The sequence below is a fragment of the Saccharicrinis carchari genome, assembly GCF_900182605.1.
Classification (GTDB): domain Bacteria; phylum Bacteroidota; class Bacteroidia; order Bacteroidales; family Marinilabiliaceae; genus Saccharicrinis; species Saccharicrinis carchari.
Genome location: NZ_FXTB01000004.1, coordinates 57,672 through 115,342, shown reverse-complemented (window position 1 = coordinate 115,342; position 57,671 = coordinate 57,672). Strand labels below are relative to the sequence as shown.

The window sequence follows — 57,671 nt, the reverse complement described above, 5'->3', positions numbered from 1 at the left end:
CATCAGGCATCATCCAAAAAGCAAAGCCTTGACCTTTGTGTTTTATATCTTTTGGAAAAACCTTTGCGACAATCCTGTGTCCCGGTCCCCAGGAAGCTTTATCGGCAGAAATTACTCTTCCGCTGGTATAGTTTCTGTCTATATAAAATTCTTTTCGTGTTGTAATAACAAGACACCCATCGTCTGCACCAGGTACATTATTCTGAAAGCTTATATTTTCAATTTTATCGGTTGCTCTATCTAGTTGACCTGTACCCCAATCTCCATTTACTCCTGTACCAGTTTCGTAACTCCATTTGCTTAAATCTAGTTGACCTTGATTAAAATTGTCCTCCCACACTAATTTTCCAACTTGACCATGAATTGAAGGATTTAAAACGATGACTGAAAAAAATATAAAAAGTAATCTCATTTTTACATCAAAATATTTGTAATTTTTAATGCCCAGCATGAACACGAGTACTAAAGTACTTAAAATAATCCAGAGGGTGCTGTCTGCCACAACTGTCCCGAACTTGCTTCGGGAGCTAGCTTGCCGGTTGTCAAACAGGGAAGTAAATATGAGGCTGATTTAGGAGGGTAAGAAAACACTTCCCGTCCCCGTACCGAAGATGGGATATTTACAATGCCTAAGACTGTGGTATTTCAATACATATTTGCCTGCTTACCTAGTAAGCTATAAAGGTATTTCCTTCCTTATTTTTTCGAGGCTCCATTTTTCCATTAAAGCTTGTTGATAAATTTTTGCTCTACTTTTATCATTTTTCATTAACAGCGCCTCAATTTTATCATTATTAAAATACATATCTCTTCTGCTATCGCCCATTTCTTCCTCAATAAGACTTAGCTTGTTATTGGGAGGCAACACTGAAAAGTAAAACTCGCCAAATACATCTGTTTTCATCCTGAATGGCTTTAGTTGGAGCTTTAACTGTTTGCCACAAGCATTTAACCCGGCTAAACGGCCTTGATGTTCAGCGGCATGCCATAGCCCGGTAATTTGCCCCAGGGGATGCTCCGCTACATCGCCGGCAGCATACACATCCGGAGCCGAGGTTTCGAGATGCTCATTAACCATTATACCGGTGTTACACTTTATATGTGCATCGATGGCTAATTTGGTGTTTGGGAGATAACCGATAGTGGAAATAATGGTATCAACCTGATGCTCCTGACCATCTATCGTCATCAAAGATGTTCCGGATTTAGATTGTTTGTAAGCCAATTGTGTGATGCCTAATCGTAAATTAATGCCTGCATTTAGAATTGATTTTTCTAACATATGGGCAAACTTGGGGGTGAGAAAACGTTTTAAAACCATACTATTGCGTTCAATAAGCGTTACCTCTTTGCCCAATTTTATCAGTTGTTCAGCCGTTTCTACACCTTCTACCCCGGCACCAATAACTAAATACCTTTTTGACTTAGCGGTTGAACGTACAATATTTTCAACTTGACGGGCAGTGTGCACCTGATGTACTATGTTCTCGGTTAATCCGTCTACATAGAAATGTTTTGGTATTTTTCCGGTGGCAATTATCAATTTGTTGTACTTTATGCTGCCGCTATGATTAAAAGTGAGTACGTGTTTTGTGGTGTTTATCTGCTCCACTTTGTCGTAAAGCAATTCTACATGCTGGTCAGCTAACCAATGATGATCGATTAACGCAAATTCATCTTTAGAAAATCCTTTGGCTATGTGTTTGTTTATTTTTGTTCTTTTATATGGTATTCTATCCTCGTTATTAACCCAAAGAACCGAGGCCGATTTATTTTCTTCCCTAATGGCTTTAATGGCCGAAAGTCCGGCAATACCTCCACCTACAATAACAAAATTTTTAACATTCATATTGAGTTTGTTTTAGTTTAATTATAATGCTTTACACAACAAATTGTTGTGGATTCGTGCAAAAATAGATGGGTAAAAAAAAGAAACTTATATTTGCCGGCTCACAAAGTGTTGGTATTTTTGTTTTACAAATGATATTGAATTATTTATGTCCCCAATTTTTGAGCCTACTTTATTGCTGAACGAATCTGTTTGCAAAGCGAATATTAAACGAATGGCCGAGCGTGTTAAAGGATGGAATGGAGACTTTAGACCTCATTTTAAAACACATCAATCGGCCCGGATTGCCGAATGGTTCAGAGAGCAAGGCATTGAGCGTATCACTGTTTCTTCGTTTAAAATGGCAAGGTATTTTGCACAAAATGCCTGGAAGGATATTACGGTAGCTATTACGGCTACACAAATTGATGCCGCGAGTATTAATACCCTGGCAGCAAAAATTAACCTGAATATCGTAGTGGAGGAGGAGCAAACCATCATGGCGCTGGAAAGGGGTTTACAGCATCCTGTAGGTGTGTTTGTTAAAGTAGATACCGGCTACCACCGTACCGGAGTTGATGCCGATGATTTGATAAAAATAAAAAAAATGCTGAGTGGCTTAAGGGAGACGAAAAAATTAATTTTTATCGGATTCTTAACGCATGCAGGTAATACGTATGGAACTCGGAATAAAGTGCAAATAAGCGAAATAGTTGAGCCGGCTTTACAAAAATTTTTGGCTTTAAAAACATTCCTGAAAGACCATTTTCCGCTGATGCAATTATCATGGGGCGACACACCAAGCTGTTCTGTTTACAGCGATTTTTATGGTGTTGATGAGTTTCGTCCGGGTAATTTTGTTTTTTACGATTGTATGCAAGTGCAAATTGGAGCATGCCAATTAAGCGATATAGCGGTTTGTTTGGCGGCACCCGTTATAGCCGTGCATCCGCAACGCAACGAAATAGTTGTACATGCCGGCGCTGTTCATTTGTCGAAGGAAGGGCTTGAGTTGGCGGATGGATCAACAACGTACGGCAGTGTGGTTAAGCTGAACGGACGCGATTGGGATTCGGAACAAGTGCTGGGACAGGTTAGGTCTTTGTCGCAAGAGCATGGCATTATTTCGGTAAGCAAGCAAGTAATGCCTACCCTTAAACCAGGCGATGTGGTGGGGGTTTTACCTGTTCACTCTTGCCTAACGGCTAATTTGATGAAGCAATTTCTTAGCACAGATGGTAACTTTATTGAAATGATGAAGTAAAACAAGTTGAAACGAACTTTTCAGTAATTAAAACATAGTGATTAAACGTATTTATATGAAGCAGATTTTACTTGCAATGTCCCTAATTTTTATGTTGGCGGGGTGTGCCAGCAAGCGATATGTTAAAAAAGCAGGTTTGCTCGAAAACTCTGGTTTGTATGCGGATGCGGCTGATAACTATTTTGCGTCCTTACAAAAAAATATCAATAATATTGATGCTAAATTAGGGCTTCAGCGTACAGGCCAGTTGGTACTCGACGATAAAATGGAAATATTTAAAACACAATATCAAAATGGTAATCCTAAGGAGGCTGTTTATGCGTTTAGAGCAGCTGATGCTTACTATAACAAATTGCAAGGCGTAGGTGTTAAACTAATCTTTCCGGATGAACAACATGCTTATTATAAGGAGGTTGAGGATGCTTTTTTAAGTGGGTTGTATCGTGAAGCATCAAAGGCGCTGGATTTAGAACAATTTACCAGTGCCGAAAAACTATTTGCCGAGATATTATCTATCGACAGTAATTATAAGGATGCCAAAAGTAAATGGACGACTGCCCATTATGAGCCAATGTATCGAAATGGTAAAGAGCTGATGCAGAATAAAATGTACCGATCGGCTTACCTGGTGTTTAAAGATATAGTGGCTAAGGTTAAAGTGTACCATAATAGTTTGGCTTTGATGAATGAATCGTTAAAGCAGGCCAAATTAACCATTTATGTGTCTTCGGTAAATACCAATTTTTCATCCTATAAAACCCTTGCGGGTCAACTAACCAATAAGGTGGTAAAGGGTATAAACAGCATCAACTCGCCTTTGTACGAGGTAATTGGAACAGGAAATGCCATATCGCCCGCGAAAACACTTACTAAAAAGGCGTTTCAGTTCGATCGCACAAAAGGTGTTGTAAGCAGCCAACCCATGCCAGATGCCAAAGCTGTGTTTAGTGCCCAGGTGCAAAAGTACAATGTAAGTAAAGGGCAAGTAGTAAAAACGGAGAAGAAGGGTTATTTAAAGAGGGTAGAGAAGTATGTAGATGAAAAAACAAAGCTATCGAAGGAGAGAGAGGTATACGACAAAGTTACCTACTATGAATACCAGGCTGTTAATAAAGTAGCTTTATCTGTATCCTATTCCGTAAAACGAACGGATAGAGATGAGGTACCTGTATCCGATATATTTAATAGGGAAGAGAAGGATAAAATGCATTATGCCGAATTTAAAGGTGACTATAAAAAATTAATTCCCGGCATCTGGAAGTACCTGAGTAAGGATAGTGATGAAGACAGGGTGTACGATAGTGCCTCAGCCATCAGTAGTTTACATAAAATGTTTGAAAACAAAAAGACAATTCGGAGCAATCCGGAGTTGGAGAATGCATTGACTGAGGCTTGTGTTAAACAAATAACGGAGCAGATTAAAAACTATAAACCCGAAAATTAACAATGAAACTTAAACGTGAAGTTAAAATGCGAAACAGTTTATATTTGTTCGTATTGCTTACTCTGCTTGCTTGTTCGAGCCAAAAAAAACAAAGGGAACTATTGGAGCAAAGTAAGCCTGCATGGCTGAAGCAACGCCCCGTAAATAGTGATTATTATTATGGAATAGGTATTGCGCCTAAGGTGGGTGCTGCCATGTTGTTCGAGGATAAAGCAAAGGAAAAGGCGCTGGCCGATATTTCGAGTCAAATTAATTCTACCATTCAAGCAGAGGCTATTTTTTATCAGGTAGAGGACAAGCAAGGAGTGAAGGAATATTTGCAGAACAGGATTAAATCCACATCGGCAGAATATCTGGAGGGATATGAGTACCTGGACAAATGGGAAGATTTGTCGAACACCTATGCTTTTTATCGTCTCTCAAAGCAGAAGCACAAAGAGGTTAAGATTCGTAGAAAAAACGAGGCGCTTAAAATGGCAAGTGATAAATATTTAATGGGTATAAGCCGTTTAAGCAATGGTCAGCACGTAGCAGCTATTGAGCATTTTGCCCTTGTTATTGATGCTTTAAGCGGGTATTTAAATGAATCGACAGTAGCAGACGTGCAGGGAAAGAAAATAGACCTGGTTTCGGAATCTACCCGGGAAATAAATACCATCGTAAGGGGGTTAAACTTTATTTCAGACGTGGAAACAGCGGGTTTTGAAACATGTTACATTGTTTGCGATGCACAAAAAAAATCGGTTAGTAACATGCCGGTACAGTTAAAATATTCAGGTGCTTATTTGGTAAACGATAGGATAAAAACAGACCACAGGGGTAAAATAAGCTTACCGCACTTATCCGCTACCAACAATACGGTTGATAATGCCTTAGTAGTGCAGATAGATTTGGTGAGCCTTGGTCGTCAGGTTACCCGAAATCTATATGTCCGCAAGATTATTGAACAACAAAAAGCAAGTGAAGTTGTTGTGAAAATCACAAAGCAAGGACATAGCTAAACGGAAACCGATAATGGAATAGCATCAGCTTATAGATGTAAATTTAATTGCTTTTTGGAATGGGTGATGGTGCGTCTCTCAAAAAGGGGGGGGTAATTATGCTCTTTTGGGATTTCTCTTTGGGTACTAAGTTGCACAATCCGCTTATGTCGTTGTCAGGTACCTTTCTTCGAGCGCCCAAACCTTACGCTTACACCGAAATTTTAGCATAGAAGCTATTTCGGATTATTCATTTACAACCATAAAAATACATCCTCGGTACACCTGTCTGGCATATTTGCAGTATTACCTGGCACCTGGCATTTTGTTTTACTTATCATGGTATTAATGTTGCACTGCAACAGATTTACCCATGAATGCGAGCCATTTGTTGCGCAAAAAAAACCGAAGGCTTTACTTTAAGCAAAACCCCCGGTAACAACAGTAACAATATTATTTATTTTTTCGGAACGGCTTTTAGTGTTTCTGTCAGATAATGCCAAAACTTTTCCACACTTTCGATATTAACCTTCTCATCGGGAGAGTGCGGAAAGCGAATGGTTGGGCCAAAAGAAATCATATCCCATTTAGGGTAAACAGCTCCAAGGATACCACATTCCAGGCCGGCATGAATACCTTTTACCTTGGGAACCTTACCGAACTTTTTGTGGTAAACATCCTTCATCACAGTTAGTATTTCCGAATCGGGGTTTGGTTTCCAACCGGGGTATTGACCGTTAAAGTGTATGTTGGCACCGGCCAATCGGAATATACTATCCAAAGTGGACTCCACGTCTTCTTTGGCAGTGTCAACAGAGCTTCTTATCAGGCACATAGCCTTTGTTTCTCCTCCTTCTGATTTTACAATAGCCAGGTTTAACGACGTTTCTACCAAGCCGGCCATTGTATCGCTCATGCGTATAACACCATTAGGGCATGCTTGTATGGCATTTACCAAATCATCCTGCGATAGCTCGTCCATTACAGTGGCAGGCATATCACATTTTTCGGCCTGTAACTTAAGATGGGGTTCGGTGGCTGCCAGTTCGTTCTGGTAAATGCTGGCAAACTCCTCCACCGCTTCGGTAAAGGCAATTACATTATTGGTGGGGACAGTAACTATGGCAAATGCTTCGCGCGGAATGGCATTACGCAAGCTCCCACCGTTGATGGTGGATAGGCGAACGCCGTAAGTAGATATTACTTCTTTAAGCAGGCGGAAGATCAGCTTGTTGGCATTGCCACGCCCTAAAACAATGTCCATGCCCGAATGACCTCCTTTTAATCCGGTAAGTGATAGCTTAAAAGCAACAGAGCCGGCATCCGCTTTTACTTCATCGTATTTAAATGTAATGTTGGCATTAGAGCCTCCGGCGCAACCAACGTAAAGTTCACCTTCGTCTTCAGAGTCCAGGTTGAGCAGAATATCGGCATCCAGCAGGCCGGCTTCTAATCCAAAGGCACCCGTCATGCCTGTTTCCTCATCAATGGTAAAAAGAGCTTCTATGGGGCCATGTTGCAGATTAGTGTCCTGCAATACCGCCATGGCAGCGGCAACGCCAATGCCGTTATCCGCCCCCAGGGTTGTTCCATTGGCTTTAACCCAACCGTTTTCAATATAGGTTTGTATCGGGTCTTTTTCAAAATCGTGGATCTTATCGCTATTTTTTTGTGGAACCATATCCACATGTCCCTGTAAAACAATTGTTTTTCTATCCTCCATTCCCTTGGTGGCCGGCTTTTTTATGATAACGTTACCAATACGGTCAACAATCGTTTCTAAGCCGAGCTTTTTACCAAAGGCAACTACATGGTCTGCGGCTTTTTTCTCCTTTTTACTTGGACGCGGAATCTGCGTTAAAGCATAAAAATTCTCCCATAATAGGGTGGGCTCTAATTTTGCTATTTCGTTGTTCATCATTGTATCTTTTAGTATTTTTTAAAACACAAAACACAGTATAAGTAAAGGTTCAAAGTGTGGTTGGTTTTAACTTTTTGGCAATATAGTTAATACAATGTGTTTTGTTTCTGATAAGCGTCAGTTAATAGTTATTTCCTGTCAAAAAGCAGGAGAATTTATTATTTAATATCATATTTTTACCAACATGTAAAATATATTTCGCTGCTTCCGGTGCTTACAAGCGGGCAGTGTCTTGATAAAAACCTGTTTATATGTCAAAACAAAAACATCCCAAGGGACTGATGATTCTTTTTTTTACCGAGATGTGGGAGCGTTTCGGTTATTATTTGATGCTGGGCATTTTTAGCCTTTATATGATTGAACCTGAAACAACTAAGTTTCCAGGGCTCGGTTTTACCAATATGCAGGCAGCCGATGTTTATGGTACCTACCTGGCTTTGGTTTATTTAACACCATTTTTTGGGGGCTTAATTGCCGACAGGATGCTGGGATACCGAAACTCTATTCTTATTGGTGGTGTTTTAATGGCGTCCGGTTATATCGGTTTGGCTATTCCTGATAGCATGGGCGCATTTTACATTTCGCTGTTGCTGATTATTTTAGGTAATGGTATGTTTAAGCCAAACGTGTCGGTATTGCTGGGTAAATTATACGAAAAACCTGAGTTTATATCATTAAAAGATTCAGGCTATAATATCTTTTACATGGGTATAAATATTGGTGCCTTTGTTTGCAACTTTGTGGCGGCTTATCTGCGATTGACTTATGGATGGGGCTGGGCCTTTGCTGCTGCCGGTATTGGTATGCTGATTGGTGTTGTGTGGTTTTTGGTTGGGCTGGCGCGTGTTCCCGAAATTAAGGAGGCGGATACTATCTCGCCAAAACGACCCGGCGATGTTTCCATGAGCCGTTTGTTTGCGGTGTTGTTTTTGCCTGCTTTTGCAGCTGCGGCCTTGGGTTGGTTGATACCCGATAATATGTTCGGAAGTGACTCTAACGACGCTTTTATATTTTTTTGTATTCCTGTGTTGTTTTTCTTTTTTACCACCTGGAAAACAGCCGACAAGAAAACAGAACGTGAGCCTATCGCTGCCTTGCTGGCCGTGTTTGGTGTGGTTATAATTTTTTGGGCGGTATTTCACCAAAACGGATCGGCCTTAACTTATTGGGCCAAGAATGATACAAGCCGCGAAGTTTCCGGAATAACAGAGACCATAGTTAATGCGGTAGCAAAAACAGAGGAGGTATCTACTTTACCACGCGAAATAAAACTGCAAGGGGCGCATGGTGAAGACTTGGGTACGATAGTTGGTCCTAATCCGTATTTTAATAATTATACCAAAGAATTACCGGTAGGTAATATTGATGATAAACCATCTGACTTAACCGAGGAGGAATGGGCCGCATTAAGCGAAGCGCAAAAAAGTGAAGGAGGGCAGTTAAACCTATGGCCCACAGAGTTGCAAGCATCTATAAACCCGTTTTTTGTGGTTATACTTACCCCATTGGTGGTTGGTATTTTCGGGTGGCTGCGCCGTAGAAAAAAAGAGCCTACTACGCCTGGAAAGATTGCCTGGGGTATGATAATTTCGGCCTTATCGTGGCTGGTAATGGTAGTTGCCGCTGTGGCATCAGGAAATGGTTTAGACAAAGCATCGGTGGCCTGGCTGTTTGGTGTGTATGGCGTTATAACCGTTGGTGAGCTTTGTCTGAGCCCCATGGGACTATCTCTGGTAAGTAAACTGGCACCCAGGCGTATTGCTGCCTTAATGATGGGCGGGTGGTTCCTGAGTACCGCTATTGGAAACAAGCTTTCAGGTGTGCTTTCCGGCCTTTGGGATCTGTTCGAGAAAAAATCTTATTTTTTCCTCACCAATGCTTTGTTAACAGCTGCTGCTTTTCTTATTATTTTGTTTTTAATGCCTTGGTTAAATCGGGTTTACAAACAATATGTTGAGTAATAATGCGCAATAGTGAGCAGTATAAAACTAACTTTGATAAGGGGAGAGTAAGAATTAATTATGTGATACTATTGCCCGCCTGGCTGGTAATATTTTAAGCTATCGGAATGATGTTGGCTGCTTGCGGAACAAGCTGCCGAAAAAATATTATTTGGATTGAGGGGCTGCCATAACAAAGCGGTGGAGCTGCCAACTTATTTGGAGTTCGCCCGGCAGTGATTGGCTGGTGTAACGAGGTCGATGATTTTTTGGGGAATCTTCTGATGTATTGGGATAAGAAAGATGGCTCCCCTTGGCTAGAGGAGAAGGGAACGGTTTAATTATTCGGGACCTAAACTGTTTGCGAGATATCCTTTCCTAAAGAGCCTGCTCCGCTGAATTGGGCAGGCAATATGCTACGGGGCAAAGCCAGGTCTCTTGGTGTCGAGTCATAATTATTACAACTTGCGTAGGTTAAATTGGATCCTTGCTTTTGTAATATCTTGTTTGGAATACAAACAATTGTACAAATGGGTTAAGAGTTGTACTTTGCCGTTATTATTATTTTTGCAAAAAGATAAAAACACAATAAATATGTCTGAAACCATACAAACGAGCGTTTATTCCGAGATAGGTGAAATTGAAGGTGTGATATTGCACACCCCGGGCAGCGAAGTGGAAAATATGACCCCGGGCAACGCCGAAAGAGCTTTGTACAGTGATATATTAAACTTGTCGGTTGCCCAAGAAGAGTATCAGCAATTGCATGGTGTGCTTTGTAAAATAACCAAAACCTTGCAGGTTAAGGATTTGTTGACAGAAATACTCGGAATTCCCGAAGTAAAGGAAAGTCTGGTTCGTAAAATTTGCAAGTCGGAGGAAGTGAGGTCCTTAAGAAAACGTATGCTAAATTTAGAAGCAGCGGAGTTGGCCAATCAGCTTATTGAAGGGGTGCCATTAAATAAGGATAGTTTAACAGGTTTTTTATCGGACGAGCGGAATGCACTGCGCCCTTTGCACAACTTTTTTTTTACAAGAGATGCTTCCATGGCCTTGTATAATCAAGTGCTTATTGGAAAAATGGCCAACAAGGTGCGCAGCCGGGAAGCTATGGTGATGGAAGCTATTTTTAAGCACTCTGCACATTTGAACACGAAAACAATAAACCCCGATAGTGCAAAGCACGACAAAAATAAAATTACTATTGAAGGGGGCGATTTGTTAGTTGCCCGCGAAGATATTCTGATTGTTGGTACCGGTTTGCGCACCAGTACACATGGTGTTGATTTTATTATTGAGCAAATAAAAAAGAACAATGGGAAACATAGTATTGTGGTTCAGCAGCTTCCGTCAAAACCGGAGAGTTTCATACATTTAGATATGGTGTTTACCTTATTGGATAGGGACTTTTGTATGGTGTACGATCCCATAATAATGCAACCCAACAAGTATCAAACTATCCTTATTTCTATTGAGGATGGTAAGGTGAAAAACATTGAAAAACAAAGCAACTTGGTGCAATGTCTGCATGGCTTGGGCTTGCCACTAAAACCGCTCTATTGTGGCGGGCGAAAAGATATTTGGATTCAGGAACGCGAACAATGGCATAGCGGCGCTAATTTTTTTGCTGTCGGTCCGGGTAAAGTTATTGGCTATGCCCGCAATGTATATACCTTGGAGGAGATGAATAATAACGGTTTTGAGGTAATTCCTGCGGCCGATGTGATCAATAATAAAATCAATTTAAATGCGTATAAAAAATATGTAATTACTATCAATGGCGCCGAGCTGGCTCGTGGTGGGGGTGGTGGGCGATGTATGACCATGCCCATACGGCGGAAAAAAGTGGAGTGGTAGGAGTCTTCTTCCGGTATGTCTATATACAGGAAGCACCCGAATGCCGGGAGTACCTTCGCTTTAAACAGGTTGAGACTTGGTGACAAAACTGTGCAGGCATCACTAGCTAATAATCCCTATTTTTTTTCCAGCCGGGCAGGTGTTTATCAAAAAAATATTCCTTTGTGTTGGTGTTGTGCTTATACACATCACGTGCTTCGGCGGCATATTCGCATAATCTGGCATGTGCCTTATCATCCATAAACAGAGGCGCTTGCTCGAAGGGTGATACGGGAAGAACCATAAATTCTTTTTTGCCTTCAACTATGGGAGTATGCACCCAGGTTAAATAATATCCGGCATCGCTCACAATGGTTTTATTGCCTATCTTACTCAGTTCCAAACGAACAATTGTTCCGCCGTCGCGTGGCGCTTTCCGCTGATTCGACACAAAGTTACCCAATGAATATACCACAAAGTGATCCTCGTCAAAAAGAATGGGCTGCACAACATGGGGGTGTGATCCAATCACTACGTGCACACCGTTGTTTTTAAAAATAGCGTTAAACTTTTTTTGTTCGGCGTTGGGCAAGGTTTGGTATTCCGCACCCCAGTGCACAAAAGCAATTATTTTATTCGGATTCATTTTTCTGGCTTCCACTATATCGCTCACAATTACATCCTCTTGTAAAAGGTTAACCCTATTGGGTTTGGTTACCGGTATGCCATTGGTGCCGTAAGTGTAATTGAGGAGGGCTATTTTAATTCCATTCTTGTGTAAAAGCATGGGGTTATGTTTGTCTCTATCTGCCTTATCTTTAAATGTGCCCGTACGCGGTACCCCCAGGCTATCGAGCACATCTGCGGTTCTTTCCAGCCCTTGCCTTCTCCTGTCCACACAATGGTTGTTGGCAGTTACCATGGCGTTGATACCGGCATCGCGTAAAGCAACGGCCAGGGCATCCGGCGAACTAAACTGGGGATAACCTTTGAATGGGGGACCGGCCAGCGTAACTTCGAGGTTAGCAATGGCAAAATCAGCATCGTTAAATATATTGCTTACATATTTAAAGCATTCATCATAGCGGTAAGTTCCGGTATGCTTATCGTAGGCACTGTTTATTTGGGTGTCGTGCCCCATCACATCGCCCACAAAAACCAACGATACCGAGGTGGTATCCTGGGCTGACAATGGTAACAGTGTCGTTACAAAAAAAATAAAAAGAGCTTGTGCTTTTATGTTCATGGCCTATAATTTTGTTGCGTAAATATAAGCTTTAACGATAACAAATGGGAATAGTTATACTTATATACAAATCCCATGCTTCCGAAAATTATGCTGAATCCGTATTTATACATCATTATTTTTGACAAATAAATACTAAATTGTGCGCGGTAACTACAAGTAAAAGGTAATAATAGAAATATGATATTTGAGAGAACCTTTGATATTTTAAAGCACCTAAAAAAAACGAATCCCAAAAGTGATGTTTTAAATGCCAAATTAAATGGCGAATGGTATGCCTTCAGTGTGGTTGAATATCACGATAAAGCAAAACAATTTGCTCTTGGTTTATTGAGTCTGGGCTTTAAAAAAGGGGATAAAATTGCTACAATTTCTAATAATCGTCCCGAATGGAACTTTGTTGATATGGGTATGGCCATGGTAGGTGTTATTCATGTGCCCATTTATCCCACTATTAGCGACGAGGAGTTTAAATATATTTTTAAACATTCGGAGGTTAAAATGGTGATTGTGTCCGATGTGGGTCTTTACCAAACGATTAAACCCCTGGCCAAAAAAATTAATAGCATTGAACACTTGCTCACCTTTAACGACGTACCCGGTGCCGAAAAATGGAGTATGGTAAACAAATTGGGCGTTAAAAATATGGCGACCTATAAAGGGGAATACAAACGTGTAAAAAGCACAATTACATCGTCGGATATAGCCTCCATTATTTACACCTCAGGTACCACAGGGCCACCTAAGGGCGTAATGCTCACTCATGGTAACTTTATGCATAACGTGCATGGCGTGTGGGATTTGTTTCCTTTGGATGTAAATACACGGGTGTTGAGCTTTCTGCCCCTTTGCCATGTATATGAACGAATGGTTAACTATCTTTTTCAGGCTAAGGGCGTAAGTATTTACTATGCCGAAAGTTTGGGTACCATTGCTGCCGATATGGCTTCGGCCAAGGTGCATGCTTTTGCCACGGTGCCACGGGTTATTGAGCGCATCTACGATCGCATCGTTTCCAAAGGTGAGGATCTGAGTGGAATTAAAAAAATAATTTTCTTTTGGGCTATGCGGCTGGGCGAGAGGTACGGTATTGAAAATAACAATAGTGCATTTTACCAATGGAAACTGAAATTGGCACGTAAACTGGTGTTTAGTAAATGGCACGAGTCTTTTGGCGGACATCTGGGGCTGGTTATTTCGGGTGGTGCAGCCTTACAGCCTCGTTTAAGCCGCTTGTTTTTTGCCGCAGGAATACACCTGATGGAAGGATACGGCCTTACGGAAACGGCTCCGGTAATTGCTACCAACCACACAAAACTGCCTGGCAATATGATGATAGGCACGGTGGGACCGGTGCTGCAAAATATAGAGGTAAAGATAGCTACCGACGGTGAGATACTGACCAAAGGCCCATGTGTTATGAAAGGGTATTATAAATCACCGGAATTAACCGCCGAGGTTATCGATGCAGATGGATGGTTCCATACCGGCGACATTGGCCAGTTGATTAAAGGTCGGTTTCTGAAAATAACGGATCGAAAAAAAGAGATGTTTAAAACATCGAGCGGTAAATACATTGCGCCACAAAGCATCGAAAATCAATTGAAAGAGTCTATTTTTATTGAACAGGCCATGGTAGTAGGCGAAAGTGAGAAGTTTGCCAGTGCATTAATTTCACCTAACTTCGACTACCTGCATATGTGGGCCCATGAGCACAAGGTGCATTTTAGAGACAATAAAGAATTGGTGAAAAATGGTGAGGTAATCAAAGCTTTTCAGAAAGAAGTAAACAAAACTAACAAGTACTTAGGAGAACATGAACATATAAAACGATTCAGGTTGGTTTGCGAACCATGGTCGGCGCCAACCGGGGAGCTATCGCCGACGTTAAAACTAAAGCGGCGCGTACTGTATAATAAATATGCCAACTTAATAAGGAAAATATATGGCTATGAATCGGACGAGGAAAACCGTGGAACAATCAGCTTTTATGGGGTGTAAAAGACGGATTGTTGGCTGGCGCGTAATGCGCATTGGTTCGTTTTATCTGTCCGCAGGCAGTATATGAGAAAATTGATGCGAACACAAGCTATAAAGAAGCTTGAAGGAATTTAAGCCTATTATAAAATACAATAGAAAAAGAGAAACTCCTGAGCTTCGTGGTGTTTTTATAACGCACCCACCCAAACTAAAGATCGCAGCGAAACGAAAATGATTTTGTAGCTTTTTTAAACGTAATTCATAAATATTATTTTTATCTGTAAAACATGAAACAATTAACACTCACACAACGAAAATGGTTAAAGTCCTTCCATCTAATTACAGCAGGCTTTTGGGTAACTTCGGGTTCCACCATGTTATTGCTGCATTTTATGCTTTCCAGTGTTAAAACCGGAGACCAATTGTATTTGATGAATCAAATAATTTATTTCATCGACATGAAAATATTGGTTCCCTCGGCCATGCTGTGTCTTGTAACCGGACTGCTTTATTCTCAATATACAAAGTGGGGCTACTTTAAACACAATTGGATAACCTATAAATGGATTGTAACTATACTCATTATTATTCTGGGTACTATTTTTTCGGGACCATGGATTGAGGAGATGGTAAAGATATCGGGTGAGATTGGACTGGAGGCATTAGATAGTCCGGAATATCAAAAGTTGTACTTAGACCAGGCTTTAATTGGATTTGGTATGAATGCGGCAATAATTGTGGCCATATTTTTTTCGGTGTTTAAGCCTAAACTGGGAAAGAAGTGATATTACCCCATCTGTCCATGTCCATCAGTCCTGTTGTTTGTAAAGCAGGTGTTAAATCCAATTTAAATACTCAAAAAATTCTCTTATGAAAAAGAATATCATTATCCTCACATTTCTATTTGCTGTACTTTTGTCTTGCCGGCAATCACAAACATCAACTCAGGTTCCGAGTATCAATATTATGGCTTATTATGTGCCGGCCGAAAACTATATGCCGGATCAGTTGCCCTTGCACCAGCTTACCCACATCATTTTTTCTTTTACCCATGTAATTGATGGTAAAATGCAGTTCCGGAACCCGGCAAAATCTGATTCCATTCTACAACTGTTGGTTGATCAAAGGGAGAAATATCCCAATCTTAAAGTAATGGTAGCCTGTGGTGGTTGGACTGCCGGTGGTTTTTCTGATATGGCTTTAACCGATAGCAGCCGAACCCGATTTGCCAAAAGCGTAACGGAATTTATTGAGCGGTTTGAACTCGACGGTCTGGATATGGACTGGGAATATCCGGGAATGGGAGTAGCGGGCATAAAATACAGGGAGGAAGATAAGCAGAATTTTACCCTAACCATGAAATGTTTACGGGAACATCTCGATCAAATTGAACGCAAACAAACCCTTACTTTTGCTTCGGCCGGATGGCAACGATACTATGATTTTATTGAGCTCAATGAAGTAATGAAGTATGTTGATTATATGAATATAATGACGTATGACCAGATATCTTATACCTCTCCCTTTACAGGGCATCATACTTGTCAAGGGTATATTGGATGGAACGATATCGAAGAAACGCCATTTGGAAAATATATGATGAGTCGAAAGGAAGAATGGGAGAAACGGGGTATTAACTGGCATCCACGCTCAGTGGAGCATATTGTTGATTTTTGTATTGAGCAAGGAGTAAAACCAGAGCAATTAGTAACAGGTGCTGCGTTTTATGGTCGTTCATGGAAAGGTGTAGAGCCGGAAAATAACGGACTCTATCAGCCTGTAGGCGGTTCGCACATTGGATGGTGTGCTTATCGTGAGATAAGGGAAAAATACGAAGCCAAAAATGGATACGAGCGATTCTGGGATTCAACAGCTAAAGCCCCGTATTTATATAATAAGACCGATAGTATCTTTTTTACTTACGACGATACGGTTTCTGTGAGGTTAAAAGCAGAATATGCTATGGAAAAGAATTTGGGAGGTATTATGTTTTGGGAACTTGGGAATGATACCAAAGAGCCACAAAGTTTGTTGAATTCGATTTACCAAACAGTTGCCAGGTAATTTATCCTTGATTAGTTGTGAGTCATAAAAATACATAGCAAAGGCAATAGGTACAATAAGATGATTGGGGTGCTAACATATGCCCGGCCGAAATTAAACGCAAGAGTTGTGTTTAAGTGAAGGTTTAGCTTATGCGAAATGTATCAGGCCGTTTTAACCTGAAAAATGCATGCATTTTTTACTTTCCGCTATTTTTAACAGAAAGGCGTAATAGTTTAATAAAATTTTGACAAGGGTTAACCCTCGATATTGCCTTTGCATACTCCACCTTGGGTGACCTAATCATAAAATTAAGAATATGTCAGGTTAAAGAGCTACTTAAAAAAATATGTGTGTGATACCTTTGTACAGCAATGCATAAATAAAGAGACACGTGCTACTTTCTGGGCAGTTCATATAATGCGTAGGGGGAATGCACACCCTATTCTTCTTAGTGCACTGCAATTCAGGCATAGATGTTTGTCATTTACAGACAGTACTTAACTTTTTAATGTTTAACTTTGCCATTTGCATAATTAACACACACAACACATGATAATAAATTTTACACAAACAACTTTAAGAGCTGGCTTGTTAGCATTAATTCTTGCGCTTGGCGTGCCATCTCATGCGCAATCCTACACGCACACTTTTGATTGGGAAAATGCGGTTAGCCATGGGAGTTATGCAACGCAAACCGTTGCAGGGGTTAAAGCAACAGTTACTACAACGGTAAGGCAAGATGTAGGAAACTTTAGTGAGGAGGTTTATGTTTTACCATTTTTTAATGGCGCTTCGGGCGCCAATGGTAATGCTGTTTTTACCAGTGCTCCCAATATTAATACCTCGTTGACGGTTACTTTTAACAAACCTGTTGATATTGCTTCTTTTTTTGCTTTTGACGCAGATAGAATTTGGGGGCAAACCTGGACATTTACACCCGCCGGTGGCAACAATAACCCGCATGTGCAGAGAATCGAAAACGATAACGGATCGTTGCTAACAGTAAACTGGACAGCGGTATCATCGTTTACCATTACAAGTGCATTCGAAAAGGGCTTGGATGCTTTTGGCCTTGACGATATCAATTTTACACCATCGTTAGCAACAGATATTGACCCCGCTTATGAAGGCAATCCCTTTAAAGTATATCCAAACCCCGCATCAAATTATATATCTGTTTCAGGGGTTAAAGAAAATACTATTTATCAAATAATTAACGTTTTAGGAAAAGAGGTCTCTAATGGCTCTGTTTCAAGTGATCGAAAAATTGATATCCGGCACCTGACAGACGGGATATATTTAATCAAGTTAAAAGATAGGGGAGTTCTGAGGTTCATAAAAAAGTAAAGCCATGGCAAAGATCAGCATAATACCAATGAAGACACCCGACTACGCATAGCAAGTGTAAGCTTATTTATCTACCTTAATAGGTCGGCTGCTATAGTCACGGAGATCAATGAATTTGAATACAAAAATTATCCTCACGACCTTAGCAATTATACAGAACAAAATGGGGGAGACGGTATTGTCGTTAATGTTAAAAATGATTTTTCTCGGCAAATGCAATGATGTGTCCATCGGGATCGGAGAAGTAACATGCCCTGTCGCCCCAATTCCTTTCCAGAATTGGACTTATCAAGGTTGCTCCACATTTAACGGCATTGTCAAATTCCAGTTCAATATCTTCTACATGCAAATACAGTTCGCACCGCGGAATGCCCGTTCCCAAGGTGGGATGGGGTATATGCTTCCCCAGTAGGTTGGCTATGCCTTTGTTAGGCATAAGGCCTATTTTGCAATGGGGAGCCAGGTTAAACTCCGTCATGCCCGGAACATGAAGGTCGGCTTCCCGCCGAAAAATTTTTTGATAAAACCGGCAACTTACCTCCTGGTCATTGACATATAGAATGGTTTGGATAAGATGAATAGGGTTTGTCATCAGTCAATATATCTTTTACTTAAATCATTGTACGCATCTATCCTACGATCTCTAAAAAAGGGCCATATCCTGCGCACATCTTCCGTTCTGGCTGGGTCTATTTCCACTACCTGATTCAGCTCCTCGTCCTGATTGCCTTGCCACAGTATTTCGCCCTGTGGACCTGCCACAAAGCTGCTTCCCCAAAATTGTATGCCCTTGGTAACACCGGTCCAATCGGGTTCGTAGCCGGTTCTGTTTACCGACACCACTGGCAGACCGTTAGCCACAGCATGGGCCCGCTGCGATATGATCCAGGCATCGCGCTGGCGGCTTTTCTCGGCCTCCGTATCACTGCTCTCGTAACCAATTGCGGTTGGGTAAATGAGTAGCTCAGCACCGGCCATGGCCATCAGGCGGGCTGCTTCGGGATACCATTGGTCCCAGCATATCAAAACCCCCAGCTTACCCACTGATGTTTGAATGGGTTTAAAGCCCATGTCGCCTTCGGTAAAATAAAATTTTTCGTAATAAGCCGGATCGTCGGGGATGTGCATTTTTCTGTACCGTCCGGCTTCCGATCCGTTTTTGTCAAAAACCACGGCCGTATTATGGTATATCCCCGGTGCCCGTTTCTCGAATAAGGAGGTGACCAGTACAATGTTGAGCTCTTGAGCCACTACAGAAAATTGATTGTAGGAAGGGCCGGGGAGAGGTTCCGCCATATCGAACATACCCGTTTCCTCTGCCTGACAAAAATAAATGCCGCAATGCAATTCCTGAAGCACTACTAATTCGGCACCTTCCGAAGCACATTTTTTTATTCCGGCTATACTCTTATTTATGTTGACTTGCTTATCGTTAGAGCAAGTTTGCTGTACAATTCCAACTTTTAGTTTACCCATGATGATGGTTTTTTGTGTATGAATAATAAAAATCTCATTTTATGCGGAATTCCTCCTTAAATCCCATGTTGCCAGCATGTCGATGCTGTCGGGTCTGCAACGTCAACAGGTCTGCATTACGTTTGACTGACCTACCCGGTCGCACTCCGAGCAATGTGCCATTTTTTTACACGGTACGCATTAAGATGCACGTTCTCCGTTCTTTGCCCCTCCTTGATTCACCCCTTTCACTATGCTCACCGATCAGCGCTTACCGATCCCTGATCCTCCCGCCGGATAATGCATGCTAACGCAATGTAATGATCCATGTTGTTCTATCAAAGGCCGGCAATCTATCCCTATCACTTTTCTATCCGGGAATATCGTTTCAATGATGCGCACAGCCTCTTTGTCCTGCGGCACCTTGTAAGTTGGTACCAGTACACCCCCGTTTACAATTAAAAAATTGGCATAGGTGGCGGGTAGTCTGTCGCCATGGGCATCGTAACATGCCTGAGGCCAGGGCAGAGCAATCAGCTTGTAGGGCACACCTTTATTATTGGTAAAAGTTTTCAATTGTGCTTCCATCAGCTGCAAGGCTTTAAAATGTTCGTCCTCTGGATTGTCGCATTTTACGTAGGCAATGGTGTCGGTGCTACACAAACGCGCCAAAGTGTCAATGTGCGAATCAGTATCGTCCCCAGCCAAATAACCGTGGTCTAACCACAATACTTTTTCAAGACCAAACGTGTCAATTAAAAAATCGTTTATCTGAGCTTTATCCATATGCGGATTTCGGAAAGGGGAAAGCATACATTCCGATGTGGTGAGCAGTGTTCCCTGTCCGTCTGATTCTATGGCGCCCCCTTCGAGCACAAAATCCATGGATTGTACTTTGGTTTCTTTCAACACTGCTTTAGCCAATTGAGGCGTGATAAGATTATCCAACCCAGCCTCAAACTTTTTGCCCCATCCGTTAAAAATAAAATCCAGTAACACGGGTTGGTTATCATGTAAAATAGTAATAGCGCCATGGTCGCGCGCCCAGGTATCGTTGGATGCTATTTCAACAAAATGGATGGGGAATTGGCTTGGGTTTTTGAAATATCCCGATACTTCGTCCTTTGAATGGCAGACCACCCATACAGGTTCAAAATTGGCGGTAGCCTCGATAATACGTATAAAACAGGATACTACCTCTGTGTACATATAGGCCCAGTCGCTGTTTTTATGGGGAAAGGTGAACTGGACAAAGCTTTGTGGTTCCCATTCGGCGGGTAATCGTATCATAATTTATTTAGTTGTGTGCAGCGTTGAAACCGGTAAATTATACGGCTTAAATACTTGTGCGAATTTTACCTGAACTATCCATAAATTAATACAAATATAAGTAAAGTTTATAGCTTACTGTCAAGTAGTAATTGGTGGTTAAAAAAGAGTAACCACAAAGGACACAAAGAAACCTGGTGTGCGTGATGCTTAAGAATTACACATTGTTTATCTCTTTTAAAAGCTTGTTTTGTAGCTATTTACCTTGTTCATACGTTTATCCGCTACCTTAAACGAGGCGGCATATCTATTGTGTACCGATGGAAAAGCCGGAGATATTCATGCCCATCAAAAACTCGTGATTGTTTTGGTGCGACTCCAACATGCGCGCATAACGATAACCAATGCTAAAAGGGAACATAAACCTAAAAGCATGTATCTCCGCTCGCATCTCAAAACCCGTAGAACTATAATCTTTCTGAAAGTCAAACACATCGCCTTTCGTATTGTATAATCTTTCGTTAAGTTTTGAATAATCGTAAAACAGATGGGTAGTAATACGCTTTAAATAAAATACGCCACTTAGGTTTAGGTCCGGATTACAAAGTGGAAAAATATAATCGCCTTTAAAAGAATACATCTTATCGTTGGGCTTATTTTCATAAGCTCTTGGCAGATCGAAGTAATCGCCATGTTTACGATAAAATATCACATCACCGTCCACAAGCTTGTCTCCTATTGTTTTATACTGATAATTATTTTCTATTTTAACGGAATGGTGCTTAAGCAGTCCGGGAAAATACAAGCGGGTATGAAGTCCGAATATCCCTCCGGCATCAATATTCCCAAGGGGGGTGTTTTGGTAGAGCACTTCGGCCACCTGACCCCAACGCGGAGCCACATCACGTTGGGTACGACGCAGGAGGCGATGGAAATATAAGCTGTATTCGAGGGTTTGATAGTTTACGTCAGATATGGCAATGGTGCTTTTTTCGCTAACAACAAGGTTTGTATTATCCATAGAATACTTCGTGAGACCCACTGAATATCCACTCCGCTGCATGATACCGTATTTTAAGGCGGGCTGTAAAAATGTATGATATTTGCCGCGGGTGATGTTAAAGGGTAGGGAAACATCCAAATTTATCCGGGTTTGAATACGTTTTTGGTTTGCACTGTAAGAAAAAGTATCCGTGCTGCTGACATAAACATTACTGGGGTCGTATTTAATCCTATCGTTGCCATGTTTTACTTCGAGCTGTAAAACCGGATACCAGCCCTGGTATTTAAAGTTGAAATAATATTTTTCGCGGCTTTTTTGCGAATCCCCATTATAGCCCAGCAAAGTGCTTGCAGTTCCTAATAGGTTTTGCGACATGAGGCTTAACCCGGGCGTAAATTCCTGATCGTCGATGTTAACAAAGGCGGGTGCCCAACTGTGCACGTTAATCAAATTCCATTTCGAATACTTCGTTACCTTATAATCAGCGATGCTATCTATTGCATTGAAATCGGGTTTGTGGATTTCCTGTGCAGCGATTTCCTGGTGTAGTTTAACCGAATGGTCGTGCACTTTAGACAAAGGTTTATCTATCCATTGCTCAGGGCTAGCCTTTACCAGTTGGTAACCATCGGCAGTATAATTACTGTAAACCATATGCTCGTTGTGGTATGTTGCTCCCATGGCGCCAAATGCAGATTGTGTGAGCTGGGTAATTTTTCCATTCTTTACCGAATAAATATCTTCCGTTCCGCTATATCCTGCCGTAAAAATAATTTCATCGGCTTTGCCCCATTTAGGTAGCGATACATGCGTAAAGGTTTCTTTGGTACGCTCTTCCCATTGCTCCCTGTTATCGTTGTTGTGCATTTTTAAAACAACTATCTTCTTCCCTTTGGGCGTTAAGACGATACATGCCAATTGGGTTCCGTCATCATTCCAGGTGGGTGTAAACAGATAATGGTTGTTACCGTGCTCATGCTCCTCAAGCACGCTTCCCGTTTGGCGGTCCAAAATAGTTAGCCTATAGTTGTTTCCGTTATCAACAGAAACGGTTGCGATACGTTTACCATCGGGGCTTAAGGCCGGAGCGAAATAGCGAGATTTGCGGGTGATTTTACTTGTTTTTTTTGTGGAAATGTGATAACACTTAATCACCGAGTACATCCTGTTCTCCCATCGTGGATCGGGTTCCAGCTCGGCCCAACAAATGGTTCCATCGGCATAGGAGAATGGTTCTTTGTTTCGGCTGCCGGGAATAAAAAGGGTGTGGTGGCTGCCGTTGTTAGCAACAAATACAAAACGGTTTATCTCGCCGGGGCCTGAGAGTTCGGCTATATAGCCACTATCGCCAAGGGCCACCGGATAAAGATAGTTGGAATAGGATTTATTGAGTTGGGTTATTTCTGTAAACTTACTTTTTGCCGTCCTGCTATCCTGTTGTTTCCATTTATACTTTAAATCCGAAAAAATTTTTTTATATAAGCCGACTTTGTTAACACCACTTATCTGTTTTTGTCCCCTGTTAAATGATGTAAGCAACCAAGGTTTACGGCCTGTTTTGTCAACGGCTTGCGCCCAAATATCCGATCCATATTTGGCACGGGCTCCGGCCACCATAAAGTAGCCCATTTGGTAATGATTCGGTACGAAATCTTTGTACGATCCAAACATCGCTTTTTCGTAAGGATAAATATTTTTATCCATAATTTGTGCTCTCATTCCTTGTTTAAAACCGGGCATACGTCCACGTCCTGATGCGGTTAGAGCTGTTTCGGCAACCACTGCATCGCCTTCGAGAAACCATAGGGGTATGTTCAACCCCAATGTGGCCCCTATGGCCTGTTCGCCCAATAGGTATGTGAGTATTTTGGTGAATCCGGTGTTCAGTTTGTCCAGTTGTACCACGTGCCTGAACTCGTGCAGTGCCAGCTGCTGCAACCAATCTTGCGCATAAATGTTTTGGTTGGGGTTGTTATAAAGCTCTATTCTTTTTGGAGCCCAGCTCACAAAGCCATTTGAATAGGCCGTTTCGCTATGTATCAGAACGCTTATTTTACGAGGATGGTGCTTTAACGATGCCCCACCTGATTTGTATATCTCTTCAAATACTTTGGCCAGATACTGCCCTTTTTGTTTAAACGTATCCGGAAAAACCAGTTTAAAGTTCTCGGTTTCTATCTTGTGCCATTTAATATGCGATGGATCCGTACCGGAGCTATAGTATTGCGCTGGTAAAATATAGGTGAATAGTAGTAGAACTAGTACAAGAAACGGCCTTTTGTTAATATAATTTAAGATGTTTTGCAGTGACCTCACGTGAGATTTTTTAAACTTGGATGTCAGTAATTTGTTATATCATGTAAATAACGTAAAAATAATGGAAACTAAATAAATACTATAGCTGCTCATATCAAAAAAATGAAAAGGATAATCCTCGAAAAAAAAATGTATTTTTAACCTTATATTCAAAACCACGGGTTTAAATAGGTTTATAAATAATGGCTGTTTTTGAAACGGCAACTCCAACTTCAAGTTTAAAAATAATGGAAAAAACAATTATATATCAGGTCTTTACGCGCTTGTTTGGCAATAAAAACCGTAGAAATAAAATCAATGGGTCATTATCCGAAAATGGCTGTGGTAAAATGAATGATTTTACCCTAAAAGCGTTGAATGAGATTAAGAATCTGGGAGTCACGCATATTTGGTACACGGGCATCATTGAACATGCCATAACTACCGATTATAGCGAATACAATATAAGCAAGGACTATCCGGAAGTGGTGAAAGGTAAAGCCGGTTCGCCCTATGCCATTAAAGATTATTACGATGTAAATCCGGATTTGGCAGTGGATGTGAACAACAGAATAAGCGAATTTGAAGAATTGGTGGAACGGAGTCATCAACAGGAATTAAAGGTTATTATCGACTTTGTGCCCAATCATGTGGCCCGTCATTATGTGTCGGATGCAAAACCTAAAGGTGTTAAGGATTTGGGTGAGGACGACGACAATACGGTAAATTTTAACCGGAACAATAACTTTTATTATTTGCCCGGCGAAATCTTTGATGGCCCTGTAACACCCCAGGGCAGCGACCATTGGATTGAAAACCCCGCCAAAGTTACCGGCAACGATTGCTTATCGGCCAAGCCGGGTATTAACGATTGGTACGAAACGGTGAAAATTAATTATGGCGTCGATATATTTAACCATGGTAGCCATCACTTTGACCCGATACCGGATACTTGGGATAAAATGTTGCACATCCTGCTGTATTGGTCGGCAAAAAAAGTAGATGGTTTTAGGTGCGACATGGCCGAAATGGTGCCCGTAGAATTTTGGAACTGGGTAATACCAAAAGTAAAAGAGCACTATCCGCATGTTATTTTTGTGGCTGAAATATATAATCCCGATCTGTACCGACAATACATTACTTTTGGGGGATTCGATTATTTGTATGATAAAGTGGGTATGTACGACACGCTGAAAGCCATTGTTCAAGGTTATGAGCAGCCCAATGCCATCACCCGGGCCTGGGATAAGATAAACGGTATTCACAAACATATGCTTTTCTTTTTAGAAAACCACGACGAACAACGCATCGCCTCACCTTTTTTTGCCGGCGATGCCAAAAAAGGGATACCTGCAATGGTTGTTTCGGGAGCCATTTATTCTAATCCGCTGATGCTTTATTTCGGTCAGGAATTGGGCGAACCCGGTATGGATATAGAAGGGTACAGTGGCCAGGATGGTAGAACAAGTATTTTTGATTATTGGGGGGTGAAGCTTTATCAGGATTGGGCGAATGATGGATTATACGATGGGGCGTTACTTTCAGCTGAGGCACGGGAGCTCAGGATATGGTATCGAAAGTTTTTGCATATCATCAAAAATAATGAAACCATACAATTAGGAAAGTTTTATGATTTATTATGGTGCAACGAGCACAATGATGCCTTTGACGGTTCAAAATTATATGCTTTTTTGCGATATACGGAAAAGCAAATATTGTTGGTGCTTGTAAATTTCTCCGACGAAAAATTTACCGGCAGGATAATCATACCGGCGCATGCTTTTGTTACGATGGGTGCGGAAAGTAAAAAATTTTTCAAAGGAAAAGATATACTCGGAGAACAAAATAAAATCAGTTTTCCACAAGAAGTGGCTATTGCCAACGGAGTAGGATTTAAAATTGATGCGTATTCAGCGGGTATATATGAGCTGAAATGAATATAGTAGCCCCTTGTTCCCTGTTTCAATAACAGCTAAGCTGCTACACGGTAATGGTGCTTTCTGCAAGTAGGGAAAGAGGGCGCTGATTCGCTGCACAAAATGTATTTTCCAGGGACAAAGAATTATCTCGAAAACAGACCCCTTTTGGCGCATTGTGCTGGTTGGCTGCGCCCACGCTGCGCTGCCAGCATCTTTATAATGTTATGTTTTTTAAACCCTACAAAATTGAGCTGGCTCTTGCGGAACCTTTAGCCAATTGTAGTACGGTAATTTCAGGGGGCATACCTATACGGGCCGGCATACCCAAAAAGCCCAATCCTCTGTTTACGTACAGGTATTGGTTTTTATGCTGATACAATCCGTCCCAGCGCTTAAATTTATATTTTGCGGGGCTCCATTTAAATCCTTTCCAATCGATACCTAATTGCATGCCATGGGTGTGTCCGGCCAGGGTAAGGTCGTATGTCGTTTTATTCGTTACCTCGGCATCCCAGTGATCCGGATCGTGCGAGAGCAGTATTTTAAAGGGATGGTTTTCGGTTCCAGCCATGGCTTTTTGCAGGTTGCCATATTGTGGAAATGGTGGCTGCCCCCAGTTTTCGACTCCGGTAAGGGCTATTTCTTCACCGTCTTTTTCTATGGCAAGGGATTGATCGCGCAGTAACCTAAAGCCAAATTTTTTATGAGCATCAACAATACCTTTAAAATTGATTTCTTTTTCGCGCGGCGTTTTCCAATCGGTATAATCACCATAGTCGTGGTTCCCCAATATTGAAAATTTACCGTAACGGGCTTTTAAACCAGTGAATACCTTGTCCCAACCCAAAGTCTCTTCATAAAAATTGTTGACTAAATCGCCTGTAAAAAAGATAACATCAGCCTTTTCATTGTTAATGATATCTACAATTCCTTCCAACTTATGGTAGTTACTGGCAAAGGATCCCAGATGGATATCCGAGATGTGAATGATTTTAAACCCATCAAACGCTGAGGGGAGATTGGGGAAAAAAAGTTTTTGGTGCTTGGTAAAAAAGTTAAACCGACCTTTGTGCATGCCAAACAGCAAAGAAATAAAGGGTGCTGTAGCAAAAATAATTCCCACCTGACTTAAAAAGCGTTTCCTGCTGATCTTGGGATATCGAATGGTGGTTAGCTCTTTGGAGTACCTTTTGTTTTTAATTGTATTTGTAGCTTTGCCAATGAGTATAAAAGCAAAATAATAGAGTAAAAAGAATACCTTAGGAACATAAATAAGTGCCAAAATAATGTTGGAAGCCATAAACCAGGCATAGAATCCGGGGGAGGATGCGGATCGTATTTGCGTAGAAAAAAACATATAGGCAAGAATTACGGCTACCGGGACAAACCCCAAAAAAACAATGGCAAGCCACTTGCCTGTTTTACTCTGCTTGCCGCTGTATTCTCTTTTATAAGCCCAAAAACCCAACAAATCCACAATAGTCACAAACACTGCAACAAACAAAAAAGCAATAATTGTTATCTTCATATCTACCTTTAACTACTTTGCCATCTTGCAAAATAATGCATTTAAATCAGGGTGCAAAATTACGTAATATCTCCTAACTGTTTTATTAACAAAGGTTAAATGTAGTTTTGGTATAAGCAGCTTATTGTCCCGAAAAGCCTTTGTCGTGCCAACGCTGTAATGCGCATACACTAACTTACTGTTTTTCCGTCAATTAATATTAGGTGCACGAGCGGGCAGCTCTTGTCTTTTACGTCGGAACAATTATGCTGTAATTAGGTATAATAGCTAGGATTTGTGGCCATTGAAGTGCCCAGCTCTTCGCCAAAATGAGGTGCCCAATAGCTTGCCCAGGCAGTATTGTCATCAGCCGATATTGCACCATTATTATTTCTGCCGGATTCGCTGGATTTTTTATTAAAACACGCACCTAACCATGAATTTAACAAGATGTAAACTCTGGCATGTTTCACCCATTGGCTATTACTTTACTCTATTGCGGTATAGCCATATAATCTACTCCAGATCATCGTGTAATACAAGCATTGGGTATTCGGGTTGAAGTACCATTTTTTTGGTAAGGCTCGGGTGAAATATACGGTCGAAGAAGCTTACATCGCGACGCACCATAGCTACTATTTCGGCATCGTTTTCGTGCATGAATTTAAAAATAGTTTTACTCACATCGTCGCCTTCAATAAAATTAAATGTTAAATCGGTATTCGGAAAGTGAGTAGTTATTCTATTTTCGGCATCTAAGCGGTTCACATATTCATCGTCCAATACATTCACAAAAACGAGTTCCGACCCAAACCGCTCTAACAAATCACGAATGGGAGTGGTAACGTCCTTGTTTTTTATATCTTTTAAATCCGTTGCAAAAACAATTTTTTTGGGCTTTTTGAATTCTGCGCTTTTCGGAATCACCAAAATAGGTGCTTTAATATTTTTGATAACTTCGTAGGCATTTGAACCCAACAAAAAATTTTCAAGTGCTGATTCGCCTCTGCAGCCCAATACTATTAAGTGTGGGTGGTGCTTGGCAATGTAATCGTGTATTACGTCAATCAAGGTTCCAAAGGTAGAGAGTACTTCTATATCTGCCGAAGGAAAAGACTGGTTAAGCACTTTTAATTCTTGCTTTAAGCCTTTTTTACTTTCATACGCCATCTCTTCTTTTACCTGCATCACATAGGGGCTTCCGCTAAATTCGAGATCATAGGCGTTGAGTAGTTTAAAAACGACATCAGAGTCGTTATCAAACATTTTTAAGGCGTAGAGCGCAGCATTTCGGGCTGTGCTCGAAAAATCGGTCAATATTAGTATGTTTTTCATGGCCATAAATTTAATGTCATCAATCAACACTATAAAAGAACCGGTAACAGGATACCGTGGTGAGAAGCAAGTAACAGCGAATCTCCGGTTAAAAAGAATCGTTGCGTTTGTGCGGAACGGCATAAAACAGCTTGCATTTGTGATCTGCCTTAGGATGGGGTGAGCTTTGCGTAACTGTAATTCAACCTCCGCAAGTATCATATCAACTATATGTAAATATCTTAATTATTTACCTCGTTTGCAAGTTGTTGCCGGTTTAGTTTCATATTAGCGTGTAGTTTTAGTTTAGCAGAGCATAAAACAATACCTGGTAAATAGCGTTTAACTAATTTTGCTATAAGCTATACAAAACAATCGCTTTAAAATTAAAGGTATGTTCAATCTATTCAAAAAAAAACCAAAGATTATGAAGCTTGACGCTCAGTATCGTAAGTTACTTGCAGAAGCACACAAACTATCTAAAATTAACCGAAAGGCAAGCGATAGCAAGGTGGTGGAGGCAAATGAAATTTTAAAACAAATAGAGAGCCTGCAAATGCAGAACAAGCATTCAGTTTAGTATATTTGTAGCTGTTTAAGTTAAAGTATAAAAAATGATTGATTTTTCGCAAGCTATCATCGATAAGCTGGTAGTGCATCAGGTGGGGTGCAGAGCCGAGGCCGAACCAATACGCTTTTCAAAAGATATAATGCATTTGCAAAATGACGAAACGGTGGCTGATGTTTTGTTGGGCTATTTTTTTAAGCCTTTTAAAGAGGATGCTTATTATAATTTTTGGCATCCTGAAGATATTAGTCAAAATGAGGTTTACACCACCATCGATTCTCTTTTTGGTAATGCGTCGGCATTTTATGATGCATCCATACGTATTGCCGAGCTGTTGTACGAAAATTCCAACCACCCCAAGATTAAAGGAGGTGAGTTTTACATGGCCATCTTCAGTAATGTGGTGGTAGATGGCGAGCTGGTTAACGCCATCGGTATTTTTAAATCGGAGAATAAGGAAACTTTTTTAAAGGTTTATTTAAAAGACCAAAATTTTGAGCTGGGAACCCAGGAAGGTATCAATATTAAAAGGCTCGACAAAGGATGCCTTATTTTTAATACCGAAAAGGAACAAGGGTACAAAATCTGTTCTGTCGACAATATCAATAAAGGTAACGAAGCCCGCTTTTGGGTAGACGATTTTTTGGGACTTCAGCCCCGGGAGGATAATTATTATTTTACCCGTAATTATATGGAGATGTGCCGCGGTTTTGTAAACGATGTGTATAATAAGGACAATGAAGTGGCACGTGCCGACCAAATTGATATGCTGAATAAATCGATGGATTTTTTTAGTAGTAAGGATAATTTTAACGAAGCCCACTTTGAACACGAGGTAATTGGTCAGCCCGAAGTAATTGACGCATTTAAAGATTACAAGGAAAGTTATCAACAAGAGTCGAGCATTCCCTTAAAAGAAGAATTTGACATTTCAAAGAGTGCAGTTAAAGGCCAAAAAAGTACTTTTAAATCTATCCTAAAGCTCGATAAAAACTTTCATGTGTACATACACGGGCGACGTGATTACATAGAACGAGGCTACGACCAGCAAAAGGGATTGAACTATTACACCTTATATTACGAAATAGAAAGCTAAATAGTGGAAAAAGTAAGTCAGTCGCAGATATTGAAGTATTGCTTAAAGCAAAAAATACCGTTTGCTATTTACAAGTTACCCAGAGCCGTTGATGCTGTGTTAATTATTTCAGAAACAGTGCAAAAAATTGGCGTTGAGGAGCTGTTTATGGCAGGTGAAGATATTTATGTGATGGCTCCATTTTCGTTGCTGGAGCAAAAAGTGCTTTGTTTAAAATGTGACTTTGTAATTGAAGCTGAGGTGGATATGTCAGTTTTTGAGCAGATAAAAAAGATAAAATCGCATAAGGAAGAAGTACAGGAACCTTCTTTTTGCACCGATTATGCGGCTTATAAAAATCAATTTCAGAAGATGCTGACCGAGATACAAAACGGCAGAATTTCGAAAGCTATTTTATCGCGAATAAAACATTTGGATGGAATAAATGCCGAAGGAGCAGACGACTTTTTTTATGAGCTGTGCCAGTCTTATCCCAAGGCATATACCTATATGGCTTACACACCGCAATCCGGATTGTGGACAGGAGCCAGTCCTGAGTTGCTGTTTAAGGCGGTAGAGGGGGTGGGTACGGTAGTGGCGCTGGCGGGAACAAAAAAAAAGCAGGGTGAGCGCATTGCATGGGGGGACAAAGAACGGGACGAGCAGCAAATGGTAAGCGATTTTGTATTGGGTGTGCTCAACAAATACGGCATACGCAACGCCGTTGTAAAGGGACCCGATACAGTGGTAGCAGGCAAAATATTACACCTGAAAACACAATTTGGTTTTGGTACAGAGCAAATTACCGACCGGCTGGGAAGTTTTGTCAGCGATTTACATCCCACGCCGGCCGTGTGTGGTTTGCCAAAGCAAGAATCGATGAAAGTAATTGCTGAGGTAGAACTGCACAAGCGTACTTTTTATGCCGGCTTTTTAGGACGGATACGTCCTAACCAAATAAGGCTGTATGTAAACATACGGAGCATGAAATTTACCAATGGTGGTGTAGATTTGTACCTGGGTGGCGGAATAACATCAGGTTCGGATGTGAATAATGAATGGCGCGAAACTGAGCTGAAAGCACAAACCTTGAGCAGCGTGATAAAAAAAGTAAAAGGGATGAGGAAATTGGTAAATAAAGACGCTGATAACGCTATTGAGTGAAAGGATTAAAGATAATCGAGAATTGAAGTAATATAAAAAATGAAGCCATTTATAGGATTAATATTTCTACTATTTATAACAGTAAGTTGTGAAAAAGACAATAATCATAGCAATTTAATTATTGATAAACTTCCTATGGAAGTTGGTACTACTTGGGTTTATGATTGGGTAACTATAACGCAACACTTAGAATCGTATAACTCTAATAAAGTTGTTAAAATAGATACTACAAGGATGAAATCTACGACTTGGATAGAAAAGGACACAATTTTATTCGATACTTTAGATGTTAAGGTTTTTAGATTTGAGATTTTAAACGATGGCTTTAAAGAAAGTACAAAGAGTTTTCGATATTTATCAACGGAAGGATTATGGGAGGTTTTCTATTATACTATTGATGATATAATTCATACTCATTTTTTTAAACATATTGCACTTCCACTATCTCGGAAATCAAAATGGAGTTCTTATGAGAATTCAGATGGGGGATTTAAAAAAGTTGTATCGCACATGGATTTTGAATTGAATGGGAAGAAGTACGAATGTTTTAAAATAGAATCATTACATTCTGATTCATACATTGATAATGGTTATAGTTGTTATTCAGAAATTGGATTGGTTAAAGAGTATTTTTCGAAGAAATCAAGTTCTAGTTTAACATATGGTGGTTCAGATAATTCACATCCTGTTATAGTAGATACCTATATAACACTTGTAGATTTTTATTAAAAAGATGGCTAAAAATGTTCAAAAATATTAGCCAAAGCAAGAGTATATTCAAGGAGGTTTATTCTTGACAAACCAACTTTCAACCATTAAAATACAATGACAAAAACCTTATCCGATAAATCGGTAGTGCAAATAGTAGTGCAGCAATGCCTTAAACTAGGACTTAAAGAAGTGGTTATTTCGCCGGGCTCGCGTAATGCCCCTTTAACCCTATCATTTAATGTTTTAAAAGGGGTTAAGTGCTACACCATTGTAGATGAGCGCAGTGCCGGTTTTTTTGCTTTAGGAATGGCGCAGCAGCTCAAAAGACCTGTTGCCGTTTTATGCACCAGTGGTACGGCAGCACTCAATTATGCGCCTGCGGTTGCCGAAGCATTTTATCAGGAAATACCTTTGCTGATTTTAACGGCGGACAGGCCTCCGGAATGGATTGGCCAGGCCGATGGACAAACGATAAATCAATCAAATATTTTTGCCAATTATATTCGCTATAAACGCGATTTACCTGTGCAAATAAACCACTCCGACGACCAATGGTACGTGGAACGCAGCGTGAGCGAAGCATTTGAAAAAATGGTTTATCCGGTGGCCGGACCTGCGCACATAAACATACCTTTGCGCGAGCCTTTGTATGGGCGCACGCTAGCCATGCCATTGCAAAAACAACCCTATCACAATTTAATGCCTGCTACAGTGCTCGACGAAAGCCAATTAAGGGTGCTGACGCAAGAGTGGAGTAATGCCGAAGCGGTGATGTTGCTTACGGGCGTAATGTTGCCGGATGCACAGCTTAACCGGGCTTTAAATCATCTGGCCGAAAATGCCAATACGGTGGTTTTAACCGAAACAAGCTCTAACTTAAAAGGGGATCGTTTTATTCAATGTATCGATCGACAGGTTTTTAGCATAAATACCTTCGAAATAGCTTCGTTTAAACCCAGCTTGCTCATTACTTTTGGTGGTCAGATAGTAAGCAAACAGATTAAAAGTGTGTTGCGAAACCACCCTCCCAAAGCCCATTGGCATATTTCTTTAAATGAAAATGTGATAGATACCTTTCAGCACCTGACGATGAATATAAAAATGAAGCCAAGTTCATTTTTTAGTCAGGTAGCCCCCAAAGTGCAAAATACAGAAGGTCGTTATCGGCACATATGGCAGCAGCGAAGCCAGAAAAACAAAAAGATTCACATGGCCTATACCCACGAAGTGCCATGGAGCGATTTTAAAGCGCTTGCCCATATATTCGCCCATATACCCGAAGGCACGGTTTTGCACCTGGCCAATAGTACGCCGGTGAGATATGCCCAACTTTTTCAGGACGAAATTAAGGTGAACTCCTTTTCAAACAGGGGTACTAGCGGGATAGATGGAAGTGTAAGTACGGCGGTGGGTGCCGCAATGGTATTAGATGCGCCAAACCTATTAGTGACGGGCGATTTGTCGTTTTTTTACGATTCTAACGGATTGTGGAATAAGTACCTGAAACAAAATTTTAAGGTGGTGGTTATAAACAACGGTGGAGGTGGTATATTTCGCTTTATTCCGGGACCTGCGGAAACAGCGGAGTTGGAGGAGTTTTTCGAAGCAAAACATCAGCAGTCGGCAAAATACATTGCAAAAGCCTTTGGGTTAAATTATTTTAGCTGTTCTAATGGGGAGGAGTTAATATCGGCTTATCAACGAATGATGGAATGTAATGATAAAGCCAGCCTTTTGGAGGTTTTTACGCCAGGAGAACTAAATGGAAAGATATTACGTAAATATTTTAAAAATTTACAAACAAACCGATAATGAGAACAGCTGTAAAACGTATATCTTTTTACAATAATCTTATACCCCATCAATTTAACGGTCAATCAACCTATCGATCTAATTTTTATTGGTAATAATAAAATGTTCAATAATCTAAAAAGCTAATAAGATGAGCAAGTATAACTGGGAAACCATTAAAGAGTATTCCGACATAAAATTTGATTTTTTTGAAGGAATAGCCAGGGTGACGATAAACAGACCGGAGGTCTATAATGCTTTTCGTCCCGAAACCATTATGGGGATGCTGGATGCCTTTGAGATTTGTCGCGAACGGCAGGATATTAATGTGGTAGTACTGACCGGAACAGGCGACAAAGCATTTTGCTCCGGTGGCGACCAAAAAGTAAAAGGCGTAGGTGGATATATCGACAAACAAGGCGTACCCCGATTAAATGTGCTGGATTTACACAAAAAAATTCGCTCGCTTCCTAAGCCGGTCATCGCCATGGTAAATGGATATGCCATAGGAGGTGGACATGTGCTGCATGTGGTTTGCGACCTTACCATCGCTTCGGAGAATGCAAGGTTTGGCCAAACGGGTCCCAAGGTGGGCAGTTTTGATGCCGGTTTTGGTTCTTCGTACCTGGCACGACACGTAGGGCAAAAAAAAGCACGCGAAATATGGTTTCTCTGCGAGCAATATACTGCCGAAGAAGCCGAAAAAATGGGTATGGTAAACAAAGTAGTTCCGTTGGAAACACTCGAGGAAACCACCGTAGAATGGTGCCGTACCATCATGAAACGGAGTCCGCTGGCTTTACGGATGATTAAGCGCGGATTAAATGCCGAGTTAGATGGCCAGCACGGCATAATGGAAATGGCCGGTGATGCAACTCTGATGTATTATTTGATGGAGGAAGCACAGGAAGGTAAAAATGCTTTCCTTGAAAAACGCGATCCCAACTTTGATCAGTTCCCTAAGTTTCCTTGATATCATTATTAGTAACAGTAAAATACTGTATTTTGTTATTTTTTCTCCATTTTTGTTTAATCAATCTTTTTATCTTCTCAAATTAGCGAAAATTCATGGAAACAAAGTTATTTAAAATTGCGGAACGCTTTCAGATCGACGGCGAAATAAAAGACATCAAACCATTGGGCGAAGGTTTTATCAACGATACCTATATATTAACAACCGTTTCTGCCGATTCGCCAAATTACCTGATGCAGCGTAAGAATAAAAATATTTTTACCGATGTGCCGGCCATGATGGATAATATCGAAAGAATAACCCAGCATTTAAAAACGAAGATACACGAACAGGGTGGCGACCCTATGCGGGAGGCCATGACCGTTACTAAAACCAAAGACGGCAAACTTTATTATAAAGATGAGGAAGGTGAGTTTTGGGCGCTGTGTTTGTTTATTCAAGGCAGTGTAACGCACGAAGCAGCCGATACACCCGAATTAGCCTATGCTGGAGGAAAAGGCATTGGTAAATTTCAAAGCATGACCTCCGATTTTAAAGGCAGCTTAAAGGATATACTACCCGGATTCCACAATATCCGCTTTCGTTTTAAACAGTGGGACGAGGTACTGGCAAAAGATCCCGTGGGACGTAAAAAAGAACTGGCCAGGGAAATTTCCTGGATAGAAGACAGAAGAGACGAGATGCTGGCTTTCTGGCAACTGGTTGAAGATGGTACTATCCCCACAAGGGTAACACACAACGACACAAAAATAAACAACATTCTTTTCGACGACAAGGGCGATGTGCTTTGTGTGATTGACCTGGATACCGTGTTGAGCAGTACGGTGCTCAATGATTTTGGCGATGCCATCCGTTCCTACACCAATACCGGGTTAGAGGACGACAAAGATCTGGAAAAAGTATCCATGGACATAGATATTTTTACGGCTTACACCAAAGGTTATCTGTCGGAAACAAAATCGTTTTTAACGCAGCCCGAGATAGACCACCTTGCTTTTTCGGCTAAATACATCACTTATGAGCAGGTTCTCCGGTTTTTGATGGACTATATCGATGGCGACAATTATTATAAAATCAAGTACCCTCAGCACAATTTGGTGCGTACCCATGCACAATATAAATTGCTGCAAAGTATTGAATCGCAATACCAAAAAATGAAGGAAGTGGTTAAAGCAAATGTATGAGTATAAGAGGTTGATGTTATAGAACAATCGTGTGGAAATAAAGACATCATTTTTTTTAGTTTTTATAGAGCAAACAAAAAAAGGCAGACTGCTTAAAAGCATGTCTGCCTTTTTTTGTCATCTGCCTCTTAATAATTGTTATCTCCCGCAGGCTCTGCTCCTGTAAAGACTTATATAGTTATATATTAGTACAGTGAGGTTTTTTAGTAGTGCGATACCGCATTATGTCATACATAATTACTTTACTGCATCACGTTAAAAGGTAATGAATACACGTTTTAGCGCAATCATAAAATTTGAATGGAAAAAATCTTAAACGTACTTTTGCCAATGACAATATTTAATGATAAGAAACAAATATTAACACGTCGAAATGTTACACTTAAAATACGCATATTGTTGTTGACGTAGTGATACGGGTTTTTTCTTTGAGTTACTATTCGTTTTATTATTCTTTATTAATGCTATAATGATTAAGTATGTTAAAAAAAATGTTAAAATTTTAATCTGAAAAAAACTGAAAAAATGAGAATTATGACGAAAAGTTTTTTAAGTCTGTTTTTGCTTGTGTTTTTTGCTTCGGCTACAATGGTTGCCCAGCATCAGGTTACAGGTAAAATAGTAGATGAATCGGGCGAACCGATACCCGGAGTAAATATAGTGGAAAAGGAAAATACAATGAACGGTACCATCACCAATTTTGATGGGGTTTATAATTTGACCGTTGGTAGCGACCAATCTACCCTGGTTCTTTCCTTTATTGGTTTTAAGCTTCAGGAGGTTCCGGTAGCTGGTCAGTCAGTGGTAAACGTTACCATGGAAGCGGATATTACAGGTCTTGACGAAGTGGTAGTAACCGCCTTGGGTATTAAGCGCGAGAAAAAGGCACTTGGTTATGCCATTCAGGAAGTAGCCGGTGAAGCTATTCTTGAATCGAGAGAAGCTAACGTTGCCAATGCCTTGAGCGGTAAGGTATCCGGTTTGCAAGTAATTAAGTCAAGTGCAGGTCCGGCTGCTTCATCAAAAATTGTGTTACGGGGTAACAGTTCGTTAACCGGAGATAACCAGCCGCTTATTGTGGTGGACGGAATTCCGGTGGATAACTTTACAGGAGCCTCCAACAATGATTATTGGAACCCCTCAACAGATATGGGTAACGGCCTTGGCGATATCAATCCCGACGATATAGAAAGTATGTCGGTGCTTAAAGGTGCTTCAGCTGCTGCCTTGTACGGGTCGCGTGCAGGTAATGGTGTAATATTGATTACTACCAAATCGGGTAAAAAAACAGAAGGTTTGGGTATTACAGTTTCATCCACTTTTGGGTTTGAAACCATTTTTGCCAATCCCGATATGCAAAATTCATTCGGACAAGGAACAAACGGTGTTTTTGATAATCTTAGCACAAGCAGTTGGGGGCCAAAGATTGAAGGACAGCAAGTAACAAAATGGGACGAATCCTCAGGTCCGCTTACAGCCTACGATAATGTCGAAAATTATTTCGATGTTGGTGTTACGCAGGATTATAATGTTTCGTTTCAGCAGCAATACGAAAAAACATCGGTTTACACCTCTTTTACGCACAAGGACGATAAAAGCATGATACCGGGTGCCAAGTTGCGGAGAACAAATCTGTTGGCGAGGTCCACATCTAAATTTGGTCCCGATGAGCGATGGACCCTGGATACAAAAGTACAGTATGGTAATACGACGGCAAAAAACAGGCCTTTGCTTGGTGTAAACCCTTCAAATGCTTATTATACCATGTATCTGCTGCCCGTGTCCATGGATATTCGCGATTTTGATCCCTCGGTGGATGCTTCTGGAAACATGATATGGTACGGTGGAGGTAGTCAGGTAAATCCATACTGGGGTGCCAAATATAACCTGAACGAGGATAGCCGCGATAGATTTATCATGCACGGATCGTTGAAATATAAGTTTAACCATTGGCTAAATGCTGAAATTAAGGGTGGATCCGACCGCTATACTACCAATACGGAGTCGAAGCAATATGCAGGCAGTCCTTTGTCATCGGGTGGTCGTTACAGCCTGGGTAAAAATGTTTTCTACGAAAACAACTTTAGTGCTTTAATATCTGCGTCGCGTGATAATTTAATAGGTAATATTGGAGGTTCCGCCATGCTTGGAGGCAACCTGATGTCGCAACAAAGTTCTGGTTTATCGGGTAGCTCTGGTGAGCTTGAAGTACCCAATTTATTTTCGTTGAATAACGGTGTAGATAATCCGGGGGTTAGCGAGAGTTTTAGAGAAAGGAAAATAAATTCGGTATATGGTAACGTACAATTGAATTACGATGGTTATTTCTTTTTAGAAGGTACTTTCCGCAACGATTGGTCTTCTACTTTGAGCGAGGAAAACCGTTCTTTCTTTTATCCATCTATAACGGCTTCTTATTTAGTTACCGATATGTTGAGCAAAATGGATGTGTCGGTACCCGCTTGGCTTACCTTTGGTAAGGTGAGAGCTTCTTACGCCGAAGTGGGTAATGATTTAGGTCCTTATGAATTGTATAATACGTATTGGATTGGGAAAGATCCCCTTGGAACAACCACCGCGGGAGCCGGAAAAACTTTGTTTGACTCCAGCGTGCGCAGTGAGCTAATTAAATCCTATGAGGTAGGTGCCGAATTACGACTGTTTCAAAATCGTCTGGCTGTTGATTTTGCATGGTATAAATCTAACGCAACACGCCAGCTAATTAATTTACCTATGGATCCCATTAGTGGATACACAGCTAAAAAAATCAATGCGGGAGATATTCAAAACAAGGGTATTGAGTTAATGGTAAATGGTACCATCCTAAAAAGCAAAGAAGGTCTTAACTGGGATATGCAGTTAAACTATTCTAAAAATGAAAATACTATTGAAGAACTGGCCGAAGGTGTAGAAGAGTATCATCTTGGCGGTTTTGATAATGTAAAGATTTTAGCTGAGGTAGGTGGTATGTACGGCGAAATTTATGGTACTACTTTCCTAAGGGTTACAGATGAAAAAAGTGAGCATTTTGGTAAAATTTTGCTCGATGGTAATGGATACCCCCAGGCTGATCCTGAACTTAAAAAGTTGGGTAATCAGCAACCAGACGCTATGGTAGGTTGGGTAAACTCATTTACTTACAAAGGATTAAATTTGAGCTTCCAGTTTGATGGACGTTTTGGCGGGGAAATATTTTCCGGAACCAATCAGGGGATGCAACTGGCCGGTACGGCAGGGGTAACAGCACCTGGTGGAATGCGTGAGGATATTACTGTAGATGGTGTTACCGAGTCGGGTGGATCATACGTTGCCAATACCAATGCAATTTCACCCCAGGATTATTGGTCGGCCGTGGCAGGTGCCGGTAATGTGGGTATTGTTGAAGCCAACGTTTACGATGCAACCAATATCAGATTAAGGAATATAAGGTTGAATTATAGTTTGAGAGGTAAAGTGCTTGAGAATACACCTTTGCAGCGTGTTAAAGTGGGTTTCACCGTGAATAATGTTTGGCTAATCAAAAGTCACTTGAACGGAGTTGATCCAGAATCGGTGTTTGCAACAGGAACCAATGCTGTTGGTTTTGAAAATGCAGCTCCTCCTACCACAAGAACCTTTATTTTTAATTTATCGCTGGACTTTTAAAAATTGAATGATGATGAAAAAAATGATAAAAATAAATATAGTCGCGGTGCTTATGGGATTTTTAGCACTGGTAGGCTGCTCCGACTTTGAGGAGATAAATATAGACCCGAAAGCGGCAAGTGTTGAGCAGGTGCAGATAGAATACATTATTAACACTTCGATCACCGGAGCGCAGCAAAATCCGCATGTTGCCGAAAGAGCCTTTATTTTATATTGGAAAATAGCCGCCAGGCAATGGCGGGGTAACGGATCTTTGGCTACCGGTGGATACAGCGATGGCTGGAGTAATGATTATTATAATTCTTTATCTGATTGGTTAAAGGCATCTTATCTGGCGGTTAATATAGCCGATGAAAAATTGGAGCAAGGTACTGATCTGCCTTACACAGGGAACCTTAAGCAAGTAGCCCGTATTTGGCGGGTATATCTGCTGAGCGAATTTGCCGATACCTTTGGCCCGATGCCACTGGATGGTTATAGTGGTGTAAATCCTAATTTCAGTGACTTAAAGTCGGTGTACTATTTTATGTTGCAGGAATTGAAGGAAGCAGCAGGCGAAATTAATTTGTCGGATGATGCTAAAGTGCCTGAGGATTTAAGTAAGTATGATAAAGCCTATGGTTTTGATCTGCTTAAATGGAAAAAATATGCCAACTCCATGCGTATGCGCTTGGCCATGCGTCTCTCCGAAGTGGATGCCCAAAAGGCCAAAACGGAATTTGAAGAAGCCGTATCAGGTGATATTATGTTGGCCGACGATGAGGTTTTTAAAGTGAAAGAAGAGGGGGGATGGAGCGACCTTACCGCTGTAATGAGTCGTGAGTGGAACAGCCAGCCTTTATCGGCAACCTTAAATAACCTGTACATAGGTTTAGGTGGAGTTATGTCAGCTGATGTGCTGGAGGATGATTTACATGCCAGTATTAAACCTGCCAACTATATGGGGGTTAAGTATGAGGATCACCTAACTTCGATGACCAACGATCCATCCACCGGTTTTTGGTATGATGGATTGCACGAAAAGATGGATCCAAGAGCCTATAAGTCTTTTATTGTTCCCGGTGATTTCGACAATCCTAATTTCTCATTTTACCCATCATGGACAAATGATGCGCGCACAGTGAAACGTAACCTTGTGGATGACGAAGGAAATGTGGTGGTTGAAATTGATGCTACCTACACCTGGAATGCCGCACCGCTGGGCGATTGGGGCGATAAAGCATCCAGAAATAAGGTGGCTACTTATACCGGTACAAATCCGCGCTTAAGCCAAAAATTTAGGCAAGAAAACGATGGTCGTATTTTCTTTGCGCCCTGGGAGACCTATTTCCTGATTGCTGAAGCTTCGGTTAGAGGTTGGTCTGTACCAATTTCCGGTAAGGAGGCTTACGAAAAAGGTATTGAATCCAGTTTTAAGTATTGGGAAGTAGAAGAGCATTTGGGAAGCTATCTTGCATCGGAAGAATATAACCGGGTGGGTACTTCTGTTAGCTGGGAGCACACCACTGAACCTACTAGTCCGGTTACCATGGATTATATAGATGGTTATACCCAAACACCTGGAACTGTAGAGTTCAATTATCCTAAAAATTATTTATATAAAAATGGAACTGTGAGCAATGATCTGCTAACAAAAATCATTACGCAGAAGTATATTGCACAAAATCCATGGTTGCCACTGGAGGCATGGAGCGATCACAGAAGACTGGGATTACCATTCTTTGAGAATCCGGCTGTTGACAAACCTTTGATCAATTTGCCCACGTTGAATGCGTCCAATTTCATGACCAGCCAAGTGTCCTTTTTTCCTCAACGTATAAAATATCCTTCAGCTTTAGAAAATAGCAACCCTGAGGGATATCAGCAGGCTGTTGGATTTTTGGGCGGTGATGATGCGGTGTTAACACCATTGTGGTGGGCACAAAAAGAATAGAAAGCCTTATTCACTTAAAATTAAAACGGCCACCTATAAGGTGGCCGTTTTTTGTTGAAGCTATAATTGTAAGAGTTGCTGCATCCCGAATTAGTGGAGCAAGGCATTATTCTCTACTCCGCATTATGACTTGAAAAATACTTCATAAACTGAACGCGTTCAAAGCGCTCTGCGTTTTCTTTGGGTTCGTGGTGCACACTACCTCTGAACTCATCGATGCTTACGTAGTTGCGTTTGTCCATCCAATGCGTTATGTTTTTTAGGATACCGGCTACTGAACCCGCACCATCTTTATACAGTTTAGAAACCAATTGCACTACTGAAGCACCTGCCATAATCATTTTAATGGCCGTTTCGGCAGAATGAATTCCGGTGCTGGCAGCTAAATCGGCATTCACCTTACCTGATAGGATAGAGATCCATCTTAAAGTGTTGAAATAATCGTGCTCCGACGAATAAGGATTTCCGGCCTTTACCTCATCGGTCATAATATCAAAATCTACATTGTAAAAACGGTTAAACAGGGTAATGCCATCTGCGCCGGCATCATCAAGTTTTTTAACCATGGCTGCCAGATTAGAGGAGTAGGGGGCAATTTTTATAGCCACAGGTATCTGCACGTGTTGTTTCACCTTTTCGATGATGGACAGGTAGAGTTTTTCCTGTTCGTCGGCTTTTTGGTTTATGTCAAAAGGTAGTTTAAAAACGTTCAGCTCAAGGGCATCCACCCCTGCTTTTTCCAATTGTTTGGCATAGGAGAACCATTCGCCGGAGGTGGCACAGTTTAAGCTGCCGATGATGGGAATATCCACCTGATTTTTAGCCTCTTCAATTATGCCGGCCATTTTCTTTAGCACATCGTCTTTAATCTGATAATCGTAATAATCTAAAAACTCCATATTGTTTTCGAAGGCGCCCAGGTTATTTTTTAAGGTTTCTTCATGTTCTTTGATTACCTCCTCTTCAAAAACAGATTTTAAGACTACCGCCGCCACTCCGCTTTCGGCCAAACGTTTAATCCCTTCAACCGTTGAGGTGAGGCCACAACTGCCGGCAACGATAGGGTTTTTGAGGCGTAGCCCCATGTAATTGGTTTCCAGTATCTTCATAATCCTAAAATGTTATGCTTTATTATTTTTAAGATATTTGTGCATGGCTTGCGCTGCCCTACGGCCATCGCCCATAGCCAGGATAACAGTAGCTCCTCCTCTTACAATATCACCTCCGGCAAACATTTCAGGGATCGATGATTGCAGGCTATGGGGATTTACCACGATAGTTCCCCATTTTGTGGTTTCTAAATCCGGTAAGGAGTCCGGTACGATGGGATTGGGCGAAACACCCACGCTTACTACTACGGTTTCTGCTTCTATTATTTCTTCCGAACCCTCAATGGGTACGGGTCTTCGTCTGCCACTGGCATCGGGCTCGCCCAGCTCCATTTTTTGAATCTTCACCTGGTTAACGCGCCCGTTTTTGTCGGCAAAATATTCGATGGGGTTGGCCAAAGTCATAAATTCTATGCCCTCTTCTTTGGCATGTTCTATCTCCTCTATGCGTGCGGGCATTTCGTCCATGCTCCTGCGATAGACGATCATGGCCCGCTTGGCGCCCAGGCGTTTGGCGGTACGTACTGAATCCATGGCCGTATTACCACCACCTATCACCATCACATTTTTACCACTTACCACGGGCGTATCGCTATCGTGCTCGGCGGCTTGCATTAGGTTTATGCGAGTAAGGTATTCGTTGGAGCTGAGTATGCCGAGGTAGTTTTCACCGGGTATGCCCATAAAACGAGGCAGTCCGGCTCCGCTACCTGCAAAAAAGGCTTTAAATCCTTCTTCTTTCAAATCTTCAATGGCCGCCGTTTTTCCTACTATAAAGTTAGTTTCGAATTGCACACCCATCCTTTTGAGGGCATCTATCTCTACATCAACAATGTGGTTAGGAAGCCTAAACTCGGGTATCCCATATTTTAATACGCCACCTATTTCGTGCAGTGCTTCAAAAACAGTAACCTCATAACCCATTTTTGCCATTTCGCCGGCAAAGGTTAATCCTGCCGGACCGGAGCCTATGCAGCCTACTTTAATACCGTTTTTTTCGTTTATTTCAGGTATGGATATCTCGCCCGAGGCCTGTTCGTAATCGGCAGCAAAACGCTCCAGGTAACCTATGGCTACGGGATCTTTTTTTAGTTTTAAGGTATAAAAACAGTTGGCTTCGCATTGTTTTTCTTGCGGGCACACTCTACCGCACACGGCTGGTAGGGTACTGGTTTCCTTTAATACCTTGGCGGCTTCCAAAAAATCGCCTTGTTCAATTCGTTTAATAAACTTGGGGATGTTTATTTCTACGGGGCAGCCCGTGATGCAGGTAGGGTTGGGGCAATCGATGCAACGACTGGCTTCTATTTGAGCTTGTTCTTTGGTCAGGCCGGAGTTGACTTCTACGTAAGAAGTAATACGTTCCCGGGCATCCACTTCGTTCATTTTAACTCGCCTCAGTCCCGTGCGATCCTTATTTTTTATTTTTTTTCTTAGATCCTCGCGCCAAGCCTGGCTGCGCTCTGCTTTAAGATAATTAATTTCTTCCATAGCGGAATATTTTACGCTTTAAAATTACATTTATGATGGAATCTGACAGCTATCGTTATTGGTTTTCAAATAGTTGCTTTCGGCGGCTTTTTCAATTTCTTTGTAGCCATTTAAGCGAAGCAGCATTTCGTCGAAATCTACCTCGTGTGCATCAAACTCGGGGCCATCCACGCAAACGAACTTGGTTTTACCGGCTACAGTAATTCGGCATGCGCCGCACATTCCGGTTCCATCTACCATAATGGTGTTTAAGCTGGCCATGGTTGGGATGTTATGTTTTTTTGTTGTTAAAGCAGCAAATTTCATCATAACCGCCGGGCCAATAATAATGGCTTCATCTATTTTTTCTTTGGCTATGGCAGCCTCCATCCCTTCGGTCACTAAGCCTTTTTGTCCATGCGACCCGTCATCTGTCATTACGATTAGCTCATCAGAAAAGGACCTTATTTGATCTTCGAGAATAATTAAATCTTTGCTTCGGGCTGCTATTACTGTAATTACACGGTTGCCTGCTTTTTTGTAAGCCTCTACAATGGGCAGTAAGGGCGCAACGCCCACACCACCACCACAGGCTAATATGGTTCCTTTATGTTGTATGTGAGTAGCCTGTCCGAGAGGACCCACCAAGTCGGTGATGCTATCACCCACCTCAAGGGCAGACAGTTTGCGCGAGGATACACCTACTTTTTGAACCACTAAGGTTATGGTGCCTTTTTCGCGGTCGGCACCGGCAATGGTTAAAGGGAAGCGTTCCCCTTTATCGCCGATTTTTAATATTACAAAATGACCGGCCCTGCGTGCCTTGGCAATCCTGGGGGCATGGATTTCGAGTTTTACTACATTCTCCGAAAAGAATTCTTTGTTTACTATCTTAAACATAATTAGGGGGTATTCAAATGATATTTTAATTTTATGCTTTTGCCAACAAAAGTCATTTGTATTTATAAAACGCACAAAAGTATCATAAAATTTAAAAATATCCATACCTCACGGGAATATCGATATTATATAGGGTAAGGCTTTCTGGAAATACTTCTCTTAAGGAGATATCCTTTTATCTTCCCTGACAGTTAACGCGGCCGTAAAAAAGCAGTTTGAATAGTTCATCTTATATTGTATTTTCGCAATCAAAGAAACAGAGTATGGCCAAAAAAAATAGAAAGCAAAGGGACGGGATTGTATTTTCTACAAATACAGATTTCGAATACCAATATGATCAGGAGCAAAGCGAAGAAACCTTGCCGCCGCAGCAGCAAAATTTAAAAGTGATGTTGGATAAAAAGCAGCGCAAGGGAAAAGCTGTTACTTTAATCACGGGATTTGTTGGAGAGGTAAGTGATTTAAAAGAGTTGGGCAAAGAGTTGAAATCGAAATGTGGTGTGGGTGGAACGGTAAAAGAAGGCGAAATATTGATACAGGGTGATTTTAGGGGTAAGGTGCTTGAGCTATTGCAAAAAGCGGGATATAAGGCCAAGCGGGCAGGAGGATAGGTAGTGTGGTGTGAGGCATATAGTAATCGATGTGTCGGCATGTGCAAGCCTATAGCCACATAAAAATATCCGGTTTTTCTTGGCTGTACTAATTGTTACTCAACCTATTTTTTTTATAAACCATTTTGCCCAGTTCGATGGCGATACCCGTTTTGGCCAGGATGGTAAATATAAATGCGCCCATGGCCCAAATACCGAGTGTAACGGATATTTCGGTAAAGGTGGGGGTGTATTCGGTAATTTTACCCCATGGGCCGGGGATGAAACCGGGAACAATTAGGCCAAAGCCTTTTTCTATCCATACGGCAATAAATAACATACCGCACAAAACGGGCAACACCTTTAAGTTGTTTCTTAATTTATGAACCGTTAATGCCGTGGTGGCAACAATATTTAAACCGATGGATGTCCAAATCCATGGCAGGAGGGCCGTTTTTCCATCTAAACCAAAAAACAGATATACGGCACTGATGCTGTGGTGCGTAGGCGCATAAAATTCTTTAAACAATTCCGACACCAACATAATCAGGTTAATTTGTGCGGCCACGGTAACGATGAGGCCAATGTTTTTAATGGTAAGGCTGCCCACAGCAAAGCGGGTGAATTTACGGATGGTTATTAATATGATGATGATCAGTGCGGGACCGGCGGCAAATGCCGATGCCAAAAAGCGAGGCCCCAAAAGCGAGTTGTTCCAGAAAGGGCGGGCCTGCAATCCCTGGTACAAAAATGCCGTTACAATATGGATACCCACGGCCCAAAATACGGAGAGATACACACCGGGAATATATACTTTGCGCTTTGGTGTTTTGCCCTGATAAATCATGAACAGCAGATATAAGGGTATGGTAATGTTTAGGAACAGGTAGCCGTTAAGCACGATAACGTCCCAGGTGAGTAAAGAGTTTGGGAAATTAAACACCCCTATGCCGGGTATCATGTGCCATAAACGGCCCGGTCCGCCCATATCAGCTACCACAAAGGCCAAACACATCACAAGGGTGGCCACGGCCAATCCCTCGCCAATGAGCACCGCTTGCTTAAAATCAATCTTATCCAAAATGTAGGCAGGCAACACCAACATAACAGCAGCAGCGGCTACGCCCACCAAAAAGGTAAAGTTGGATATGTACAAGCCCCAACTTACGCGGTCGGTCATTCCGGTTACTATCAGGCCGTGCTCCAACTGATTGGCGTAATTGAACAATCCGAACAGCATGACAACAGTTAATGATGCCATCCAGATATGATATGCCCGGCTTCCGCGGGTTACTTCTGCAAAAGAATCTTTAATAAAATGACCGGCAACACGTAGTATACTCATAATCTTTCTATATGATAGTCTTTAAAAATTCGCACGCTCAAAATCACTGTCCCGGTAGTTTGGGCGACTTAATCGGTATAATACCAAAATTTGGGATCGGTACCCAATTCTTCCTTGAGCCTAAAAACCTTTTTGTTTTCCAAAATCCAGCGGATATCGCTGGTGGCATCCAATAAATTGCCAAATTTACGTGCACCTGTAGGGCAAGATGCAACGCAGGCAGGGTTTTCGCCTTTACGGCTTCGTTGTGTACAAAAGGTACATTTTTCCATCACGCCCTGTTTGCGCAAACGGTTTCCCAGATAATGCTGTTCCCTCACTACTTCCTCTTCCGGCACTATTGGTTTGCCCCAATTGAATCTACGCCCGTCGTAGGGACAGGCGGCCATGCAATACCTGCAGCCGATGCACCAATCGTAATCCACTACTACACGCCCATCGGGCTCTTTCCAGGTAGCTTGCACGGGGCATACCTTAACACATGGTGGATCGTCGCAGTGGAAACATTGCGTGCCCATATAAAAATGCCCGGCCGCCGGCACTTCGTGGCCATATTCGTCGTTGGCCTCTTCAAAATTAAAACCTTTGCCATCTTTCATTTCGTGTATGCGTATGTATCGCATACGGCTTTCACGGTCCAGGTTATTCTCTTTTATGCAGGCATCCACACAATCCATATACCCCTGGCATTTGCTCACGTTAAATGCATAACCGTACAGCACCCCTTTGTTGGCGTTGCGCGATGACATGCTTATTTTTGTGCCGGTCTTCATCTCGTACAACCTGACCAGCCTTTCTACCGTCTGCTTTTTTTCAAGGTCTGTCATCAGGCGGTAGTTGCCTTTGAACTCTTCCTTCCATTTCAAGCGTAATTTTTCTTTTAGCTTTTCGCTTGCCATCATGCTGCACGAGGAACTGACTACGCCTACCCCCAAGGCCAGACCCGTGGAAAGCTTTTTGAAAGCCTCCCGACGATTCATGTTCACATCTAAATTTTGTTGGTAGCCGTCTGTTTTTTCGGTGTGGGAATCCTTGGCACATGCCTTTTCAGAATCCTTATTTAAAAGGGGATTATCTATTTTGGCTTTTAAGGGAGATGCCATGTTTTTTTTATTCGATTTTTTTTGTTCCATGTCAGCTTCTTTTCTTTTGGATATGGGCCGGATAGGTAGGCATCCTCGATTCAAAGCCGGGCGAATGGGGATTGTGACATTCTACACAAGTTTTAGAAACCCTGGGTGCCACCCACCCACCTATTCTTTTGCCGTGCGAGCCTCCTCTCCAATCGCTGAATTGGCTGCTGTGGCATTGGCTGCATAGTTTATAGCTTTGGTCAAAATCAATACTTTTACCTGATGTAGAGCGTAATTCGTCCAGATTGTCCGGGTTATGGCAGGTAAAGCACGACAACACATCCAGGCTGGAGTGGAATAATCGGATGTCGGCATGTGTCAAATCGTTTCCTTTGGTTTTCAGTTCCGCGAGTTCTACTTCATGACAGCCGGAACATTTATAATTGGAGATACTTCCTTTTCGTTCGTGCACAAAAAAATCACTGTAGCCCTCCTCCTCAACAGATACGAGCCTATCGTGCTGTAATAAATTATAGGAGTTGTATGATGTTGAATCGACAGAACTGTGTTGCAGCTTGGCGTAAACATCATGATGACGATCCGATACATCGCATGCCCCGGTTATAAATAGCACGCAGCCCAATAATAAAGTGGAGAGTTTTACCATGCTTTCAATATAATTTGTACTTAACCCAAGTAGTTCGGGGTGGAAATTTTTATTGGAAACATCCTAAAAATAGTAAATAAATTTGGTAAAATATGTTAATTTTAACGATAATCTGATTTTACTAATTTTTATCCTGCATGAAAACACTGTTCGTTTTTATTACAGCCTCCTTAATTTGTTTGCCCATTAGGGGACAGGACGAAAACAAGGAAAAACCACAGGTGGAATTGCATGGGGCATTGCGCTTTAATTACAAATTGTCGTCGTGGAAAGAAGGCCAGAAAAAAAGAGGGGGTGATTGGGGTTATGATATGTTTGCCATTAGCCCCAAAGCACACTACAAAGGACTAACGCTGGATGTTGAATACCGTTTGTATGCGGCAGAGTATGGTGGTGGTCTGCTACGAAAAGGTGATATTACTTATGCGTTTAACACACAAAAAAAAATAAAGATTGGCCTTACCAGGGTTCCATTTGGCATTGAACCTTACAATTCGCACAGCTATTACCTGGGTATGGGTTACTACATGGGGCTGGAAGATAATTATGATATGGGGGTAAATTATATACACCAGGGTGATAAAATAGAGTACCAAATGGCATTCTTCAAGAATTCTGAGGTGTTTTTATTCGGCGACAATGCCCCCTTGTCAAATAAGACCTACTCCTACGATGTTACCGGCCCCAACAGGGAGGTCAACCAATTCAATGCTAAGATGGCTTCTAAAATCAACAGTGGTCGTGCTATGCACAAGCTGGGCATATCGGCCATGTACGGGGGCTTATACAATGTAGAGTCGGAAAAAATGGGAAATCACAGCGCCTGGGCTGTACATTACGAAGCAAAAGCCGGGGGGTTCAGTCTTAAGGCACAGGCCACTTCGTTTAGGAAAAACCCTAAAAACATTGACTCTGCACACAATGATACTGTTTCGCTGGGGGCTTATAATTTGATGTATGAACTGGCCTCAAAAGGTGAACTGTATACCCTTGGCCTTTCTTACAATTTTCCTGTTGATGGTAATGTGTTGAGCAACATCCAAATATATAACGACTTTGCTTATTTTGATAAAACAAAAAAAGAATTTGAAGATTCAATGTCGAACACATTAGGGGTACTGCTGCATGCAGGTAAGGTGTATTGTTATGTGGAGTATATCCTTTCGGAGAATCAGCCCTGGTTTGGCTCGGAATGGACAAAGGCTTTTTCAACGGGCAACCCGGATAAAAGTATCGGGATAGAACAATTTATTAATATCAACCTGGGGTATTATTTCTAACGCAGAAGTAAATAAACCAAAAAAACATTGACCATGAGTATCGACCGAAGAAATTTCCTGAAACTATCCTCCCTTGCAGCAGTTGGAATTAGTGCATCGGCTAGCCTTACCCTTTTTAGTTGCGACCATGTGTTTGATTCCGGCACCACCTTGATACCCCATGCCAGCCACTGGGGTCCTTTTAAGGCAGTGATAAAAAACGGTAAGTTAATTGGTGTGCAGCCCTTAAAGGATATTGATGCCATGCCAAACGAGATGCTTACCAAGGGTTTGATGAGCAGGGTATACGACAAAACCCGGGTAATGTACCCCATGGTGCGCAAATCGTTTTTTGAAGGGCGTGGCAGCAATACCAAGTCTCATTTAAGAGGGAAGGAACCTTTTATACGGATTACCTGGAGCGAAGCCCTAACGCTTGTAGCCGACTCCATTATACAAGTGATAAAAAAGCATGGCAACGAGAGTATTTTCAGCAGTTCCTACGGTGGATGGTCGCACGCCGGTTTTATCCGCCCCAATGTGTTGCAGGGCCGATTTTTTGGATTGATAGGCGGGCACTCCATTACCAAGGGCGATTATTCGGCCGGGGCGGCGCAGGTAGTACTTCCCCATATTATTGGCGATATGGAAACGTACTCGCCACAAAGCTCCTGGAAAACGATATACGACCATACCGAGGTTTTTGTTTTAATAGGCTGCGACCCATGGAAGAACAACCGCCTGGAGTATCGCGTTGCCGACCATCAGATGTATCCCAACTGGATAAAGTTTAAGGAAAAGGGGATACGGTTTATATCTATCAACCCCCACCGTACCAATACCGATAAAAAAATGGACGCGGAATGGATCAGGATAACGCCCAATACCGATACGGCACTTTTTCTGGCCATGAGTTATCATATATACATCAATAACTTGCACGACAAGGCATACCTGGATAAATATACCGTTGGACTGGATAAATTTGTTGCGTATTTATTGGGCAGAGATGCGGATGGTACCCCACCAAAAACACCACAGTGGGCCCAGAGCATTACCGGTATCAAAGCAGAGAAAATAGTTGAACTGGCAGAATTGTTTGCCAATAGCAAAACACAGTTTGCACCCAGTTGGGCCATTCAAAGGGCCGATCACGGGGAGCTGGCGCATTGGGCAATTATTAATTTTGTAGCTATGCTGGGTAAAATAGGTAAGCCCGGCGAAGGGGTAGGCTTCAGTTTTCATTATGGCAACGGGGGTACGCTACAGTCAGGTAAATCGATGCCCTTGGGCCTGTCGCAGGGGCGAAACCCGATTGATAAATTTTGTCCTGCTTCACGTATCATCGAGATGCTCGAAAACCCGGGTGCATCTTTCTATCGCGACGGCACCAAATACGAATATCCCGATGCGAAGCTGATATACAACTCGGGCAACAATTTTATGTCGCACCAACCGGATACCAACCGGCTGATAAAAGCCCTGAATAAGCAGGTAGAAACCATTATATGCCAGGATCCGTGGTGGTGCGCCTCGGCCCAGATAGCCGACATTGTACTGCCCGCCACCTCAACACTCGAACGTAATGGTTTGACCTCGGGCGGAACTTACAGCAACGATAAAATTTATGCCATGCGCAAGTTAATCGACCCCATTGGCGAGAGCCTGGACGATTTTGAGATATTCAGGAGGCTGGCCTATATCTTTGATGTGGAGGAGGGCTTTACCGAAGGGAAAAATATTATGCAAATTATTAGAGCATCCTACGAAAAATCGGACGCCACCATGCCATTCGAGGAATTTTGGGAAAAGGGCATTACCACTTTGCCCGTGCCCAAAGAGGCCGAGCAGTTTGTGCGGCACGGCGATTTTTACACGGATCCGGTAAATAACAAACTGCACACAAAATCGGGAAAGATAGAGCTCTATTGCCAAACCTTTGCGGAGTTCGATATGAAAAAATGTCCGCCCATCCCTAAGTTTTTGGAGCCTTTCGAATTTCTGGGAAACGCCAGGGAGGGGCAGCTGCATATTGTGAGCCCACACCCCAACATGCGCTTGCATTCGCAAATGGCCAATTCCGAAATCAGGGAAAAGGAAAACGTACAAGGTAGGCAGCATGTATTAATCAACCCAATCGATGCCAAAGCACGGCATATTGAAGACGGCGATTTAATAGAGATTTATAACGAGCGCGGTGCCAGCATTGCCGGGGCAAGGATATCCGAAGATATAAGATCCGGCGTTTTGGCCTTGGAAGAGGGCAACTGGTTGCGCTTCGACTCCAAGGGGCGGTGCAATAACGGCAGCATAAACATACTCACATCGAGCGAACCCAGTAGCGAACTGAGCCAGGCCACAACTGCCAACACTTGCCTGGTATATGCCAGGAAGTGTACCGATGCCGAGGAGAATACGGCCTACGAACCGCCATTTATTATCGAAGATAAGTATTTCTTTACCCCCCAATCCCTGGGTATAGCTTCGCAAGTAGAGCAACTGAAAAGCAAGTTCTCAGAGGCCGATATGGAACCGGGCGAACGCATCTATTACCGCAGCTGTTCGGTGTGTCATGCCCCACAGAATCCCAAAAGCTTCACCAAAAAACAGTGGTACGGAATAATTGCCAGTATGAAGGCTCGCGCAGGTCTAAAAGGAGAAGACGAAAAATTAGTGATGGAGTACGTGAAAAAGAATGCCAAAAAAGATGATTAGAGTGGAAAAAGACTAAGGAAGCGGAGTTTCTTCATCTGATCTTAATTTATTCATCTATCTAGGCTTGCGGGTGATTTGCAAGTGTTCAAAACTATTGCCGAGGAGCACCTTAGTGCCCACTTGTTTAAAGCCCGCTTTTAGGTATAACTTTTTAGCATTGGGATGATGTTTATCAACCAGTAGACCGAGGGTTTGCTGATTCCGGTTTACGATTTCGTCTATCAAAAACGTTAACATTTTAAGGCCTAGCCCTTTCCCTTGCTGGCTTGGATCTACACCGAGAGAATCAATATAAATTTCGCCTGCTTGCGTTTCGTCCTCAATTGGCAGATATGTATTAAACTGCTCGTTGATATAGTCAATCACAGGCTGGCGTAACTCTTTGAGTATAGCCCCATCGTATAAATTAACGGTTGCTATAACCTGCTCGGCTTCCTCCATTACAAAACAATTTTGATACGAGTACTGATTGTTTTCGCTTTTTATAAAGTGCAATAAAAAGTTCTTCGCCAGTTGATAATCTTTTTGTCCGATATAGGTATGGACGATATCTTCCATGGCCAGCAATATATGCTCGGCAATAGGTTCTGCATCGTTTGAATTTGCTTTTCGTATAATCATTATTTTAAAAATTTAATTTCTTATAGCCACACAAAGATTAATCGAGTTTTCTTAGATGCACTAAATAACTAATGTCATCTTTAAGTGTTCGATGATGGGCTGTAAAAAGCGTTCACTGGCGAGGTATCCGCCAAGGCCATCAAATACAAACTGAAATGCAATACAGATAAGGAGAAATCCCATAATCCGTGTAAGTGCGTCAAGCCCTGTAATGCCTAAAAACCGGGAAACAAAAGGAGCACCCCGCATAGCGAGCCAGGCCACAATTACAACAGCCACGATACCCGCCGATACGGCAAGATAACTCAGAATATCGTCCGATGAAGCCGCCATGCTGATAACTACAGAAATAGAACCCGGACCACTTAAAGAGGGCATTGCCAAAGGTGTGAAGGCAATATCTTTTTTGGTTCTCGATTCTTGTTTGGCCGCTTCGGTAATATCATCAGCATCTTTTGGATTGAGCATGCCAAAACCCACCCGCATAATGATCACTCCACCGGCAACGCGAATGGCAGGAATAGAAATCCCGAAGAAATCGATAATAAAGGCACCGGCCCAAAGAAAAACAAGCAGAATGCCTGCCATATAAAAAGCTGCCTTTAGTGCCTGTTTCTGCGACCACGCTTTGGAGTACCCGGCGGTAAGTGATAAATACAGGGGTATGGTACTAAATGGATTGGAAATTGGCAACAGTGCAAAGAAAGTAACCAGTACAATTTCAAGCATTTTTATTGGTTTTTACGTTTGTGCGGTTTTAGCTCAACACGGTGCTTTAAAAAGTAACCACAAAGAACACGATGAATACACAAAGGACACTACGAAGCATGGTGAACAATGTGCTGGCTTTGTGAACCTTGTGGTTTAAAATACAAAAAAATATTGTAGTCCGTCAAATTTAGAAGGTAACTTTATAAGGACTGTCAAATTTTACTTCACGATATGTTGATTCGTTTATTTGCGGGGCATATTGCCCAAAACAAAGCGCAGCTCGCCACCTTCGGCCATTTGTTGATGTGTTATGGTAAGCTCGTTGTAAGGTTCCCCATTTAAAAACATCTGCTGGATGTACTTATTTTCTTTGGATTGATTGTCGGCTTTTACCACAAACTGCTTACCGTTGGCCATTTTAACCGTGGCCTCGCTCACCGTTGGGGAAGTGAGATGGTACACGCCATCGGCCGGATTGACCGGGTACATGCCCATGGCCGAATAAACCAGCCAGGCCGACATTTGCCCACAGTCCTCGTTGCCGCAATAGCCGTCGGGCTCCAGGCTGTATTGCGTATCGATAATGCGGCGCACCATTTCCTGTGTTTTATGGGGCTTGCCAATGTAATTGTACAGATAGGCCACATGATGGCTCGGCTCGTTTCCGTGCGCATATTGCCCAATCATACCCGTACTAAAAATGGGCAGTTTATCCTCGGGCTTTGGGTAATAGTTGAACATGGAATCGAGCTTGGCGGAAAAACGATCATATCCTAAGGTGTCAATCAAACCTTGCACATCGTGGGGCACAAACCAAAAATACTGCCAGGCGTTGCTTTCGCAATACTCGGGACCATAATCCTTAGCTAAAAAGGGCAATATAAATTCCCCATCAACATCCTTCGGCCTGAAAAAGGTGGAAGCCGGGTCGTAAAGGTTTTTCCAGTAATCCATCCGTTGGGCAAAGGTATCATACACTTCCTGCTCGCCCATATCCATTGCCATCTGCGCAATGCACCAATCGTTATAGGCGTACTCCAGGGTTTTGGATACCGACCAGCTCTCGCCTTCACCTGTGGCGGGCACATAGCCATATTTGATGTACTGGTCTATCTGTCGCCCCTTTTCGTTGGCCGATGCCACACAGGCTTCCAGGGCTTTAGGGGCATCCATCTCAATTCCTTTAAAATAGGCATCCACAATAACGGGCACGGCATGGTAACCTATCATCATAAAGGTTTCGTTACCGGCCATGGACCATACGGGCAGCAATCCGGTTTCGTCGTAATGCGATAAAAAGGATTTAATCATATCCACCGTTTCGTCGGGGCACAGCATCGTATAAAGCGGATGGGTGGCCCTAAAAGTATCCCACAGCGAAAAGGTGTCGTATTTATTGTAACCTACTGCCTGGTGCATCTGCCCATCGGCTCCTTTGTAAAAGCCATCCACATCGCTGTGCAGCGAGGGGGTCAGGAAGCAATGGTACAGATTGGTATAAAAAAGCTCCTTTTGCTCTTGCGTGCCTTTTATTTTAATTTTAGATAGATATTCGTTCCAGGCCTGATTGGCACCTGCCACCACCTCATTAAAATCCCAATGAGCTAATTCGGTTTCCAGATTCTTTTTAGCCCCTTCGATGGAGTGCGACGACAAGGCCATTTTAATGAGCACCTGCTCACCTTCCTCCGACTTAAATTTAATTTCGGCTTTCGTATATTTGGCATTGGCTTCCTGGGCATCTACTTTTTTGCCATTGGCATAAAAGGCGATGTCGGCAATGGGCTTTGATAGCTTCATCACAAAATGCTCACGCTGATCGGGTGCCCAGCCCCGCGAATAACGGTGTCCTACAATGGTAGTTTCATCTTCTAATTTAAGGTAAGTATCCGTGGGATCGTCCCAGTTGAGTTTATACCCCAAATCGATCAATATTTTTGACTCTTCATCGGCCGGAAAGGTATAACGGTGCATTCCCACCCGCTGCGTGGTGGTAAGCTCGGCTTTGATACCGGAGCTCAATAAATCCACCGAATAATAACCCGGGGAGGCCGCCTCTGCATCATGGCTAAACATGGAATAGGGACGATAATGTTCTTGCTCCGGCCATAGGTCGGCGGTAAAACGGCTGTTATAGGGCAGCACCAAAATATCGTACAAGTCGCCCGCTCCCGTCCCCGAAAGGTGTTTATGGCTAAAACCGGCAATGGTAGAATCGGGCCAGTAGTATCCTGCAATCCTGTCCCAGCCCGGTAGTCCGTTGTCCGGACTCAGTTGTACCATGCCAAAAGGCAGCACAGCGCCCGGATAGGTATTGCCCGGCCCGTCGGTACCCACAAAGCAGTTTACATAGGATGCGAGATTGGTATCTTCCACCATTGTTTCGGTTGTGTTGGTTTGGCAGGAAAAAAATAGGCTTGCCACCAAAATTAAAACTACTGAAGTTCGAATCATTTTAAAAGGCATTTGGGATTAATAAAATTTAATGGTTTTGGATGTAAATTGATGCTGATCTAATTTCAAAATCGAAAAGAACAAAGATAGTATATCGTTGGGAGATAAAAACCTTAAATTTAGTATTATCCTACCTACGGTTTCCTTTCTTGCACCCCAATTTTAAAGCGCGTAATTAGCAACGGATAAAACTGAATCTATTAGGCAAAATTATAGTCCCAACGTATTCCCCTCCTTGAAAAAAGGAGGGGTGGATGACATTGAGGTACGAGATATCAGGCCGGGTGGTTGCTTTTCTGCCGCTTAAAAACTCATAGCCAAAAAGCAATACGTACCAATTCCCATACTCGCACCTTGGGTTGCGGTACTTCCTTTTTTTTTGAGGAAAGCGGAAGAGCCGCCATTGCATCTAATCCTCGGTGTTTTTTAAACTCTATCTTGTTCCCACCAAAAAAGAAATGTTAACCTACAAAACTGTTACCTCATCAATAAAAAACCATGAAGGATGACCTACGCCATAGTGCCAGGTGGGGCACACTTTCGTTCCCACCACCTCTACTTTGATGTATCGGGCATGTATGGCTTCGGGCGATTCACTTTTAACACCTTTAAACTTAACCGAAACAGAACGGTCTTCGGGCAAATCGTGGGTTTCCCAATGGGTATAGTTTTCACCATCCTGCGAATAGGAATAAACCACTTGTAGTGGAAAAAGAATCCATTGCCCCAGTTGGTGGAGGAAATCTGTTTCCACACTGTGGAAATTTTTGTTTTCACCTAAATCCACAACAAACGCCCCATCGATGCCTTCCCAGCCTACCCAGCTCTCCACAAAAGTAGATCCACCAAACAGACCGTCGGTTAAAGCTTTCTCGCCGACTGTTTTATATTTCCCGGTCGGTTCAATTTCGTAGGTCACTTTTGCCCCCAAAGCCAGACTTTTTTCTTCGCGGGGCATATACCGATCGCGGTATAACTCACAGTATTCCACCGGCGAATTATTGCGCTCGTTTAGTGTGGGCACCTTAAACTCTTTTACTTTCTTTTCAAAATAATCCAATTTCTCATTGATGTCATCCAGTTTTTTTTCATTTTCTGTGCGTGCAATTTCCAATTCGG

At 42.0% G+C, this 57,671-nt stretch carries 43 protein-coding genes (2 of these 43 cut by a window edge); 22 read left to right on the top strand and 21 right to left on the bottom strand.

The window, feature by feature from the left end:
- Window positions 1–451, bottom strand: the start of a protein-coding gene (locus FN809_RS09270) for a T9SS type A sorting domain-containing protein (protein ID WP_185957516.1). Its footprint begins 857 nt before the window's first position; the window shows 451 of its 1,308 coding nt (coding positions 1–451); its start codon is at window positions 449–451; its stop codon lies beyond the left edge, outside the window.
- 225 nt (window positions 452–676) lie between these two features.
- Window positions 677–1,849 (bottom strand): NAD(P)/FAD-dependent oxidoreductase, encoded by a 1,173-nt coding sequence (locus FN809_RS09265; protein WP_142533241.1) that lies wholly within the window; start codon window positions 1,847–1,849, stop codon window positions 677–679.
- 148 nt (window positions 1,850–1,997) lie between these two features.
- On the opposite strand from FN809_RS09265, the gene FN809_RS09260 reads away from it, so the two are divergent.
- From FN809_RS09260 to FN809_RS09250, 3 genes are read left to right on the top strand one after another with little or no spacing between them, the layout of a single operon-like run.
- Window positions 1,998–3,092 (top strand): alanine racemase, encoded by a 1,095-nt coding sequence (locus FN809_RS09260; protein ID WP_142533240.1) that lies wholly within the window; start codon window positions 1,998–2,000, stop codon window positions 3,090–3,092.
- A gap of 55 nt (window positions 3,093–3,147) precedes the next feature.
- Window positions 3,148–4,536 carry a tetratricopeptide repeat protein gene (locus FN809_RS09255; protein ID WP_142533239.1) on the top strand — a complete coding sequence of 463 codons (1,389 nt, stop codon included), beginning with the start codon at window positions 3,148–3,150 and terminating at the stop codon, window positions 4,534–4,536.
- A 26-nt stretch (window positions 4,537–4,562) separates the two neighbouring features.
- Window positions 4,563–5,537 carry an LPP20 family lipoprotein gene (locus FN809_RS09250; RefSeq protein ID WP_185957515.1) on the top strand — a complete coding sequence of 325 codons (975 nt, stop codon included), beginning with the start codon at window positions 4,563–4,565 and terminating at the stop codon, window positions 5,535–5,537.
- 436 nt (window positions 5,538–5,973) lie between these two features.
- Here FN809_RS09250 and FN809_RS09245 read toward each other — a convergent pair whose 3' ends face one another.
- On the bottom strand, window positions 5,974–7,437 hold the full coding sequence (locus FN809_RS09245; protein WP_246095552.1) for an aminoacyl-histidine dipeptidase: 1,464 nt from the start codon (window positions 7,435–7,437) through the stop codon (window positions 5,974–5,976).
- A 251-nt stretch (window positions 7,438–7,688) separates the two neighbouring features.
- Between FN809_RS09245 and FN809_RS09240 the strand changes: the two genes are divergently transcribed.
- Window positions 7,689–9,398, top strand: a complete 1,710-nt coding sequence (locus FN809_RS09240; protein ID WP_142533236.1) for a peptide MFS transporter — start codon at window positions 7,689–7,691, stop codon at window positions 9,396–9,398.
- Window positions 9,399–9,971: 573 nt separating this feature from the next.
- Window positions 9,972–11,234: an arginine deiminase gene (locus FN809_RS09235; RefSeq protein ID WP_142533235.1), complete on the top strand. Its 1,263-nt coding sequence runs from the start codon at window positions 9,972–9,974 to the stop codon at window positions 11,232–11,234.
- A gap of 106 nt (window positions 11,235–11,340) precedes the next feature.
- Here FN809_RS09235 and FN809_RS09230 read toward each other — a convergent pair whose 3' ends face one another.
- A complete protein-coding gene (locus FN809_RS09230) occupies window positions 11,341–12,459 on the bottom strand; it encodes a CapA family protein (protein WP_142533234.1) in 1,119 nt (372 codons plus the stop codon).
- Window positions 12,460–12,639: 180 nt separating this feature from the next.
- On the opposite strand from FN809_RS09230, the gene FN809_RS09225 reads away from it, so the two are divergent.
- The 4 genes from FN809_RS09225 to FN809_RS09210 all read left to right on the top strand — a co-directional run bounded on the left by FN809_RS09225 (window position 12,640) and on the right by FN809_RS09210 (window position 17,832).
- On the top strand, window positions 12,640–14,460 hold the full coding sequence (locus FN809_RS09225) for an AMP-dependent synthetase/ligase (protein WP_142533233.1): 1,821 nt from the start codon (window positions 12,640–12,642) through the stop codon (window positions 14,458–14,460).
- A gap of 266 nt (window positions 14,461–14,726) precedes the next feature.
- Complete coding sequence (locus FN809_RS09220) at window positions 14,727–15,224, top strand: hypothetical protein (RefSeq protein WP_142533232.1); 498 nt, start codon at window positions 14,727–14,729, stop codon at window positions 15,222–15,224.
- An 85-nt stretch (window positions 15,225–15,309) separates the two neighbouring features.
- Window positions 15,310–16,503, top strand: a complete 1,194-nt coding sequence (locus FN809_RS09215) for a glycoside hydrolase family 18 protein (protein WP_221929397.1) — start codon at window positions 15,310–15,312, stop codon at window positions 16,501–16,503.
- Window positions 16,504–17,034: 531 nt separating this feature from the next.
- Entirely contained in the window at window positions 17,035–17,832 is a 798-nt protein-coding gene (locus FN809_RS09210) for a T9SS type A sorting domain-containing protein (protein WP_142533231.1), read from the top strand.
- A 190-nt stretch (window positions 17,833–18,022) separates the two neighbouring features.
- On the opposite strand, the gene FN809_RS09205 is transcribed toward FN809_RS09210, so the two are convergent.
- The 4 genes from FN809_RS09205 to FN809_RS09190 all read right to left on the bottom strand — a co-directional run bounded on the left by FN809_RS09205 (window position 18,023) and on the right by FN809_RS09190 (window position 23,875).
- On the bottom strand, window positions 18,023–18,424 hold the full coding sequence (locus FN809_RS09205) for a VOC family protein (RefSeq protein ID WP_142533230.1): 402 nt from the start codon (window positions 18,422–18,424) through the stop codon (window positions 18,023–18,025).
- The gene (locus FN809_RS09200) at window positions 18,424–19,308 is read right to left on the bottom strand and encodes a carbon-nitrogen hydrolase (RefSeq protein ID WP_142533229.1); all 885 of its coding nucleotides are present in this window, start codon (window positions 19,306–19,308) and stop codon (window positions 18,424–18,426) included. Before FN809_RS09200 ends, FN809_RS09205 begins: the two co-directional genes overlap by 1 nt.
- 243 nt (window positions 19,309–19,551) lie before the next feature.
- A complete protein-coding gene (locus FN809_RS09195) occupies window positions 19,552–20,577 on the bottom strand; it encodes an agmatine deiminase family protein (RefSeq protein ID WP_142533228.1) in 1,026 nt (341 codons plus the stop codon).
- Between the two features lie 286 nt (window positions 20,578–20,863).
- A complete protein-coding gene (locus FN809_RS09190; RefSeq protein WP_142533227.1) occupies window positions 20,864–23,875 on the bottom strand; it encodes a BamA/TamA family outer membrane protein in 3,012 nt (1,003 codons plus the stop codon).
- Between the two features lie 227 nt (window positions 23,876–24,102).
- Here FN809_RS09190 and FN809_RS09185 point away from each other — a divergent pair, with 227 nt between their 5' ends.
- Window positions 24,103–25,791: an alpha-amylase family protein gene (locus FN809_RS09185; protein WP_221929396.1), complete on the top strand. Its 1,689-nt coding sequence runs from the start codon at window positions 24,103–24,105 to the stop codon at window positions 25,789–25,791.
- Window positions 25,792–26,011: 220 nt separating this feature from the next.
- Here the strand turns inward: FN809_RS09185 and FN809_RS09180 are convergent, their stop codons facing one another.
- The 3 genes from FN809_RS09180 to FN809_RS09170 all read right to left on the bottom strand — a co-directional run bounded on the left by FN809_RS09180 (window position 26,012) and on the right by FN809_RS09170 (window position 28,615).
- Complete coding sequence (locus FN809_RS09180) at window positions 26,012–27,301, bottom strand: metallophosphoesterase (protein ID WP_142533225.1); 1,290 nt, start codon at window positions 27,299–27,301, stop codon at window positions 26,012–26,014.
- Window positions 27,302–27,555: 254 nt separating this feature from the next.
- Window positions 27,556–27,753: a hypothetical protein gene (locus FN809_RS09175; RefSeq protein ID WP_142533224.1), complete on the bottom strand. Its 198-nt coding sequence runs from the start codon at window positions 27,751–27,753 to the stop codon at window positions 27,556–27,558.
- Window positions 27,754–27,796: 43 nt separating this feature from the next.
- Window positions 27,797–28,615 carry a universal stress protein gene (locus tag FN809_RS09170; protein ID WP_142533223.1) on the bottom strand — a complete coding sequence of 273 codons (819 nt, stop codon included), beginning with the start codon at window positions 28,613–28,615 and terminating at the stop codon, window positions 27,797–27,799.
- Between the two features lie 373 nt (window positions 28,616–28,988).
- Between FN809_RS09170 and FN809_RS09165 the strand changes: the two genes are divergently transcribed.
- From FN809_RS09165 to FN809_RS09125, 9 genes are all read left to right on the top strand, one after another.
- The gene (locus tag FN809_RS09165; protein WP_142533222.1) at window positions 28,989–29,174 is read left to right on the top strand and encodes a Lacal_2735 family protein; all 186 of its coding nucleotides are present in this window, start codon (window positions 28,989–28,991) and stop codon (window positions 29,172–29,174) included.
- 34 nt (window positions 29,175–29,208) lie between these two features.
- Window positions 29,209–30,258, top strand: coding sequence for a nucleoid-associated protein (locus FN809_RS09160; protein WP_142533221.1), 1,050 nt, complete (start codon window positions 29,209–29,211; stop codon window positions 30,256–30,258).
- Window positions 30,259–30,261: 3 nt separating this feature from the next.
- On the top strand, window positions 30,262–31,401 hold the full coding sequence (locus tag FN809_RS09155) for a chorismate-binding protein (RefSeq protein WP_142533220.1): 1,140 nt from the start codon (window positions 30,262–30,264) through the stop codon (window positions 31,399–31,401).
- A gap of 39 nt (window positions 31,402–31,440) precedes the next feature.
- A complete protein-coding gene (locus FN809_RS09150; protein ID WP_142533219.1) occupies window positions 31,441–32,130 on the top strand; it encodes a hypothetical protein in 690 nt (229 codons plus the stop codon).
- A 96-nt stretch (window positions 32,131–32,226) separates the two neighbouring features.
- Window positions 32,227–33,924: a 2-succinyl-5-enolpyruvyl-6-hydroxy-3-cyclohexene-1-carboxylic-acid synthase gene (menD, locus tag FN809_RS09145; protein WP_142533218.1), complete on the top strand. Its 1,698-nt coding sequence runs from the start codon at window positions 32,227–32,229 to the stop codon at window positions 33,922–33,924.
- A gap of 130 nt (window positions 33,925–34,054) precedes the next feature.
- Window positions 34,055–34,876, top strand: a complete 822-nt coding sequence (menB, locus tag FN809_RS09140) for a 1,4-dihydroxy-2-naphthoyl-CoA synthase (protein ID WP_142533217.1) — start codon at window positions 34,055–34,057, stop codon at window positions 34,874–34,876.
- A gap of 95 nt (window positions 34,877–34,971) precedes the next feature.
- The gene (locus FN809_RS09135; RefSeq protein ID WP_142533216.1) at window positions 34,972–36,060 is read left to right on the top strand and encodes a phosphotransferase enzyme family protein; all 1,089 of its coding nucleotides are present in this window, start codon (window positions 34,972–34,974) and stop codon (window positions 36,058–36,060) included.
- Between the two features lie 534 nt (window positions 36,061–36,594).
- Entirely contained in the window at window positions 36,595–39,705 is a 3,111-nt protein-coding gene (locus FN809_RS09130) for a SusC/RagA family TonB-linked outer membrane protein (protein ID WP_142533215.1), read from the top strand.
- A gap of 22 nt (window positions 39,706–39,727) precedes the next feature.
- Window positions 39,728–41,638, top strand: a complete 1,911-nt coding sequence (locus FN809_RS09125) for a SusD/RagB family nutrient-binding outer membrane lipoprotein (protein WP_221929395.1) — start codon at window positions 39,728–39,730, stop codon at window positions 41,636–41,638.
- A 113-nt stretch (window positions 41,639–41,751) separates the two neighbouring features.
- Here the strand turns inward: FN809_RS09125 and FN809_RS09120 are convergent, their stop codons facing one another.
- The 3 genes from FN809_RS09120 to FN809_RS09110 are packed head-to-tail and all read right to left on the bottom strand — an operon-like array spanning window position 41,752 to window position 45,117.
- Complete coding sequence (locus FN809_RS09120) at window positions 41,752–42,747, bottom strand: dihydroorotate dehydrogenase-like protein (protein WP_142533214.1); 996 nt, start codon at window positions 42,745–42,747, stop codon at window positions 41,752–41,754.
- Window positions 42,748–42,759: 12 nt separating this feature from the next.
- Complete coding sequence (gene gltA, locus FN809_RS09115; protein ID WP_142533213.1) at window positions 42,760–44,238, bottom strand: NADPH-dependent glutamate synthase; 1,479 nt, start codon at window positions 44,236–44,238, stop codon at window positions 42,760–42,762.
- 30 nt (window positions 44,239–44,268) lie between these two features.
- Window positions 44,269–45,117 (bottom strand): sulfide/dihydroorotate dehydrogenase-like FAD/NAD-binding protein, encoded by an 849-nt coding sequence (locus FN809_RS09110; RefSeq protein ID WP_142533212.1) that lies wholly within the window; start codon window positions 45,115–45,117, stop codon window positions 44,269–44,271.
- 263 nt (window positions 45,118–45,380) lie between these two features.
- Here FN809_RS09110 and FN809_RS09105 point away from each other — a divergent pair, with 263 nt between their 5' ends.
- Window positions 45,381–45,728 carry a translation initiation factor gene (locus tag FN809_RS09105; protein ID WP_142533211.1) on the top strand — a complete coding sequence of 116 codons (348 nt, stop codon included), beginning with the start codon at window positions 45,381–45,383 and terminating at the stop codon, window positions 45,726–45,728.
- An 88-nt stretch (window positions 45,729–45,816) separates the two neighbouring features.
- On the opposite strand, the gene dsrP is transcribed toward FN809_RS09105, so the two are convergent.
- From dsrP to FN809_RS09090, 3 genes are all read right to left on the bottom strand, one after another.
- Window positions 45,817–47,052, bottom strand: coding sequence for a sulfate reduction electron transfer complex DsrMKJOP subunit DsrP (gene dsrP / locus FN809_RS09100; RefSeq protein WP_142533210.1), 1,236 nt, complete (start codon window positions 47,050–47,052; stop codon window positions 45,817–45,819).
- Window positions 47,053–47,120: 68 nt separating this feature from the next.
- Complete coding sequence (locus FN809_RS09095) at window positions 47,121–48,185, bottom strand: 4Fe-4S dicluster domain-containing protein (protein WP_142533209.1); 1,065 nt, start codon at window positions 48,183–48,185, stop codon at window positions 47,121–47,123.
- A 1-nt stretch (window position 48,186) separates the two neighbouring features.
- Window positions 48,187–48,792 carry a cytochrome C gene (locus tag FN809_RS09090; protein ID WP_142533208.1) on the bottom strand — a complete coding sequence of 202 codons (606 nt, stop codon included), beginning with the start codon at window positions 48,790–48,792 and terminating at the stop codon, window positions 48,187–48,189.
- A gap of 137 nt (window positions 48,793–48,929) precedes the next feature.
- Between FN809_RS09090 and FN809_RS09085 the strand changes: the two genes are divergently transcribed.
- Together FN809_RS09085 and FN809_RS09080 are read left to right on the top strand one after the other, a co-directional pair.
- A complete protein-coding gene (locus FN809_RS09085; protein ID WP_142533207.1) occupies window positions 48,930–50,072 on the top strand; it encodes a hypothetical protein in 1,143 nt (380 codons plus the stop codon).
- 33 nt (window positions 50,073–50,105) lie between these two features.
- Window positions 50,106–52,766 (top strand): molybdopterin-dependent oxidoreductase, encoded by a 2,661-nt coding sequence (locus FN809_RS09080; protein ID WP_142533206.1) that lies wholly within the window; start codon window positions 50,106–50,108, stop codon window positions 52,764–52,766.
- Window positions 52,767–52,820: 54 nt separating this feature from the next.
- Here the strand turns inward: FN809_RS09080 and FN809_RS09075 are convergent, their stop codons facing one another.
- From FN809_RS09075 to FN809_RS09060, 4 genes are all read right to left on the bottom strand, one after another.
- Complete coding sequence (locus tag FN809_RS09075) at window positions 52,821–53,387, bottom strand: GNAT family N-acetyltransferase (RefSeq protein WP_142533205.1); 567 nt, start codon at window positions 53,385–53,387, stop codon at window positions 52,821–52,823.
- Window positions 53,388–53,447: 60 nt separating this feature from the next.
- Entirely contained in the window at window positions 53,448–54,116 is a 669-nt protein-coding gene (locus FN809_RS09070; protein WP_142533204.1) for a MarC family NAAT transporter, read from the bottom strand.
- A 225-nt stretch (window positions 54,117–54,341) separates the two neighbouring features.
- A complete protein-coding gene (locus FN809_RS09065; RefSeq protein WP_221929394.1) occupies window positions 54,342–56,552 on the bottom strand; it encodes a GH92 family glycosyl hydrolase in 2,211 nt (736 codons plus the stop codon).
- A 466-nt stretch (window positions 56,553–57,018) separates the two neighbouring features.
- Window positions 57,019–57,671: the final stretch of a DUF4838 domain-containing protein gene (locus tag FN809_RS09060; RefSeq protein WP_142533202.1), read on the bottom strand. 1,567 nt of this gene lie beyond the right edge of the window; 653 of the gene's 2,220 nt are visible here — the last part of the coding sequence; its start codon lies beyond the right edge, outside the window; the stop codon is at window positions 57,019–57,021.

Bases quoted from the DNA above. Each gene is read 5' to 3' on its own strand.
- FN809_RS09265 (WP_142533241.1), bottom strand. From the start codon at position 1,849: ATGAATGTTAAAAATTTTGTTATTGTAGGTGGAGGTATTGCCGGACTT.
- FN809_RS09260 (WP_142533240.1), top strand. From the start codon at position 1,998: ATGTCCCCAATTTTTGAGCCTACTTTATTGCTGAACGAATCTGTTTGC.
- FN809_RS09255 (WP_142533239.1), top strand. From the start codon at position 3,148: ATGAAGCAGATTTTACTTGCAATGTCCCTAATTTTTATGTTGGCGGGG.
- FN809_RS09250 (WP_185957515.1), top strand. From the start codon at position 4,563: ATGCGAAACAGTTTATATTTGTTCGTATTGCTTACTCTGCTTGCTTGT.
- FN809_RS09245 (WP_246095552.1), bottom strand. From the start codon at position 7,437: ATGATGAACAACGAAATAGCAAAATTAGAGCCCACCCTATTATGGGAG.
- FN809_RS09240 (WP_142533236.1), top strand. From the start codon at position 7,689: ATGTCAAAACAAAAACATCCCAAGGGACTGATGATTCTTTTTTTTACC.
- FN809_RS09235 (WP_142533235.1), top strand. From the start codon at position 9,972: ATGTCTGAAACCATACAAACGAGCGTTTATTCCGAGATAGGTGAAATT.
- FN809_RS09230 (WP_142533234.1), bottom strand. From the start codon at position 12,459: ATGAACATAAAAGCACAAGCTCTTTTTATTTTTTTTGTAACGACACTG.
- FN809_RS09225 (WP_142533233.1), top strand. From the start codon at position 12,640: ATGATATTTGAGAGAACCTTTGATATTTTAAAGCACCTAAAAAAAACG.
- FN809_RS09220 (WP_142533232.1), top strand. From the start codon at position 14,727: ATGAAACAATTAACACTCACACAACGAAAATGGTTAAAGTCCTTCCAT.
- FN809_RS09215 (WP_221929397.1), top strand. From the start codon at position 15,310: ATGAAAAAGAATATCATTATCCTCACATTTCTATTTGCTGTACTTTTG.
- FN809_RS09210 (WP_142533231.1), top strand. From the start codon at position 17,035: ATGATAATAAATTTTACACAAACAACTTTAAGAGCTGGCTTGTTAGCA.
- FN809_RS09205 (WP_142533230.1), bottom strand. From the start codon at position 18,424: ATGACAAACCCTATTCATCTTATCCAAACCATTCTATATGTCAATGAC.
- FN809_RS09200 (WP_142533229.1), bottom strand. From the start codon at position 19,308: ATGGGTAAACTAAAAGTTGGAATTGTACAGCAAACTTGCTCTAACGAT.
- FN809_RS09195 (WP_142533228.1), bottom strand. From the start codon at position 20,577: ATGATACGATTACCCGCCGAATGGGAACCACAAAGCTTTGTCCAGTTC.
- FN809_RS09185 (WP_221929396.1), top strand. From the start codon at position 24,103: ATGGAAAAAACAATTATATATCAGGTCTTTACGCGCTTGTTTGGCAAT.
- FN809_RS09180 (WP_142533225.1), bottom strand. From the start codon at position 27,301: ATGAAGATAACAATTATTGCTTTTTTGTTTGTTGCAGTGTTTGTGACT.
- FN809_RS09170 (WP_142533223.1), bottom strand. From the start codon at position 28,615: ATGAAAAACATACTAATATTGACCGATTTTTCGAGCACAGCCCGAAAT.
- FN809_RS09165 (WP_142533222.1), top strand. From the start codon at position 28,989: ATGTTCAATCTATTCAAAAAAAAACCAAAGATTATGAAGCTTGACGCT.
- FN809_RS09160 (WP_142533221.1), top strand. From the start codon at position 29,209: ATGATTGATTTTTCGCAAGCTATCATCGATAAGCTGGTAGTGCATCAG.
- FN809_RS09150 (WP_142533219.1), top strand. From the start codon at position 31,441: ATGAAGCCATTTATAGGATTAATATTTCTACTATTTATAACAGTAAGT.
- menD (WP_142533218.1), top strand. From the start codon at position 32,227: ATGACAAAAACCTTATCCGATAAATCGGTAGTGCAAATAGTAGTGCAG.
- menB (WP_142533217.1), top strand. From the start codon at position 34,055: ATGAGCAAGTATAACTGGGAAACCATTAAAGAGTATTCCGACATAAAA.
- FN809_RS09135 (WP_142533216.1), top strand. From the start codon at position 34,972: ATGGAAACAAAGTTATTTAAAATTGCGGAACGCTTTCAGATCGACGGC.
- FN809_RS09130 (WP_142533215.1), top strand. From the start codon at position 36,595: ATGACGAAAAGTTTTTTAAGTCTGTTTTTGCTTGTGTTTTTTGCTTCG.
- FN809_RS09125 (WP_221929395.1), top strand. From the start codon at position 39,728: ATGATAAAAATAAATATAGTCGCGGTGCTTATGGGATTTTTAGCACTG.
- FN809_RS09120 (WP_142533214.1), bottom strand. From the start codon at position 42,747: ATGAAGATACTGGAAACCAATTACATGGGGCTACGCCTCAAAAACCCT.
- gltA (WP_142533213.1), bottom strand. From the start codon at position 44,238: ATGGAAGAAATTAATTATCTTAAAGCAGAGCGCAGCCAGGCTTGGCGC.
- FN809_RS09110 (WP_142533212.1), bottom strand. From the start codon at position 45,117: ATGTTTAAGATAGTAAACAAAGAATTCTTTTCGGAGAATGTAGTAAAA.
- FN809_RS09105 (WP_142533211.1), top strand. From the start codon at position 45,381: ATGGCCAAAAAAAATAGAAAGCAAAGGGACGGGATTGTATTTTCTACA.
- dsrP (WP_142533210.1), bottom strand. From the start codon at position 47,052: ATGAGTATACTACGTGTTGCCGGTCATTTTATTAAAGATTCTTTTGCA.
- FN809_RS09095 (WP_142533209.1), bottom strand. From the start codon at position 48,185: ATGGAACAAAAAAAATCGAATAAAAAAAACATGGCATCTCCCTTAAAA.
- FN809_RS09090 (WP_142533208.1), bottom strand. From the start codon at position 48,792: ATGGTAAAACTCTCCACTTTATTATTGGGCTGCGTGCTATTTATAACC.
- FN809_RS09085 (WP_142533207.1), top strand. From the start codon at position 48,930: ATGAAAACACTGTTCGTTTTTATTACAGCCTCCTTAATTTGTTTGCCC.
- FN809_RS09080 (WP_142533206.1), top strand. From the start codon at position 50,106: ATGAGTATCGACCGAAGAAATTTCCTGAAACTATCCTCCCTTGCAGCA.
- FN809_RS09075 (WP_142533205.1), bottom strand. From the start codon at position 53,387: ATGATTATACGAAAAGCAAATTCAAACGATGCAGAACCTATTGCCGAG.
- FN809_RS09070 (WP_142533204.1), bottom strand. From the start codon at position 54,116: ATGCTTGAAATTGTACTGGTTACTTTCTTTGCACTGTTGCCAATTTCC.
- FN809_RS09065 (WP_221929394.1), bottom strand. From the start codon at position 56,552: ATGATTCGAACTTCAGTAGTTTTAATTTTGGTGGCAAGCCTATTTTTT.